This window comes from Serratia sp. ID 25-353, from assembly GCF_054792795.1.
The window spans coordinates 230,687-288,357 of the sequence record NZ_CM139236.1; the positions used below are offsets into that span (position 1 = coordinate 230,687).

Below are 57,671 nucleotides of genomic sequence, written 5' to 3' on the forward strand. Positions count from 1 at the left end.
GGGGAATACTTCTTCTCCGACAACCCGGATCGTTCGACCTTCCGCCTGTCGTTCGCCACCGCCACCGAACAGCAGATGCAGGAAGCGGTGGCGCGCCTGCGCCGTTCGCTGTAATCCTCGCGGCGGCGGAGCCCATGCCCGCCGCCGACATCAAACCGCCATCTTCACTTCACCTTGCCGTCATGTGGCTGTCATATAACGGTTATTTTTCTGTCATCCGCGCATGGCATGTTATCCCCCGTCATCTTTCGAGCCGCAGCGTTGTTGGCTGCCCGGCTGCTCCCCTGTCACTTAGTTAGCTAAGCTCCAGGGTGCCAGCAGGTTGCCGCCTGGCTGCAACTCGAAAGCTATAGGGGGCACTCCCTCATCAAGAATTGATTCTTTTCGCTCACGCGCTTTTACACCCGCTTTTTCAGGAGTTAGGCATGCTCACCTACGCTATTCGCAAAACCACGCTGTGCGTCGCGTTGACCCTGGCGGTCAGCGCTCAGGCGCTGGCGGCGACCGAGATCCCGTTCTGGCATTCGATGGAAGGCGAACTGGGTAAGGAAGTGGATTCCCTGGCGGATCGCTTCAACCAGTCGCACAGCGACGTCAAGATTGTGCCGGTTTATAAAGGCAACTACGAACAGAGCCTGGCGGCGGGCATCGCCGCTTACCGCTCCGGCAAGGCGCCGGCGATCCTGCAGGTGTACGAGGTGGGCACCGCCACCATGATGGCCAGCAAGGCCATCAAACCGGTCTACGAAGTGTTTAAAGAGGCTGGCATCAACTTCGACGAGTCGGTGTTCGTGCCGACGGTAGCCGGCTATTACACCGACAACAAGAGCGGCCATCTGCTGTCTCAGCCGTTCAACAGCTCCACGCCGGTGCTGTACTACAACAAAGACGCCTTCAAGAAGGCCGGCCTGAACCCGGATCAGCCGCCGAAAACCTGGCAGGAGCTGGCGGCGGATACCGCCAAGCTGCGTGAGGCCGGCATGAAGTGCGGCTACGCCAGCGGCTGGCAGGGCTGGATCCAACTGGAGAACTTCAGCGCCTGGCATGGCGTGCCGTTCGCCAGCGAAAACAACGGGTTCGGCGGCACCAACGCCAAGCTGGAGTTCAACCAGCCGCTGCAGGTCAAGCACATCGAACTGCTGGAGGCGATGAACAAGAAGGGCGATTTCACCTACTTCGGCCGCAAAGACGAATCCACCGAGAAGTTTTATAACGGCGACTGCGCCATCACCACCGCGTCATCCGGTTCGCTAGCGGACATCAAGCACTACGCTAAATTCAACTACGGCGTCGGCATGATGCCGTACGACGCCGACGCGAAAAACGCGCCGCAGAACGCCATCATCGGCGGGGCCAGCCTGTGGGTGATGAATGGCAAAGATGCCGCCACCTACAAGGGCGTGGCCGAGTTCCTGCAGTACCTGGCGCAGCCGGAAATCGCCGCCGAATGGCACCAGAAGACCGGCTATCTGCCGATCACCACCGCGGCTTACGATCTGACCAAGCAGCAGGGTTTCTACGACAAAAACCCGGGGGCCGACGTCGCTACTCGCCAGATGCTGAACAAGCCGCCGTTGCCGTTCACCAAGGGCCTGCGCCTGGGCAACATGCCGCAGATCCGCAGCGTGGTGGATGAAGAGCTGGAAGGCGTGTGGACCGGCAAGAAAACGCCTCAGCAGGCGTTGGACGCCGCCGTGCAGCGCGGTGACGTGCTGCTGCGCCGCTTCGAAGCATCGACCAAGTAACCCTGCGTCGCGAGCCCGGCAGACCGGGCTCGCGTCTTCACGCCGATCCTTCCTTACCCGATCAATGGTTTAACTGCTATGTCATCTTCCCGTCCCGGTTTCGGCTGCAGCTGGTTGCCCTATGCGTTGGTGCTGCCACAGCTGCTGATTACCGCCGTCTTCTTTTTATGGCCCGCTGGCGAGGCGCTGTGGTATTCGGTGCAGAGCCTCGATCCGTTCGGCCTGTCCAGCCAGTTTGTCGGGCTGGATAATTTTAAACAGCTGTTCCAGGATCCTTACTACCTCGACTCGTTCTACACCACGCTGATCTTCAGCTTCCTGGTGGCGGGCATCGGGCTGGCGGTGTCGCTGTTCTTCGCCGCGCTGGTGGACTACGTACTGCGCGGCAGTCGCCTCTATCGCACGCTGATGATCCTGCCCTATGCAGTGGCGCCGGCGGTGGCGGCGGTGCTGTGGATCTTTCTGTTCAACCCCGGACTGGGGTTGATCACCCATTTCCTCAACGGGCTGGGCTATAACTGGAACCATGCGCAAAACAGCGGCCAGGCGATGTTCCTGGTGGTGCTGGCCTCGGTATGGCAGCAGATAAGCTATAACTTCCTGTTTTTCCTCGCGGCGCTGCAGTCGATCCCGCGCTCGCTGGTGGAGGCGGCGGCCATCGACGGCGCCGGCCCGGTGCGGCGTTTCTTCCATCTGGTGCTGCCGCTGATCGCGCCGGTGAGCTTCTTCCTGCTGGTGGTCAATCTGGTGTACGCCTTCTTCGATACCTTCCCGGTGATCGACGCCGCCACCGGCGGCGGGCCGGTGCAGTCCACCACCACGTTGATCTACAAGATCTACCGCGAAGGCTTCGCCGGATTGGATCTCTCCAGCTCTGCCGCGCAGTCGGTGATCCTGATGCTGCTGGTGATCGGCCTGACGGTGATCCAGTTCCGCTTTGTTGAACGTAAGGTGCGCTATCAATGATTGAGAATCGACGCGGGCTGGATATCTTCAGCCATGTGATGCTGATTATCGGCGTGCTGGTGGTGCTGTTCCCGCTGTACGTGGCCTTTGTCGCCGCCACGCTGGACGACAAGCAGGTGTTCCAGGTGCCGATGACGCTGGTGCCCGGCGGCCACCTGTGGGAGAACATCCGCAATATCTGGCAGGGCGGCGTGGGCAACCTCAAGGTGCCGTTCTCGCTGCTGCTGCTGAACAGCGTGATCATGGCGCTGGCGATCACCTTCGGCAAAATCGCGGTGTCGGTCCTGTCGGCTTACGCCATCGTGTACTTCCGCTTTCCGCTGCGCAGCCTGTTCTTCTGGCTGATTTTCCTCACCCTGATGCTGCCGGTGGAGGTGCGTATTTTCCCGACGGTGGAGGTGATTTCCAACCTCAACCTGCTGGACAGCTACACCGGCCTGACGCTGCCGCTGATGGCCTCGGCCACCGCCACTTTCCTGCTGCGTCAGTTCTTCATGACGCTGCCGGATGAGCTGCTGGAGGCGGCGCGCATCGACGGCGCCGGGCCGATGCGTTTCTTCTGGGACATCGTGCTGCCGCTGTCGAAAACCAATCTGGCGGCGCTGTTCGTCATCACCTTTATCTACGGCTGGAACCAATACCTGTGGCCGATCCTGATCACCAGCGACGCCTCGATGGGCACCGCGGTGGCGGGCATCAAGAGCATGATCTCCACTTCCGGCGCGCCGACCCAGTGGAACCAGGTGATGGCGGCGATGATTCTGACTTTATTGCCACCGCTGGCGGTGGTGCTTCTGATGCAGCGCTGGTTTGTGCGCGGTCTGGTTGATAGCGAGAAATAACGACGATGGCAGGATTAAAACTACAGGCGGTCACCAAGTCTTACGACGGTAAAACGCCGGTGATCAAACAGATCGACCTCGATGTGGCGGACGGCGAATTCATCGTGATGGTCGGCCCGTCCGGCTGCGGCAAATCCACGCTGCTGCGTATGGTGGCCGGGCTGGAACGCACCACCAGCGGCGATATCTATATCGATACCCGGCGCGTGACCGATCTGGAGCCCAAGGATCGCGGCATCGCGATGGTGTTCCAGAACTACGCGCTCTATCCGCACATGAGCGTGTACGACAACATGGCCTATGGCCTCAAGATCCGCGGTTTCGGCAAGGATCATATCCGCCAGCGGGTGGAGGAGGCGGCGCGCATCCTGGAGCTGGAGCCGCTGCTCAAACGCAAACCGCGCGAGCTTTCCGGCGGCCAGCGCCAGCGCGTGGCGATGGGGCGCGCCATCGTGCGCGAACCGGCGGTATTCCTGTTCGATGAGCCGCTGTCCAACCTGGACGCCAAGCTGCGGGTGCAGATGCGCCTGGAGCTGCAACAGCTGCACCGCCGTCTGAAAACCACCAGCCTGTACGTGACCCACGATCAGGTGGAGGCGATGACGCTGGCGCAGCGGGTGATCGTAATGAACAAGGGCGTGGCGGAGCAGATCGGCACCCCGAGCGAAGTGTACCAACGGCCGGCTTCGCTGTTTGTCGCCGGCTTTATCGGATCACCGGCGATGAACCTGCTGCCCGGCACCCTCAGCGCCGACGGCGGCCAGCTGCTGCTGGCGGACGGCATGGCGCTGCCGTTGCCGGCGGCCAAACCGCAGTGGGCGGGGCGGCCGTTGACGCTGGGCATTCGGCCGGAGCATATTCAACTGGTGGCGCAAGGCCAGGGCGTGCCGCTGCAGCTGCAGACGCTGGAACTGCTGGGGGCCGACAATCTGGCGCACGGCCAGTGGGGCGGCCACGGGGTGATCGCGCGGCTGTCGCATGAAACCTTGCCGGCGGCGGGCAGTACGCTATATTTGCAGCTGCCTGCTCAGGCGCTGCACTTCTTTGACACCCATAGCGGATTACGGATGGATTGATGACTAGACCCTGGCCTTACCCTCATATCGTTGCCCACCGCGGCGGCGGTTCTCTGGCGCCGGAAAACACCCTGGCGGCGATCGACGTCGGCGCGCGCCACGGCCACAAGATGATCGAGTTCGATGCCAAGCTGGCGCAGGACGGGCAAATTTTCCTGCTGCACGACGACACCCTGGATCGCACCAGCAACGGTTGGGGCGTGGCGGGCGAGCTGCCGTGGGACAAACTGGTGCAGCTGGACGCCGGCAACTGGTACAGCTCGGCCTTCAAGGGCGAGCGGTTGCCGCTGCTGTCGGAAGTGGCGGAACGCTGCCAGGACCGCGGCCTGATGGCCAATATCGAGATCAAGCCGACCACCGGCAGCGACGATGAAACCGGCCGGGTGGTGGCGCTGGCGGCGCGGTTGCTGTGGCAAGGGCAGACCGATCCGCTGCTTTCCTCCTTCTCGGTAGAAGCGCTGGCGGCGGCGCAACGCACCGTGCCGGACTTGCCGCGCGGCCTGCTGCTGGAGGCCTGGGACGACAACTGGCGCGAGCTGACCGAACGCCTGGACTGCGTCTCGCTGCATATTGACCACAAAGCGCTGACTGCCGAGCGGGTGAAAGCGTTGAAAGACGCCGGGCTGCGCATTCTGGTGTATACCGTCAACCAACCGGATCGCGCGCGCCTGCTGCTCGACTGGGGCGTTGACTGCATTTGCACCGACCGGATAGATTTGATCGGCCCGGATTTTTAATCCGGCGCCGATGAACCCCGCGACGACAAGCCTTGCCGCCGCACCACCGGAAGGAATGCGATGCCTGGCTTTATCCTGTCACTGTGGCACCAGATCGTGCTGTCTTTACCGCTGTTTGTTCTGATTGCGTTGGGTTATGGGCTGATTCGCTGGGGGAAATGGCCTGCCGGCATCACCGATGGCCTGACGCGCTTCGTGTTTTCTCTCGCCTTGCCCGCCATGCTGTTTCGCATGATGTGCGACTTCTCGCAGCGCCCGGCGGTCGATGCCCGGCTGCTGATCGCGTTCTTCGGCAGTTGCCTGATCGTGTTTGTGCTTGGCCGTCTCGTCGCCCGGCATCTCTTCCGGCTGGATGGCGTCGCCGGATCGGTGTTTGCGCTGGGCGGTATTTTCTCCAATAACGTGATGCTCGGCTTGCCTATCGCCAGCGTGATGCTGGGGGAGGCGGCGATCCCGTCGGTGGCGCTGGTGCTGGTGTTCAACGGCCTGATCCTGTGGACGCTGGTGACGGTGTCGATCGAATGGGCGCGCAACGGTTCGCCGACGCTGAGCGGTTTCGCTAAAACCGCGCGTAGCGTGCTGACCAATCCGCTGATCGTCGGTATCCTGTCCGGCACCTTGTTCAGCCTGACCGGCCTGCCGCTGCCGGCCTTCGTCGATCGGCCGGTCAGCATGCTCGGCCAGGTGGCGGCGCCGCTGTCGCTGGTGGTGCTGGGCATGGGGCTTGCCGAGTACCGCATCAGCGAAGGCTGGCAGCTGAGCAGCGTCATCTGTGTGCTGAAACTGCTGGTGCAACCGCTAGTGATTTGGCTGCTGGCCTGGATGATGGATTTGCCACCGATGGAAACCCGGGTTGTGGTGCTGCTGGGGTCGATGGCGGTGGGGGTGAACGTCTACCTGATGTCGCGCCAGTTCAATACGCTCACCGGCCCGGCCGCCACCAGCCTGGTGATGTCCACCGTGCTGGCGGCGATCACCACGCCGCTGATCCTCACCGTGATGGGCGTGCGGGCATAGCCGGCATCTGCGCCTGCGGCACCGCCGGCGCGGTGCGATTGAACGGATCGCGCGGCTGATTGCCGTTAGGCAGCAGTTGTCCGCCGTTCGGCGTGGTTTGCATCAGCTGTTGCCGCTGATTGTCGAGCTGCCGCTGTTGCTGCAGGCGGCGTTGGTCCATTTGCCGATTGTTCAACAGGCGCTGTTGCTGGGCCTGCTGGCTGTTTTGGTTGAGTAACTGCTGCTGTGAACGCAGATCGGTCACGCCGTTGGCCGCCGCAGCCAGGCCGGGCAGCCACAGCAGGACGAACAGGATATGAGAAGTTTTCATGATGGTTACCTCGCCTTTTTATTAAGCCTAACCCAGCGGTGAAATTTTGCCGGTAGTTTATCTTTTGTTCGGATGTAAACCGCCTTTCATCCCCTTATGCGCCCATCTTCCGTTACAATCGCCCTTTCGGTCTTTTTAGGGTGAACCCATCGTGCTGCTTTTGGTTATAACCACCATCCTGTGGGCATTTTCTTTCAGCCTGATTGGCGAGTACCTGGCGGGCCATGTCGACAGCGGGTTCTCGGCGCTGGTGCGCATCGGGCTGGCGGCGCTGGTGTTTCTGCCGTTTCTGCGTTGGCGCAACATCAAACTCAAGGTGATCCTGCTGTATATGCTGGTGGGCGCCTTCCAGCTGGGCATCATGTACCTGTTCAGCTTCCGCGCCTATCTGTACCTGACGGTGCCGGAATTCCTGCTGTTCACCGTGCTGACGCCGCTGTATATCACGCTGATCTACGACTTGCTGAGCGGCCGGCGCCTGCGTTGGGGCTACGTCTTCAGCGCGTTGCTGGCGGTGCTGGGCGCGGCGATTATCCGCTATCACCAGTTGAGCGAACACTTCTGGTGGGGGCTGCTGTTGGTGCAGGCGGCGAACATCAGCTTCGCCATCGGCATGGTCGGCTATAAGCGCCTGATGGAAGTGCACCCCTTGCCGCAGCACACCGCCTTTTCCTGGTTCTACCTGGGGGCGGCGGTGGTGGCAGTGGTGGCCTGGTTCCTGTGGGGCAATCCGCAGCAGCTGCCGACCACCAATCTGCAGTGGGGCGTGTTGATCTGGCTGGGCGTGGTGGCGTCGGGGCTGGGCTACTTCATGTGGAACTATGGCGCGACGCAGGTCGATGCCGGCACGCTCGGCATCATGAACAATATGCATGTGCCGGCCGGTTTGTTGGTCAACCTGGCCATCTGGCAGCAGCAGCCGCATTGGCCGAGCTTTATCATCGGCGGGGCGGTGATAGTCGCTTCGCTGTGGGTGCACCGCCGCTGGGTGGCGCCGAAGCAGATTGGCTAATCGGGTGGGCCACCTTAGTACGGGTGGCCCGCAAGTTTATACGCCGGCCGCCAACGCTTTGGCGCCGGTCGTGCCGGGGCGTGCCGCGTCGCGCACAAACGGCAGATGATCGCAGGCGTGCTGGCGGGCCGAGCGGATAAAGGCTTCGGTCACCGCCTGGCGCTGTTCGCCATCGCGCACGGCGGCGTACAGGCGGCTCCACAGGCCGTCACCCAGAGTTTTGGTCACCACCAGCCCCTGCCGTTCGAAACTCTCCACCACCCAGTGCGGTAGCGCCGCAATCCCCATCCGCGCCGATACCATCTGGATCAGCAGCAGCGTGTTATCGACGTTCTTCAACGCTGGGCTGACGCCCGCCGGCTGCAGAAAATGCCGCCAGATATCCAGCCGTTGGCGCTGCACCGGGTAAATCAACAGCGTTTCGTCACTCAAGTCTTCCGGCTCGATGTGCGGCTTGCCGGCCAGCGGATGGTCCGGCGCCAGCACCAGGCGCACTTCGAAATCGAACATCGGCGAGTAGTGTAGGCCGCTGCGCGGCAGAATATCCGACGTCATCACCAGATCCAGTTCGCCCTGTTGCAAGGCCGGCTGCGGATCGAAAGTGACGCCGGAAGTGAAATCCATCACCACCTGCGGGAAACGCTGACGGAAGTTGTCCAGCGCCGGCGTCAGCCACTGAATGCAGCTGTGGCATTCGATGGCGATGCGCAGCGTGGTCTGGTGCGGCTCGTGGCAGGCCTGCAGCGCCTGTTGGATCTGCGGCAGTACCTGCTCCGCCAACTGCAGCAGGATCTCGCCCTGGGCGGTGAAGCGCAGGGGCTGGCTCTTGCGCACGAACAGCTTGAAGCCCAGACGTTGCTCAAGATCGCTGAACTGGTGCGACAGGGCAGACTGCGTCTGATGAAGTTGGGCCGCCGCCCCCGCCAGCGAACCGCTGTTGCGCAGTGCCTGCAGCGTCCGTAAATGTTTCAGTTCGATCATGAGAGTCCTTCACATTGACAGTGAATAAATTGCGCTTGTGGTTAATACAGTACCTGCTGATTATGGATGTGTAAACATCTGGACGGCTAAATGGGGAATATGACGATGGCAATTTTGAATCACACACTGGGTTTTCCTCGCGTTGGGCTACGACGTGAGTTGAAAAAAGCTCAGGAAAGCTACTGGGCCGGCAACTCAACGCAGGAAGAGCTGTTGGCGGTTGGCCGCGAGCTGCGCGCTCGTCATTGGCAACAGCAACAGCAGGCCGGGGTGGATTTGGTGCCGGTCGGCGATTTCGCCTGGTACGATCATGTGTTGACCACCAGCCTGCTGCTGGGCAACGTGCCGGCGCGCCATCAGAATGCGGATGGCTCGATCGATCTGGACACGCTGTTTCGCATCGGCCGTGGCCGAGCACCGACCGGCGAGCCGGCGGCCGCGGCGGAAATGACCAAATGGTTTAACACCAACTACCACTACATGGTGCCCGAATTCCAGCAAGGCCAGCAGTTCAAGCTGGGCTGGACTCAGCTGCTGGACGAAGTGGATGAAGCGCTGGCGCTCGGCCATCGCATCAAGCCGGTGCTGCTGGGCCCGCTGACCTATCTGTGGCTGGGTAAGGTGAAGGGCGAGCCGTTCGACCGCCTGTCGCTGCTGAAAGATATCCTGCCGGTTTACCAACAGGTGCTGGCCGAGCTGGCGAAACGCGGCGTCGAGTGGGTGCAAATTGATGAACCTGCGCTGGTGCTGGAGCTGCCGCAAGCCTGGCTGGATGCGTTCAAACCGGCTTACGACGCGCTGCAGGGGCAGGTGAAGCTGCTGCTGACCACGTATTTCGACAGCGTCGGCCACAACCTCGACACCATTCGCACGCTGCCGGTGCAGGGGCTGCACGTCGATCTGGTCGCCGGCCATGACGATATTGCCGCGCTGAGTGCCGCATTGCCGAACGACTGGCTGCTGTCGCTGGGGGTGATCAACGGCCGCAACGTCTGGCGCGCCGATCTGAGCCGCTGGTTCGAACGTCTGCAGCCGCTGGTGGGCACCCGCCCGCTGTGGATCGGCACCTCCTGTTCACTGCTGCACAGCCCGATCGACCTGAGCGTGGAAAGCCGTCTGGACGAAGAAGTGAAAAGCTGGTTCGCCTTCGCGCTGCAAAAATGCGCCGAGCTGGCACTGCTGACTGCGGCGCTGAACGCGCCTGACGGGGCCAAGCAGGCCGAACTGGACGCCTACAGTGCGCCGATTCGCGCCCGCCGTCAGTCGAGCCGCGTGCATAACCCACAGGTTGAGCGCCGCCTGGCCGCGATCACCGCGCAGGACAGCGAACGCCACAGCGCTTACGCCGAACGCGCCAGGGCGCAGCGCGAGCGTTTCAACCTGCCGGCCTGGCCGACCACCACCATCGGTTCGTTCCCGCAGACCACCGAGATCCGCGGCCTGCGTCTGGACTTCAAACAGGGCCGTTTGGACGGCAACAACTACCGCACCAGCATCGGTGAGCACATCAAACAGGCGATCGTCGAGCAGGAGCGCCTCGGGCTGGACGTGCTGGTGCACGGTGAAGCCGAGCGCAACGACATGGTGGAGTATTTCGGCGAGAACCTCGACGGCTTCGTGTTTACCCAAAACGGCTGGGTGCAGAGCTACGGCTCCCGCTGCGTGAAGCCGCCGGTCATCATCGGTGACGTCAGCCGCCCGGAAGCCATCACCGTCGAGTGGGCCAAATTCGCCCAGTCGCTGACCGACAAGCCGGTGAAAGGCATGTTGACCGGGCCGGTGACCATCCTGTGCTGGTCGTTCCCGCGTGAAGACGTGACCCGCGAAGTGATTGCCAAGCAGATTGCGCTGGCGCTGCGCGACGAAGTGGAGGATTTGGAAAAAGCCGGCATCGGCATCATCCAGATCGACGAACCCGCCCTGCGCGAAGGGCTGCCGCTGCGTCAATCCGACTGGGCCGCTTACCTGAAGTGGGCGGTGGACGCCTTCAAACTGAACGCCGCCGTGGCGCGGGACGACACCCAGATCCACACCCACATGTGTTACTGCGAGTTCAACGACATCATGGACTCCATCGCCGCGCTGGACGCCGACGTGATCACCATCGAGACCTCGCGTTCCGATATGGATCTGCTGGAAGCCTTCAAGGAGTTCGAATACCCGAACGAAATCGGGCCGGGCGTCTACGATATCCACTCGCCGAACGTGCCGAGCGTGGAATGGATTGAAGCGCTGCTGCGTAAAGCGGCGCAGAACATCCCGGCGGAACGCCTGTGGGTTAACCCGGATTGCGGCCTGAAAACCCGCGGCTGGCCAGAAACCCGGCAGTCGCTGGCCAACATGGTATTGGCGGCACAGCGCCTGCGCGAGCACGCGTGATGCCGTGCGGCGGATGAACCGCCGCTTATAGATTTACTGGTGTGATGATTGGGCGCTTCGGCGCCCTTTTTTATGTGAAGGAAATTATTTGACGCCGTGCTGGGCGAACCACGCCAGCATGCGCTGCCAGCCGTCTTGCGCCGCTTCGGCGTTGTAGCTGGGGCGATAGTCGGCGTTGAACGCATGCCCGACCTCGGGGTACACCACGATTTCGGCCTCGGCGTTGGCGGCGCGGATCGCCTGACGCATGGTTTCCACCGTCTCCAGCGGGATGCCGCTATCCTGCCCGCCATACAGCCCCAGCACCGGCGCCGACAGGTGGGTGGCGACGTCGACCGGCTGCTTCGGTGAATTCAGCGTTTTCTCGCCAACCAGTTTGCCGTACCAGGCGACCGCCGCCTTCAACTGCGGGTTGTGCGCCGCGTACAGCCAGGTGATGCGGCCACCCCAGCAGAAACCGGTGATCGCCAGCTTGCCGGCGTCGCCGCCGTGGCGGATAGCCCAGTGCGCGGCGTGATCCAGATCCGACAGCACCTGACGATCCGGCACCTTGGTGACCAGCTGCTGGAACAGCTCGCCGATATCGGTGTAGTCGTTGGCGTCGCCCTGGCGGAAATAGAGCTCGGGCGCGATCGCCAGATAGCCCTGCTTGGCCAGGCGGCGGCACAGATCCTGAATATGTTCATGGACGCCGAAGATTTCCTGCACCACGAGGACGATGGGGAAGGGGCCGCTCTGGTCGGCGGGTTTGGCGACGTAGGCCGGCAGGGCGTCGCCCTGAGAAGGGATGGTCGTTTGCCCGGCGTGAATGCCCTGTTCGTCGGTGATAATCGCGGAGGCGGCCAACGGCGCGGCGGCCGGGGCGAATCCCCCCTGAGCCTGTTCTAATGTCATCACATGTTCGGTTTTCATTGCGGTCTCCGTGCAATAGAAAAAAGCGCTGAGATTAACTATAGGAAAGATTACCCATTATTGGCGCTGCGTGGCGCACTTTCGGACAAGTCGATAAAAAACGGCTAATTATCTGGCTTTGCGGCATTTTTAAACGCTTTTTATCATGTTATTACGCGTTTTGGCCTGCGTAAGTGCCATAAGGTGCGTTAAAGGGCTTTTTTGTCCCTAAGCAACCGATAAGATGAGGGTATTTTGAATTGATCAGCTAAATAGTTTCAGCCGGCAATCAACGGGCAGAGGGCGGCAAGATTTGTCGGCTAGACTGAGGTAGAGCGGTGCCTTCAGGGAGCGTCACAGTGCTTTTTGTGATAAAAATCACAAAAAATATGTAGCATGTAATTTGTTTCTCTTTTCATAGTGACTGTCGTCACGAAATTAAGCGGCGATTTTCAGTAGAGTGCTTTTTTGTTCCTCCCAATAAACATGATCCATGAGGAGTCTCGTATGTCTCAGTCTGACGTTTTTCATCTCGGCCTCACCAAGAACGATTTACAAGGGGCCCAGCTTGCCATCGTGCCGGGCGATCCGCAGCGCGTAGAGAAGATTGCCAAGCTGATGGAAAATCCGGTGCATCTGGCCTCCCATCGTGAATTCACTACCTGGCGCGCGGAGCTGGACGGCAAGGCGGTGATCGTCTGCTCTACCGGTATCGGCGGCCCCTCTACTTCTATCGCGGTGGAAGAGTTGGCGCAGCTGGGCATTCGCACCTTCCTGCGCATCGGCACCACCGGCGCCATTCAGGCGAACATCAACGTCGGCGACGTGCTGGTCACCACGGCGGCGGTACGCCTCGACGGCGCCAGCCTGCACTTTGCGCCGATGGAGTTCCCGGCGGTCGCGGACTTCGCCTGCACCACCGCGCTGGTGGAAGCGGCCAAGGCCAGCGGCGCCACCACGCACATTGGCGTGACCGCCTCTTCCGATACCTTCTATCCGGGCCAGGAACGTTACGATACCTACTCCGGCCGCGTAGTCAGCCGTTTCAAAGGCTCGATGGAAGAATGGCAAGCGATGGGCGTGATGAACTATGAAATGGAATCCGCCACGCTGCTGACCATGTGCGCCAGCCAGGGCCTGCGTGCTGGCATGGTGGCCGGGGTGATCGTCAACCGCACCCAGCAAGAGATCCCGAACGCCGAGACCATGAAAAACACCGAAAGCAAAGCGGTGCAGATCGTGGTGGACGCTGCCCGCCGTCTGCTGTAATCGCCATTCCCTCAATGGGCCGCCGACGCGGCCCGTTTTTCCATTCGCGGCGAATCTGTTACGGTGATACTCCTCAGCGCTGCGCCGATGGCTGCCGCGCGTTGTCATAACAAAAACAACGAGGACGTTTATGACCGCCCAGATCCTGCTTCATCCTTCGCTCGCGCCGCTCGACGGCGGCATCAATTTCCGCGACTTCGGCGGCAACGGCGTGGCCGACGGGCGCCGCATCAAGCGCGGCCTGCTGTTCCGCTCCGGTTCCCTCGAGCGGCTGACGGAAAACGACTGCACCTTTCTCGCCGGCGTGCCGGTGCGCTCGGTGCTGGACTACCGCGATGCCGACGAGGTGCAGACCAAGCCGGATATTCTGTGGAGTGGCGCCGATTATCACCACGTGCCGGCCAACCCGCTGAGCAGCGAAGTCAACGCCAACCTGGAGAAGCTCACCAACGAAACGTTGGCCGCTTTCGACGCCCGGGCGTTCATGCTGGAGCTGTATCGCCGCCTGCCGTTCGGCAATGCGGCCTATCAGCGGCTGGCGCAGCTGTTGAGTAATCCTGGCGGTGGCGCCATCGTGCAGCACTGCGCGGTCGGCAAGGATCGCACCGGGGTCGGTTCGGCACTGGTGCTGTTCGCGCTGGGGGCCGATGAAGCGACGGTGCTGGAAGACTATCTGCTGACCGAAACCACGCTGGCCACTTTCCGCGAGCAGATGCTGGATCAGCTGTCTATCAAGCTGAATGCAGCGGCGCTGGAGCAATTCGCCTACGTGCTCAGCGCGCGCGAGGAGTTCCTGATGACGGCGTTGGGCTGCATCCGTCAGCAATACGGTTCCACCGACCGTTGGCTGGAAGCGGAATACGGCCTGGGCGCGGCCCAGCGCGAAGCGCTGCAGGCGTTCTACCTCGAGTAAATCGCCGCGCGTTTAGCCGGGGTTTAACTCGCCCCGGCCTATCCTAGGCGGCGAATTATCGCGTATCAGGAGCCCCGCATTGAGCCTCAATGACGTTATCAACTGGGTCAGCGACGTCGTGCGTCAGCACGAAGGCTGGGCCATTCCCATCATCTTCTTCCTGGCGTTCGGCGAGTCGCTGGCGTTTTTGTCTCTGCTGCTGCCGGCCACGGTGATCCTGCTGGCGCTGGGCGCGCTGATCGGCGAAAGCGGCATCGCCTTTTGGCCGATTTGGGCCGCTGCCGCCGTCGGGGCGTTTTTCGGCGACTGGCTCTCTTACTGGATCGGCTATCACTATCAGGACCGCGTGGCGCATATGTGGCCGCTGTCGCGCAATCCACAACTGCTGGCGCGCGGCCACGCGTTCTTTGAACGCTGGGGCGTGCTAGGCATCTTCATCGGCCGCTTCTTCGGCCCGCTGCGCGCCGTGGTGCCGCTGGTGGGCGGCATTTGCGGGATGCCGCAGCGTTATTTCCAGTTGGCCAACGTCACGTCGGCGATGATCTGGGCGTTCGGCATTCTGGCGCCGGGGGCATTCGGCATCAAGTGGCTCAGCCAGTGGCTGGGCTGATTTCTCGCTAAATTGCGCAGTGCCGCGCAATATTGTGCGCGGCGGGCAAAATCAGGCTGGACATCCATACAGCCTCCCCTTAACGTGACGGGCAATGGGCGTGCGAAACGCCGGAACGGCAAGGTGCAACAGGAGGCAGGGTGGATACCAGTCTGATTTATGGGATTGGCGGCGTAACGATCGGCATGCTGTTGGGGTGGCTGATCGCCAGTCTGCGGGTGCAGCAGACGAATGCGCAACATGAAACCGAGCTGCGGTTGCTGGAGCAAGCGTTGCAGCAGGCGCAGCAGGAAACGGCGGCGCGGCAGGAGGCTCTGCAGCGCCACGAGCAGCAGCTGCGGCAGAGTGAGCTGGAGCTGCGTAACCTACACAGCCAGCTGGCGGCCGGACATGAGAAGTTGCAACAGCTCAACCATTGGCGCAACGAATGCGAACTGCTCAATCAGGAACTGCGTGCCCAGCGCGAGGTTAACAGCGCGCAAGAGGCCGAGCTGCGCGAAGTCACCATCCGTCTGGAAGAGACGCGCATGGCGGCGGAGGAGAAGCAGCGCCTGCTGATCAACAGCGAACAACGCCTCACCACCCAGTTTGAAAACCTCGCCAACCGCATTTTTGAACACAGCGGCCGCAAGGTGGACGAGCAAAATAAGCAAAGCTTGGATCGGTTGCTGCTGCCGCTGCGTGAACAGCTGGACGGGTTCCGCCGTCAGGTGCAGGACAGCTTTGGCCAGGAAGCGCGGGAACGCCACACGCTGACGCACGAGATACGTAATCTGCAGCAGTTGAACGCGCAGATGGCGCGCGAGGCCATCAACCTCACCAAGGCGCTGAAAGGCGACAACAAAACGCAGGGCAATTGGGGTGAAGTGGTGCTGAGCCGGGTGCTGGAGGCTTCCGGTCTGCGCGAAGGGCACGAGTATGAAACGCAGGTCAACGTGCGGGTGGATCACCAGAGCCGCATGCAGCCCGATGTGATCGTGCGTCTGCCGCAGGGCAAGGACGTGGTGATCGACGCCAAGATGTCGCTGATCGCCTACGAGCGCTATTTCAACGGCGAAGACGAGGTGGAGCGCGAAGCGGCGCTGAGCGAACATATCGCCTCGCTGCGCGGCCACATTCGCATGCTGGGCCGCAAGGACTATCAGCAGCTGCCGGGGCTGCGTTCGCTGGACTATGTGCTGATGTTCATTCCGGTCGAGCCCGCCTTCCTGCTGGCTATCGATCGCGAGCCGGAGCTGATCAGCGAAGCGCTCAAGCACAACATCATGCTGGTTAGCCCGACTACGTTGCTGGTGGCGCTGCGCACCATCACCAACCTGTGGCGCTATGAACATCAAAGCCAGAACGCCCAGCGCATAGCCGATCGCGCGGCGAAACTGTATGACAAGATGCGGCTGTTCGTGGACGATATGTCCGCACTGGGGCAGAGCCTGGACAAGGCGCAGGGCAGTTATCGTCAGGCGATGAACAAACTGAGCGAAGGCCGTGGTAATCTTATCGGCCAAATTGAAGGTTTCCGTGCGTTGGGGGTTGAGGTCAAACGGCCGATCAACCCGCTGCTGGCGCAGCAAGCCGGCGCGCAACACGATGAAGCGGAAGAGGCGAACGACGATGATGTCGCCGCGCTGCCGCAGACGAAAAACGATGACGATACCGCCGGGGAACCGGGCTTCGTTTCGCACGGCTGAGGCCGTGGCGAGGTGGGGTATTCTCCAGGCTTCTGGTACACTCATCCACACAAAATTGACTGAATAGCAGGCAGGACAATGGCAGATCAACCGCAGGAAACCACCGATTTCGGTTTTCGCACCGTCGCTCGAGACGAAAAACAGGCCATGGTGGCGGACGTTTTTCATTCGGTAGCGGCAAAGTATGACGTGATGAACGACCTGATGTCGTTCGGCATCCACCGTATCTGGAAGCGTTTCACCATTGACTGCAGCGGTGTGCGCCGTGGGCAGCGCGTGCTGGATCTGGCCGGCGGTACCGGCGACCTGGCGGCCAAGTTCTCCCGTATGGTTGGCGAGCAGGGGCAGGTGGTGCTGGCGGACATTAACGATTCGATGCTGAAGATGGGGCGCGAGAAGCTGCGCGATCGCGGCATCGTCGGCAACATCAATTACGTGCAGGCCAACGCCGAAGCGCTGCCGTTCCCGGATAATTACTTCGATTGCATCACCATCTCCTTTGGCCTGCGCAACGTCACCGACAAAGACAAAGCGCTGCGCTCGATGTTCCGCGTGCTGAAGCCGGGCGGCCGCCTGCTGGTGCTGGAGTTTTCCAAGCCGCTGCTGGCGCCGCTGAGCAAAGCTTACGACGCTTATTCCTTCCACGTGCTGCCGAAGATCGGCGAGCTGGTAGTGAAAGATCCGGACAGCTACCGCTACCTGGCGGAATCGATCCGCATGCACCCCGATCAGGAAACCCTGAAAGGCATGATGGGCAACGCCGGTTTTGAAAACGTCACCTATTTCAACCTGACCGGTGGGATTGTCGCCCTGCATCGTGGCTTCAAGTTCTGAGAGGGAGATGCCGATGCTGTTTACCCCTCTGCTGACCGGTGCGCTGGAAACCTCGCTGAATAACCTGCTGTTTCGCGATCGCAGCATGAAAGCCGCTCGCCAACGCCTGGCGGGCAAGGTGCTGCGCATCGAACTGGAAGAGCTGGCTTCACCACTGGTGCTGGTGTTCAGCGAACTGCGCGTGGACGTGCTGGGGCAGTCTGAAGACAGTGCCGATTGCACCGTGCGCAGCCGCATTCCCGCCTTACTGAAACTGCGCGACCGCCAGCAGTTACCGGTGCTGATGCGCAGCGGCGAATTGGCGGTGGAAGGTGATATTCAGGTGGTGCAACAGCTGGTTGGCCTGCTCGATCTGGCGGAATGGGATCCGGCGGAGTGGCTGGCACCCTATATCGGCGATATCGCCGCCCAGGGCATTACACAGGCGCTGGGAAAAGGCGCCTCGCTGCTGAAAGACGGCTTTATGCGCCGGCAGCAGGACATGGCGGAGACGTTGACGGAAGAGTGGCGCCTGGCGCCGGGGCCGTTGGAAGTGGTGTGGTTCAACGAGGAAGTTGATGCACTCGCCCGCAGCGCGGAAGCGCTGTCTGCCCGCATGGACACGTTGGAGGGCAAGCGATGACCCCAGGCGAACTGCGACGTTTGTATTTTATCGTCCGCGTTTTTCTCAGCTATGGATTGGACGAGCTGATCCCGACAATGCGTTTGACGCTGCCGCTACGCTTCGGCCGCCGGCTGTTGTTCTGGATGCCGAATCGGCACAAGGACAAGCCGCTGGGTGAACGCCTGCGGTTGGCGCTGCAGGAGCTGGGACCGGTATGGATCAAGTTCGGCCAGATGATGTCGACCCGCCGCGATCTGTTTCCGCCGCAGATTGCCGATCAGCTGACGCTGTTGCAGGACCGGGTCGCGCCTTTCGACGGCGCGCTGGCGCGTAAACATATCGAACTGGCGATGGGCGGCCCGCTGGAAACCTGGTTCGACGATTTCGATCAGCAGCCGCTGGCCTCTGCCTCGATCGCGCAGGTGCATACCGCGCGGCTGAAAACCACCGGCCAGGAAGTGGTGCTGAAGGTGATCCGGCCGGATATCGGGCCGATTATCAAGGCCGACGTGCGCCTGATGTACCGATTGGCAGGTTGGGTGCCGAAGCTGTTGCCGGACGGCCGCCGTCTGCGCCCGCGCGAAGTGGTGCGCGAGTACGAGAAAACCCTGCTGGACGAATTGAACCTGTTGCGCGAAGCGGCCAACGCCATTCAGCTGCGTCGTAATTTCGACGGCAGCCCGATGCTGTACGTACCGGAAGTTTATTCCGACTACTGCCGTGAAAGCGTATTGGTGATGGAGCGCATCTACGGCATTCCTGTCTCGGATATCGCCACGCTGGAGCAGCAGGGCACCAACATGAAACTGTTGGCGGAACGTGGCGTCCAGGTGTTCTTTACCCAGGTATTCCGCGACAGCTTCTTCCATGCGGACATGCATCCCGGTAATATTTTCGTCAGCTACGAACATCCGGAAGATCCTTGCTATATCGGCATCGACTGCGGCATCGTCGGCTCGCTGAACAAGGATGATAAACGCTACTTGGCGGAAAACTTCATCGCCTTCTTCAACCGCGATTACCGCAAGGTGGCGGAACTGCACGTCGACTCCGGTTGGGTGCCGCGCGACACCAACGTGGAAGACTTCGAATTCGCCATCCGCACCGTGTGCGAGCCGATTTTCGAGAAACCGCTGGCGGAGATTTCCTTTGGCAACGTGCTGCTGAACCTGTTCAACACTGCGCGCCGCTTCAATATGGAAGTGCAGCCGCAGCTGGTGTTATTGCAGAAGACCTTGCTGTATGTTGAAGGGCTGGGGCGTCAGCTCTACCCGCAGCTGGATCTGTGGACCACCGCCAAGCCGTTCCTCGAGAGCTGGCTGCGCGATCAGGTCGGCATTCCTGCCGTGGTGCGCGCGCTGAAAGAGAAAGCGCCGTTCTGGGCGGAGAAGCTGCCCGAACTGCCCGAGCTGTTTTACGACAGCCTGCAGCAGCATAAACTGTTGCAACAAAGCGTTGATAAGCTGACCAACCAAATGCAGGCTCAGCGGGTTCGTCAGGGGCAGTCACGTTATTTGTTCGGCGTTGGCGCTACACTCTTGGTAAGCGGCACGCTGTTGCTGCTGGGGCAAATCGAGGTGTTTCCCGCCTGGATGATGGCCGCCGGCATCGTATGCTGGGTGATTGGCTGGAAGCGAACCACCTGATTTAATTCGTTACTCTGGTAAAGTCGGCCCTATAATGCGGGCTGGCTTTAAAAGACCCTTTGAAATTAGAGGTAATTAAAATGGGCGGTATTAGTATTACGCAATTGTTGATCATCGCAGTGATCGTGGTGCTGCTGTTCGGTACCAAAAAACTGCGCACGCTGGGCTCCGATCTCGGCGCCTCGATCAAGGGCTTCAAGAAGGCGATCGGCGACGATACGCCGTCGACCCCTAACACGGCTGAGAAAAGCAGCCTGGATGACGCTGATTTCTCGGCCAAGCCTATTACCGATAAGCAGCCGGAAGTGAAACCGGAAGAGTCGAAGAACAAAGAGCAGGTATAAACCGTGTTTGACATTGGGTTTAGTGAGCTGCTGCTGGTGCTGGTGATCGGCCTGGTTGTTCTGGGGCCGGAACGGTTGCCGGTCGCGGTCAGAACGGTGTCGGGCTGGATCCGTGCGCTGCGCTCGCTGGCGGCCTCGGTGCAGCACGAACTGTCTCAGGAACTGAAGCTGCAGGAGCTGCAGGACAGCCTGAAAAAAGCCGAACAGGCCGGCCTGCAGAACCTGACGCCGGAGTTGAAGGCGTCGATGGATGAGCTGAAAGACGCGGCGGACTCATTGAAACGCACCTATCGGGGCGAGAAAGAAGAGCTGGCGAACACCATTCATAACCCGCAGATCACCGATCCGGAAGCCTTGCACGACGGCGTGACGCCGGCGGAAGCGGCAACCAGCGCCAGCGCGCCCGCCGCCGTGCCAAAACCGGCAGCGGAGCCTGAGGCCGTTGCGGCTGCGTCCCCGACTGCGCCTGTGGCGGCGCAACCGGCTAAAGCACCGGTGGAAACCGCGTCGGCACCTGTCGAACCTGTTGCGGATAAAACCCCTGCGTCTCACCAATCTAGTGGCGATCGTTAATACATGGCTGTTGAAGATACCCAACCCCTTATCAGTCATCTGATAGAGCTGCGCAAGCGGCTGTTGAACTCGATTATTTGCGTGCTGGCGGTGTTCGTGGTGCTGGTGTTTTTCGCCAACGACATCTACCAGCTGGTCTCTGCGCCGCTGCTCAAGCAGCTGCCGGCAGGGGCGAGCATGATCGCCACCGACGTGGCGTCACCGTTCTTTACGCCGATCAAGTTGACCATGATCGTCTCGGTGTTTGTCTCCGCGCCGATGATTCTGTATCAGGTGTGGGCATTCATCGCACCGGCGCTGTACAAGCATGAACGCCGCCTGATGATGCCGCTGCTGGTGTCCAGCAGCCTGCTGTTCTACCTCGGCATGGCTTTCGCCTACTTCATCGTGTTCCCGCTGGCCTTCGGCTTCTTTGCCAAGACCGCGCCGATGGGGGTGACCATTGCGACCGACATTAAAAACTACCTCGATTTCGTCATGGCGCTGTTTATGGCGTTCGGCGTCGCCTTCGAAGTGCCGGTCGCCATCATTCTGCTGTGCTGGAGTGGCGTCACCTCGCCGGAAGATCTGAAGAAGAAACGGCCGTATGTGTTGGTCGGCGCGTTTGTGGTCGGCATGCTGTTGACGCCGCCGGACGTGTTCTCGCAAACCCTGTTGGCAATACCGATGTATCTGCTGTTTGAAGTGGGGGTGTTCTTCGCTCGCTTCTATACCGGAAAACGTCGTCCACAAGCGGAAGAAGAAGACGAGGGTGACGAACCTCCAACACCTTGATCCACATTGATTGCGAAGCCGCCCATTGGGCGGCTTTTGCTTTGGAAAAAACCATGTTTGATATCGGCGTTAATCTCACCAGCAGCCAATTCGCCAAAGACCGCCAGGCGGTGGTGGAACGCGCCCGCGCCGCGGGCGTGACAGGGATGTTGATTACCGGCACCGATCTGGCGGAGAGCCGCGAGGCCGCCGAACTGGCGCAGCAACATGCGGGCTACTGTTGGTCAACCGCCGGCGTGCATCCGCACTACGCCAGCGGTTGGGATGAACACACCGCCGAGCTGATTTATGCGTTGGCCGCGCGCCCTGAAGTGGCGGCGATCGGCGAATGCGGCCTGGATTTCAACCGCAATTTATCGACACCCGCGCAGCAGGAAGCGGCGTTCACCGCGCAGCTGGCGCTGGCGGCGGAATTGGCGCTGCCGGTATTTCTTCATTGCCGCGACGCACACGCACGTTTTGCCGAGCTACTGACGCCGTGGTTGGATAAACTGCCCGCGGCCGTGGTGCACTGCTTCACCGGCACCGCCGAAGAATTAACAAGCTGCCTGGCGCTGGGCCTATCGATCGGGATTACCGGTTGGGTCTGCGACGAGCGGCGCGGCCTGGAATTGCGCGCCCTGTTGCCGCAGATCCCGGCCGAGCGTCTGCTGCTGGAAACGGACGCCCCTTATCTGTTGCCCCGGGATTTACAACCTAAACCCGCATCTCGCCGCAACGAACCCTGTTTCCTGCCCCATATCGTGCATCAGGTCGCCGTCTGGCGACAGGAAGAGCCGCAATGGCTGGGGCAAAAAACCGATGAGAACGCCCGCCGGCTATTCCGGCTGGTTTGAGCTAGGAGAAAACTATGAGCTATGCATTTCCGGGCACCTTCCCAGGTCGCCGTATGCGCCGCGTGCGCCGTCATGACTTCAGCCGCCGCCTGGTGGCCGAGAACCAACTGACGGTCAACGACCTGATTTATCCGGTGTTTGTCATGGAAGGCAGCAACCGCCAGGAAGAAGTGGCCTCGATGCCGGGCGTATCGCGCATGACGATCGATCTGCTGGTCAAGGAAGCGGAAACCATCGCCAAACTCGGCGTGCCGGTGATCTCCCTGTTCCCGGTGATCGAACCGGGTCTGAAATCGCTGCATGCGGAAGAAGCCTATAACCCGGAAGGGCTGGTGCAGCGCACGGTGCGTGCGCTGAAAGACGCGGTGCCTGAGCTGGGCATTCTGACTGACGTTGCGCTCGATCCTTACACCACCCACGGGCAGGACGGGGTCATCGATGAGCAGGGTTACGTGATTAACGACGTGACCAAAGACATTCTGGTGCGTCAGGCGCTGTCCCATGCCGAAGCGGGCGCGGAAATCGTGGCACCGAGCGACATGATGGACGGCCGCATCGGGGCGATCCGCGATCGTCTGGAATTGCAGGGCCTGGTGAATACCCAGATTATGGCCTACTCCGCCAAGTATGCTTCCTGCTACTACGGCCCGTTCCGCGATGCGCTGGGCTCCAGCGGCAACCTGAAGGGCGGCAACAAGAAGACTTATCAGATGGATCCGGCCAACAGCGACGAAGCGCTGCAGGAGATTGCACAGGATCTGCAGGAAGGTGCGGACATGGTGATGGTGAAACCGGGCATGCCGTACCTCGACGTTGTGCGCCGCGTGAAGGATACCTTCGGCGTGCCAACCTTCGCTTATCAGGTGTCCGGCGAGTACGCCATGCATATGGCGGCGATTCAGAACGGCTGGCTGCAGGAGCAACCTGCGGTGATGGAGTCGTTGATGTGCTTCAAACGCGCCGGTGCCGACGGTGTGCTGACCTACTTCGCCAAGCGTGTTGCCCAGTGGTTGCACGACGACGCGATGCGTCGTTAAGCGCAAAATGAGCCAACAAAAAGGCGCCTGAGGGCGCCTTTTGCATTACATCTTCTGGAACTGTCGGTTGTCGATGCTTTGACTGACCTGTTTGTTGATCAGGTTGAGCAACAGCATCGAGCGGGCCTCGCCGTCCGGCTCGGTGTAGATCGCCTGCAGCCCTTCGAACACGCCGTCGACGATCAGGACGGTATCCCCCGGCTGCGGGGTTTCCGGATCGACGTAGGTTTCGCTGGCGTGCGTGCGCAGCTCATCGATCACCTTGCTCGGGATGACGCTCGGCAGCGCGCCGAAACGCACGAAGTGGCTGACGCCGCGGGTGGCGCTGATGGTGGTGGTGTGAATGCGCTCCGGGTCGAACTCCACAAACAGATAGTTGGGAAACAGGGGTTCGCTGACCGCGATGCGCTTGCCACGCACGATCTTTTCCAGCGTGATGATCGGGCTGAGGCAGTTTACCTGCTGCCGTTCCAGATGTTCCTGCGCTCGCAACAGCTGACCGCGTTTGCAATAAAGTAGATACCAGGATTCCATAATTTCACATGCCTTTCTGCCAGCCGGTAAGCATATCAAAAGCTATTCCGGATACATAGTGATGCAAGTTTCAGCGTGTAACATCACCTATCTCTATGAATATGAGGCTATTAGCGAGGGGTCACACACTTATCGATGCGGCGCTGGTATAACAGAGGGCTAAAAATTTGTTACCGTCACAGTATGACAAGGCGTTATGCCACCGGCTGTGACGCTATTCATCGTTTTTGACCGAGGGGGAAAAGAAATGGAGCTGTTTCTGTTGAGCAACGGCAAGCTGTCTGGCGAAGCCGAGCTGCTGGGGTACGCCAAAAGCCAACTGCTGGCGATGATTGCGCGTCGCGGCATCAAATCCGCCGTATTTATCCCTTATGCGCTGATCCGTTACGACTACGACCAGCGTGCGCAGGAGCTGGCGCAAACGCTGGGCATCGAAGTCACCAGCATCCACCACGCCGCTTCGCCGGCAGCGGCGATCGCGCAGGCGGAATGCATTTTGGTCAGCGGCGGCAATACCTGGTTGCTGAACCAAATGCTGCACGAGCAAGGCCTGATTGTGCCCATCCAGCGCGCGGTGCGCGAGCGTGAGGTGCCTTACGTCGGCTGGAGCGCCGGTTGCAACGTGGCCACGCCGAGCATTCGCACCACCAATGATATGCCGGTGCGCTGCAGCGTGGTGCTGCCGGCGCTGGGGCTGTTCCCGGTGCAGATCAACCCGCATTATATCGACGCGCATATCAGCGGCCACATGGGCGAAACCCGTGACGAGCGCCTGGCGGAGTTTTGCGCGATCAACCCGAGCGAATCGGTGGTGGCGCTGCGTGAAGGCAGCCTGCTGCACGTTGAAGGCAATGCGCTGCGTTACTTCAGTGCTAACGGGCAAGGCTTCAAGGTGTTTCGCCACGGCGAGGAGACGCGCGAATATCAGGATGCGCGTGCGCTGGCCACGCTGGTGCCGTTCAACTGTGGCTGAGGGCCACCCGGCAGCGGGCGGCGTTAACAAAATTGCAGCAACAACCGTGAAGAGGGCTTATAATGCCCTCCCCACTGGCCGTTATAATGATCAGCATGAAATACCGTGACTTACGCGATTTCCTCTCGTTGCTGGAGAAGAGAGGGGAACTAAAACGCATCAGCCAGCCGATCGATCCTTACCTGGAAATGACGGAGATTGCCGATCGCACCCTGCGGGCAGGCGGCCCGGCATTGCTGTTTGAAAACCCGAAAGGGTACGACATGCCGGTGCTGTGCAACCTGTTCGGCACCGCCAATCGCGTGGCTATGGGCATGGGGCAGGAAGACATCAGCGCGCTGCGCGAAGTCGGCAAACTGCTGGCGTTCCTCAAAGAACCGGAGCCGCCGAAAGGTTTCCGCGATCTGTTCGACAAAATGCCGAAGTTCAAGCAGGTGCTGAACATGCCGACCAAGGTGCTGGGTTCCGCGCCTTGTCAGGAGCAGGTATGGCAGGGTGATGATGTCGATCTGGGCCGTATTCCGGTGATGCACTGCTGGCCGGAAGACGCCGCGCCGCTGATCACCTGGGGGCTGACGGTGACTCGCGGCCCGCATAAGGAACGGCAAAATCTCGGCATCTATCGCCAGCAGGTGCTGGGCAAGAATAAAGTGATCATGCGCTGGCTGTCGCATCGCGGCGGCGCGCTGGATTATCAGGAATGGTGCCAGGCGCACCCCGGCGAGCGTTTCCCGGTCGCGGTTGCACTGGGCGCCGATCCCGCCACCATCCTCGGTGCGGTCACGCCGGTGCCGGATACCCTGTCTGAATACGCTTTTGCCGGGCTGTTGCGCGGCAATAAAACCGAAGTGGTCAAGTGCCTTTCCAACGATCTGGAAGTGCCCGCCAGCGCCGAAATCGTGCTGGAAGGCTATATCGAGCCGGGTGAAATGGCGCCGGAAGGCCCCTACGGCGACCACACCGGTTACTACAATGAAATCGACCAGTTCCCGGTGTTCACCGTCACCCACATCACCCAGCGCCGCAACGCGATCTACCACTCGACCTACACCGGCCGCCCGCCGGATGAGCCGGCGATCCTGGGCGTGGCGCTGAATGAAGTGTTCGTGCCGATCCTGCAAAAACAGTTCCCGGAAATCGTCGATTTCTATCTGCCGCCGGAAGGGTGCTCGTACCGCCTGGCGGTAGTGACCATGAAGAAACAGTACGCTGGCCACGCTAAACGCGTGATGATGGGCGTCTGGTCGTTCCTGCGGCAGTTTATGTACACCAAATTTGTTATCGTCTGCGATGACGACGTCAATGCGCGCGACTGGAACGACGTGATTTGGGCGATCACCACACGAATGGATCCGGCAAGGGATACCGTTCTGGTGGAGAATACGCCGATCGACTATCTGGACTTCGCCTCGCCGGTTTCCGGCCTGGGTTCGAAGATGGGGCTGGACGCCACCAATAAATGGCCGGGTGAAACCGATCGCGAATGGGGCCGTCCGATTCAGATGGATGAAAAGGTACGTGCGCGCGTCGACGAAATCTGGGATGAGCTCGCAATCTTCAGTGACAGGGAACCGACGCTGTAGCGTCAGGCCCTGTTCTCAGCTTTGCATTGATGACCCGACAGAGGGAACGCATGACAATATTGAGCTGTAAAGTGACCTCGGTAGAGGCCATTACCGATACGGTTTATCGGGTACGTCTGGTGCCTGAGCAGCCGTTTTCTTTCAAGGCAGGGCAATATCTGATGGTGGTGATGGACGAGCGCGACAAGCGCCCGTTCTCGCTGGCATCTACCCCGACGCAGCAAGATTACATCGAGCTGCACATCGGCGCTTCGGAGCTGAATCTGTACGCCATGGCGGTGATGGATCGCATCCTGAAAGAGCAGGCGATCACCGTCGATATGCCGCACGGCGACGCCTGGCTGCGGGAAGAGGGCAGCCGTCCGCTGGTGCTGATAGCCGGCGGCACCGGTTTCTCCTACGCGCGTTCAATCTTGTTGACCGCGCTGGAGCAGCAGCCCGATCGCGACATTTCTATCTACTGGGGCGGGCGCGAGCTGAAGCACCTGTACGATCTGAGCGAGCTGGAAGCGCTGTCGTTGCAGCACCCGAATCTGAAGGTGATCCCGGTGGTCGAGCAGCCGGAAGCCGAATGGCGCGGCCGCAGCGGCACCGTGCTCAGCGCGGTGCTGCAGGATTTCGGCACGCTGGCGGAGCACGACATCTATATCGCCGGGCGTTTCGAGATGGCGAAAATCGCCCGTGAGCGTTTCTGCGCCGAGCGCGGCGCGCTGGAAGCGCATATGTTCGGCGACGCGTTTTCGTTTATCTGACCGATGCGATGCGCAGTGAACGGGGTGGCCGAGTGTCGCCCCGTTTTTATTTGGGCGCCGGCAAACTTCAGGCATAAAAAACCCGCCCCTGACAGGCGGGAAGAACGGCAACTAAACTTGGCGGGATGCCGCGATTTGAAGTGGTGACGCGGTCATCCCAAGATAGACACAGCTAAACGCGTTCAAAGACGGTGGCGATACCCTGGCCCAGGCCGATGCACATGGTCGCCAGGCCGAACTGTGCGTCGCGACGTTCCATGTTGTTCAACAGGGTGGTCGAGATGCGGGAGCCTGAACACCCCAGCGGGTGGCCGAGCGCGATGGCACCGCCGTTCAGGTTGATCTTGTCGTCGATGCTGTCCATCAGCCCCAAATCCTTGATGCACGGCAGCGACTGGGCGGCGAACGCTTCGTTCAGCTCGAACAGATCGATGTCCTGCACGCTCAGACCGGCGCGTTTCAGCGCCAGCTTGCTGGCCGGCACCGGGCCGTAACCCATGATGGAAGGATCGCAGCCGACGACCGCCATCGAGCGGATGCGGGCGCGGGCCTTCAAACCGAGCGCTTTGGCGCGCGATTCGCTCATCAGCAGCATGGCGGAAGCGCCGTCCGACAGGGCGGAAGAACTGCCGGCGGTGACGGTACCGTTGACCGGATCGAACGCCGGACGCAGGGCCGACAGGCTTTCGACGGTGGTTTCCGGGCGAATGACTTCATCGAAATCGTAACGGGTCAGCACGCCGTCGGCGTCGTGGCCGTTGGTCGGTATGATCTCGTTTTTAAAGTAACCGGCCAGCGTCGCCGCATGCGCGCGCTGGTGGGAGCGGGCGGCAAACTCATCCTGCATCTGGCGGCTGATGTTGTGCATCTTGGCCAGCATTTCGGCGGTCAAACCCATCATCCCGGCGGCTTTGGCCACGCTGCGGCTCAGCCCCGGATGGAAATCCACGCCGTGGTTCATCGGCACATGGCCCATGTGTTCCACGCCGCCGATCAGGCTGACGTGCGCGTCGCCAACCATGATGGCGCGCGCCGCGTCGTGCAGCGCCTGCATCGAAGAGCCGCACAGGCGGTTGACGGTCACCGCCGGCACGCGGTGCGGGATCTCGGCCAGCAGCGCGGCGTTGCGGGCGATGTTGAAGCCTTGTTCCAGCGTCTGCTGCACGCAGCCCCAATAAATGTCATCGATCTCGGCGGCGTCCAGCGCCGGGTTGCGGCTCAGCACTTCACGCATCAGGTGAGCGGAGAGATCTTCGGCGCGCACCTGGCGGAAGGCGCCGCCCTTGGAGCGGCCCATCGGCGTGCGTACGGCATCAACAATTACTACGTTTTCCATCTTTATGACCTCATGCCGGTTGGCGGGTAGCGACGTCGGACAGCGGTGTCGCCACCGGGTAGTAGCTTTCATTGCGTTCGGCTTTGGCGCGCAGACCGGCCGGCACCTGATACAGGGCGCCGAGGTGTGCGTAACGCTGGGCCAGCTCAACGTAGTTGGCGGTGCCGAGCGTATCCAGGTAGCGGAACGCGCCGCCGTGGAACGGAGGGAAGCCGATGCCGTAGACCAGCGCCATATCGGCCTCCGCCGGGCTGGCGACGATCTTCTCTTCCAGGCAGCGAACCACTTCGTTGATCATCGGGATCATCATGCGCGCGATGATTTCTTCGTCGCTGATGGTCTGGCGCGGTTGGCTCACTGCGGCCAGCAGCGCATCGGTCTGCTCGTCGTTGTCCTTACGTGGCCTGCCTTTGCTGTCCTGGCTGTAGCGGTAGAAGCCCAGCTGATTTTTCTGACCGAAGCGCTGGTTGTCGAACATCACGTCAATGGCGTCGCGATAGTCTTTGCTCATGCGATCCGGGAAGCCGGCGGCCATTACCGCCTGCGCGTGGTGTGCGGTGTCGATGCCCACGACGTCGAGCAGGTAGGCCGGGCCCATCGGCCAGCCGAACTGTTTTTCCATCACTTTATCGATCTGACGGAAGTCGGCACCGTCGCGCAGCAGCAGGCTGAAACCGGCGAAATACGGGAACAGCACGCGGTTGACGAAGAAGCCCGGGCAGTCGTTCACCACAATCGGCGTTTTGCCCATGCGGCTGGCGTAGGCCACCACTTTGGCGATAGTGTCGTCACTGGTCAGCTCGCCGCGGATGATTTCAACCAGCGGCATGCGGTGTACCGGGTTAAAGAAGTGCATGCCGCAGAAGTTTTGCGGGCGCTTCAGCGATTTTGCCAGGTGATTAATCGGAATGGTCGAGGTGTTCGACGCCAGCACGGTGTCCTCGCCGATCAGGTTTTCCACTTCCGACAGCACGGCGGCTTTGACCTTCGGATTCTCGACGACCGCTTCAACGATCACCTGCGCGCGCTCGATGCCGGCGTAGTCCAGCGTCGGCTGAATGGTCGAGAGCACCTGCGCCATTTTCAGGCCATCCAGCTTGCCGCGCTCCAGTTGCTTATTGAGCAGCTTGGCCGCTTCGTTCATGCCCAGCGTCAGCGACTTGTCGCTGATGTCTTTCATGATCACCGGCACACCTTTCAGCGCCGATTGGTAAGCGATGCCGCCGCCCATGATGCCGGCGCCCAGCACTGCCGCCTGTTTCGGCGCATCCACATTCTTGGCCAGCTTTTTCGCCTGGCCCTTCACGAACTGATCGTTAAGGAAGATACCGACCAGCGCGCGCGCTTCGTTGGAACGCGCCAACGGCACGAAGCTGGCGGTTTCCAGTTTCAGCGCTTCATCGCGGCCCAGTTTGGCGGCGGCTTCAATGGTCTTCACTGCGGTCATCGGCGCCGGGTAATGTTTACCGGCGGTCTGCAGCACCATGCCTTTGGCGGTGGTGAAGCTCATCGCTGCTTCAATCGGGCTGAGTTTCAGCGGCTCCAGCTTAGGTTGACGCGCGGCGCGCCAGTCCAGCTTGCCGTCGATCGCCTGTTGCAGCATTTTCAGCGCTGCTTCGGCCAGTTTTTCTGGTGCCACCACCGCATCCACCAGGCCGACTTTCAACGCGTCTTTGGCGCTGACGTCTTTGCCGGCGGCGATGATTTCCAGCGCGCTGTCGTTACCCAGCAGGCGCGGCAGGCGGACGGAACCGCCGAAGCCCGGCATGATGCCCAATTTGGTTTCCGGCAGGCCGATGCGCGCGTCCGGTGAGGCGACGCGGAAATCGGTCGCCAGAATGCATTCGCAACCGCCGCCGAGCGCATAGCCGTTAATGGCCGAAATGGTCGGCACCGGCAAATCTTCCAGTCGGTTAAAGACGTTGTTGGCGAACACCAGCCACTCGTGCAGCTTTTCAGCCGGTGCGGCGAACAGAGAAAGGAATTCGGTGATATCGGCGCCGACGATAAACGCGGCTTTGGAGGAGCGCAGCAACAGCCCCTTCAGCTCAGGCTGGTTTTCCAGCACGGTGAGCGCTTCGCCCAGGCTGGCGACGGTGCGGGTGTCCAGCTTGTTGACCGAGCCCGGTGAGTTAAACACCAGCTCGGCGATGCCGTTATCGAGCCAGTGCAGTTGTAATGTTTCGCCTTGGTAGAGCATGTCTATCTCCTGAATCAGCGTATGATCTGGTATGACCAGATGATGAGGAGTGTGGTTTTTATGTTAAAAATATGCAAATGAGAGATTGCATATTTGCAGGTCTGATCACATCTCACCAAGTTAGTGTTTTGATTTAAAAAGAAGTTATATTTTATGTGCTATCGGCATTTGCTGGAGTTTGTCAGCCCTCATACACTTGCCTGCAGCGATTTATCATTCAGACGAGGTGAGGCATGAATAAAGCGGCTTGTGTTAAACGCAGCGGCTTATGGAGCATTCCCGCCAGAACCATGACGCTGGCGTGTCTGTTGGTGTTTATGGCGCAAATGGCGACGACCGTGTATCTGCCTTCTCTGCCGACGGTGATGCACGAGCTGGCAATGAGCCGGCGCGCCACCGAGCTGTCCATTTCGATCTTCGTCATCGGCGCTGCCTTGCCGGTGCTGTTCTGGGGCGCGGCCGCCGATCGCTTTGGCCGCCGAGCGCCGCTGATGCTTTCCCTGCTTCTTTTTATTGGCTGCAGCGGGCTGTTGGCGCTGTGCAGCAACGGCACTCAGCTGTTGACGCTGCGTGCGCTGCAGGGCGTGGGCGCCGGTGGTGCGGCGATCATTGCGCGTATCATCGTGCGGGATAACTGGAGCGGCGACGAGCTGGCGCGGCGTTTGTCGGTGCTCTCCATCGCTTTTATCACCGCGCTGGGCGGCGGTCAGTTTGTCGGCGGCCTGCTCAGCCAATATTCGCACTGGCAGATGGGCTTCGTCTTGATGGGCGTCACCGGTTTGGCCATTCTGGCGCTGATGGCGACGCTGCCACTGGAGGCGGGGCGCGCATGCGGGCCACGCCCGGCGATGGCGGCCACCTACTTCGCCATCCTGCGGCGGCCGGGATTTTTTTGGCCGACCTGCGCCGGTGGGCTGGGCTTCGCCACCACGGTGATGCTGCAGGAGGTGAGCCCGTTCGTCATGCAGCAGGGTTTTGGCCTCAACGTCACGGCGTTTGGCGCGCTGGGATTGGTGCTCGGCATTGCCTACTTTAGCGGCGCGTTGACGGTGAACCGCACGGTGGCGCGTGTCGGCGGGAAAAAACTGATGCAAACCGGCAGCGGTATCGTCGCTCTGGCGACGGCGGCGATCCTGCTGTTGTGGTGGAGCGATATCCTGGCTGGCCTTTCCGGTATGGCATTATTCATCGCGTTGTATTGTCTGACTATTTTTGGCCAGGCAGTGTTATTTCCCAACAGCATGGCGATGGCGGTCAGCGACGCCAAAGAGTACGGCGCCTATGCGATGGCGCTGTGCGGCTTTTTGCAGCAGAGTCTGGCGGGCGTCGCCGCGGCCGGCGCGGTATTGTTGGAGCATCATGGCCTATGGGCGCTGGCGATAGCGTTGCTCGGCCTGGCCGGCTGGCTAATGGTTAAACTGCGGATGTAACGGCATTTGCAGGGAATTGCGAGCTGCTCCGCATGCCCAACGCGATGAGGTTGGTGCGTCGGAGCGCTGTGTTAAGATGACTTCTTTCGTGCTAAGGCATAAGGGTACTGTGATGGAAACGCTGGCTTCTTTGTATAACGACCACCTGGCAGAGCTGCAAAAACGCGCGCGCGAAGTGCTGGAGCGCAACAAATTGGATGCGCTGCTGATTCACTCCGGGGAACTGCAAAAGGTATTTTTGGACGACCATAGCTATCCGTTCAAAGTGAACGCGCATTTCAAAGCCTGGGTGCCGGTGACGTCGGTGCCGAACTGCTGGTTGTGGATCGACGGTGTCAATAAGCCGAAGCTGTGGTTCTACTCCCCGGTCGACTACTGGCACAGCGTAGAGCCGCTGCCGGACAGTTTCTGGACCAAATCCCTTGAATTGATGCCGCTGGCCAACGCTGACACCATCGCCCAGCAGCTTCCGCCGCAGCGCGAACGCGTGGGCTATATCGGTTATGCGCAACAGCGCGCCCGCGATCTCGGCATCCCTTCTGAGAACATCAACCCGAAAACGGTGCTGAACTACCTGGATTTCCACCGTTCGATCAAAACCGGCTATGAGCTGGCCTGCATGCGCGAAGCGCAGAAGACGGCGGTAACCGGCCATCGTGCGGCGCATGAGGCCTTCCTCTCCGGCATGAGTGAGTTCGACATCAACCTGGCCTACCTGACGGCGACCGGCCACCGCGATACCGACGTGCCTTACGACAACATCGTGGCGCTGAACGAACATGCTTCGGTATTGCACTACACCAAGCTGGATCATCAGCCGCCGGCCGAATCCCTGAGTTTCCTGATCGACGCCGGCGCGGAATATAACGGCTACGCCGCCGATCTGACCCGCACCTACGCGGCGCAAAGCGGCAGCGAGTTCGCCCACCTGGTGAAAGATCTCAACGGTGAACAGCTGGCGCTGATCGACACCATCAAGACCGGCGTGCGCTATACCGACTACCATGTGCAAATGCATCAGCGCATCGCCAAGCTGCTCAAGAGTCACAAGTTGGTGAACGGCCTCAGTGAAGAGGCGATGGTTGAAACGGGTATTACCACGCCGTTCCTGCCGCACGGGCTGGGCCATCCGCTGGGCCTGCAGGTGCACGACGCCGCCGGCTTTATGCAGGACGAGCAAGGCACCCATCTGGCGGCGCCGTCCAGGTATCCGTTCCTGCGTTGCACCCGCGTGTTGCAGCCGGGCATGGTGTTGACCATCGAGCCGGGTCTGTACTTCATCGAATCTCTGTTGGCGCCGTGGCGCAGCGGTGAGTTCAAGCAGCACTTCGCCTGGGATCGCATCGATGCGCTGAAGCCGTATGGTGGCATCCGTATTGAAGACAACATTGTGATCCACGAAAAGCGTATCGAGAACATGACGCGCGATCTGAACCTGGCCTGATGCGGCCGTACCCGATACCGGCGGAAGCAACCCGCTTTACCGAAGAAATAAAGAAGAGCCGTTTTATCACCCTGCTGGCGCCGACCAGCGGGGTGGAGGCGGCAAAGGCGTTTATTCAGCAGGTGCGGGATGAGCACCCGGCGGCGAGGCACCATTGTTGGGCTTTCGTCGCCGGCAGCCCTGATGACTCGCAGCTGCTGGGGTTCTCCGACGATGGAGAACCGTCGGGCACCGCCGGCAAACCGATCCTCGCGCAGCTGATGGGCAGCGGTATCGGCGAATTGACCGCCGTGGTCGTCCGGTACTATGGCGGCGTCAAGCTGGGTACCGGCGGGCTGGTGAAAGCCTATGGTAACGGTGTTCAACAGGCGTTGAAGCAGTTGGCGTTGGTACAAAAGGTGCCGGAAGCCGAATATATCTTGCAGTGCGACTATGCTCAATTGGCGCTGGTGGAGAACTTGCTGCAGCAAACCGCAGGTCGGATCCTGCAGGGCGAATACGGTGCCGCCGTCGTGCTGCATCTGGCGTTGCCGGCCACCGAGGTCGAGTTGTTTGGAAATAAATTGCGTGATCTCAGTCGCGGTAATTTGCAATTAACCCCCATTTCGCAATAATTCCTCCCAATTGAATTGCTAAGGATCGTGCTGAAATGCATTTTCGCGCCATAACCCGTATCGTTGGTCTGCTGGTCATCCTGTTCTCCGGGACGATGTTTATTCCCGGCCTGGTGGCATTGATTTACCGCGATGGGGCGGGGCGCGCGTTCAGCCAAACCTTCTTCGTGGCGCTGATCATCGGTCTGATGCTGTGGTGGCCGAACCGCAAACAAAAACACGAACTGAAGCCCCGTGAAGGCTTCCTGATCGTCGTGTTGTTCTGGACCGTGTTGGGCAGCGTAGGGGCATTGCCGTTCCTGTTTTCGGAGCGGCCCAACTTGTCGCTGACCGACGCCTTCTTTGAATCTTTCTCGGGATTGACGACCACGGGTGCGACGACGTTGGTGGGGTTGGACTCGTTGCCGAAGGCCATTCTGTTCTATCGCCAAATGCTGCAATGGATGGGGGGCATGGGGATCATCGTATTGGCGGTGGCGATACTGCCGATACTCGGCGTCGGCGGCATGCAGCTGTATCGGGCAGAAATGCCCGGGCCGCTGAAAGATAACAAGATGCGTCCACGCATCGCCGAAACCGCCAAGACCCTGTGGTTAATCTATGTGTTGCTGACCGTCGCCTGTGCGCTGGCGCTCTGGGGGGCTGGGATGTCGGTGTTCGACGCCATCGGCCACAGTTTCTCGACCATCGCCATCGGCGGGTTTTCTACTCACGACGCCAGTATCGGTTATTACGCCAGTCCGACCATTAATACCATCATCGCCGTGTTCCTGCTGATTTCCGGCTGTAACTACGGCCTGCACTTCGCTTTGCTAAGCGGCCGCAGTCTGAAGGTGTACGGGCGCGATCCTGAATTCCGCATGTTCATCTTCGTTCAACTAACGCTGGTGGTGGTGTGCACGCTGGTGCTCTGGGGACATGGCGTCTATAAGAGCGGTATGGAAACGCTCAATCAGGCATTTTTCCAGGTGGTATCGATGGCGACCACGGCCGGTTTTACGACCGACAGTATCGCCAAGTGGCCGCTGTTCTTACCGATGTTGCTGCTGTGTTCGGCGTTCATCGGCGGTTGCGCCGGCTCGACCGGCGGCGGCCTGAAAGTGATCCGTATCCTGCTGCTGTACCTGCAGGGCTCGCGCGAGTTGAAAAGGCTGGTGCACCCCAACGCGGTCTATACCATCAAATTGGGCAATCGTGCGCTGCCGGAACGTATTCTGGAGGCGGTGTGGGGATTCTTCTCCGCCTATGCGTTGGTGTTTATTGTCAGCATGCTGGCGATCATTGCCACTGGCGTCGACGACTTTTCCGCGTTCGCCGCAGTGACGGCAACGCTCAATAACCTCGGCCCCGGCCTGGGCGTGGTGGCGGATAACTTCACCACGATGCCGGCGGCGGCCAAGTGGATCCTGGTGGTGACGATGCTGTTCGGGCGCCTGGAAGTGTTTACATTGCTGGTGCTGTTCACGCCAACCTTCTGGCGTGAGTGAGCCTGATATAAGGAGTACGCCATGAAGGCATTGATACTTTATTCGAGCCGTGACGGGCAAACACGCGCTATCGCTTCTTATATAGCAAGCAAGCTGCAGGACACGCTGCGTTGTGAGGTGATCGATCTGCTGCAGGCGGAACAGGTCGATCTTAGCCAGTATCAGCAGGTGATGATCGGCGCTTCTATCCGTTACGGGCACTTTAACCCGGCGCTGGATAAATTCGTCAAACGGCATGCCGAGCAACTGAATCGAATGGCGAGCGCGTTCTTTGCCGTGAACCTGACCGCGCGTAAACCGGAAAAGCGCTCGCCGCAAACCAACGCTTATACCCGCAAGTTCCTGCTGGCCTCGCCGTGGCAGCCAAAACAGTGCGCGGTGTTTGCTGGCGCATTGCGTTATCCGCGTTATCGCTGGTTCGACCGCATCATGATTCAATTTATTATGCGTATGACGGGCGGTGAAACGGATACCAGTAAGGAAGTAGAGTACACCGATTGGCAGCAGGTCGACCGTTTCGCCCAGGAATTTAGCCAGATCCAGTACGAAAAGTGACAAAAACGCGGGTTTGGCCAGCGTTTTGCCGAAAAAAACCGCGTTTGAAAAGTTTTTTGCATTTAGGGGTTGCGGCCCGCCGAGAACTCCCTATAATGCGCCTCCACTGACCGGGAACAACGACTGACAAGCCGCCGGGTCAGCGAGAGGAAAGCGAAATAAACGCTTGACTCTCAGGGCGAAAAGCGTAATATACGCAGCCCGTGCCGATGAGTTTCTCGGCACTGCTCTTTAACAATTTATCAGACAATCTGTGTGGGCACTCCACAAGACGATATCCAGCATCTTCGGATGCAAAAAAATATCAAGTCTTGAAGAGTGACTAACTGAAGTAAAATTCATGCAGTAAATCTTTGAGCATCGCTTCTCGAGTGGAAGCAAATCAAGCTTTTAATTGAAGAGTTTGATCATGGCTCAGATTGAACGCTGGCGGCAGGCTTAACACATGCAAGTCGAGCGGTAGCACAAGAGAGCTTGCTCTCTGGGTGACGAGCGGCGGACGGGTGAGTAATGTCTGGGAAACTGCCTGATGGAGGGGGATAACTACTGGAAACGGTAGCTAATACCGCATAACGTCGCAAGACCAAAGAGGGGGACCTTCGGGCCTCTTGCCATCAGATGTGCCCAGATGGGATTAGCTAGTAGGTGGGGTAATGGCTCACCTAGGCGACGATCCCTAGCTGGTCTGAGAGGATGACCAGCCACACTGGAACTGAGACACGGTCCAGACTCCTACGGGAGGCAGCAGTGGGGAATATTGCACAATGGGCGCAAGCCTGATGCAGCCATGCCGCGTGTGTGAAGAAGGCCTTCGGGTTGTAAAGCACTTTCAGCGAGGAGGAAGGTGGTGAACTTAATACGTTCATCAATTGACGTTACTCGCAGAAGAAGCACCGGCTAACTCCGTGCCAGCAGCCGCGGTAATACGGAGGGTGCAAGCGTTAATCGGAATTACTGGGCGTAAAGCGCACGCAGGCGGTTTGTTAAGTCAGATGTGAAATCCCCGGGCTCAACCTGGGAACTGCATTTGAAACTGGCAAGCTAGAGTCTCGTAGAGGGGGGTAGAATTCCAGGTGTAGCGGTGAAATGCGTAGAGATCTGGAGGAATACCGGTGGCGAAGGCGGCCCCCTGGACGAAGACTGACGCTCAGGTGCGAAAGCGTGGGGAGCAAACAGGATTAGATACCCTGGTAGTCCACGCTGTAAACGATGTCGATTTGGAGGTTGTGCCCTTGAGGCGTGGCTTCCGGAGCTAACGCGTTAAATCGACCGCCTGGGGAGTACGGCCGCAAGGTTAAAACTCAAATGAATTGACGGGGGCCCGCACAAGCGGTGGAGCATGTGGTTTAATTCGATGCAACGCGAAGAACCTTACCTACTCTTGACATCCAGAGAACTTTCCAGAGATGGATTGGTGCCTTCGGGAACTCTGAGACAGGTGCTGCATGGCTGTCGTCAGCTCGTGTTGTGAAATGTTGGGTTAAGTCCCGCAACGAGCGCAACCCTTATCCTTTGTTGCCAGCGGTTCGGCCGGGAACTCAAAGGAGACTGCCAGTGATAAACTGGAGGAAGGTGGGGATGACGTCAAGTCATCATGGCCCTTACGAGTAGGGCTACACACGTGCTACAATGGCATATACAAAGAGAAGCGACCTCGCGAGAGCAAGCGGACCTCATAAAGTATGTCGTAGTCCGGATTGGAGTCTGCAACTCGACTCCATGAAGTCGGAATCGCTAGTAATCGTAGATCAGAATGCTACGGTGAATACGTTCCCGGGCCTTGTACACACCGCCCGTCACACCATGGGAGTGGGTTGCAAAAGAAGTAGGTAGCTTAACCTTCGGGAGGGCGCTTACCACTTTGTGATTCATGACTGGGGTGAAGTCGTAACAAGGTAACCGTAGGGGAACCTGCGGTTGGATCACCTCCTTACCTAAAGATATTGATTCGAGTGGCGTGCTCACACAGATTGTCTGATGAAAAAGTAATGAGCAAACAAAACCTTGTGGTATAGGTAAGTGCCAGGAGATTTGTGACTGTCCAGTGCAGTGACAAACGACAATGGCGCTCGATTTTTCACGAAAAATCTCACCTTTACCCGAAATTATCGAATCGGTGATTCGATAAGCCAATTTCGGGTCCCCATCGTCTAGAGGCCTAGGACACTGCCCTTTCACGGCTGTAACAGGGGTTCGAATCCCCTTGGGGACGCCATTCCGATAATGAGTGAAAGACATTATCACCGGTTAGCGATAACCGAAAAAATCTTAAAGATGACTTGCGAGTCATGTTTAAGATATTGCTCTTTAACAATCTGGAACAAGCTGAAAATTGAAACATGACGGCTGAAATTTATCCCTCCGTAGATGTATTGGGATAAAGAGTAACCTGTCATAGAGTCTCTCAAATGTTTGCAGCGCGAACGATGGAAACATCTTCGGGTTGTGAGGTTAAGTGACTAAGCGTACACGGTGGATGCCTAGGCAGTCAGAGGCGATGAAGGGCGTGCTAATCTGCGAAAAGCGTCGGTAAGGTGATATGAACCGTTACAACCGGCGATACCCGAATGGGGAAACCCAGTGTGTTTCGACACACTATCATGTCATGAATACATAGTGGCATGAGGCGAACCGGGGGAACTGAAACATCTAAGTACCCCGAGGAAAAGAAATCAACCGAGATTCCCCCAGTAGCGGCGAGCGAACGGGGAGGAGCCCAGAACCTGAATCGGCTTGTGTGTTAGTGGAAGCGTCTGGAAAGTCGCGCAGCAAAGGGTGATAGCCCCGTACACTAAAATGCACAGGTCGTGAGTTCGATGAGTAGGGCGGGACACGTGACATCCTGTCTGAATATGGGGGGACCATCCTCCAAGGCTAAATACTCCTGACTGACCGATAGTGAACCAGTACCGTGAGGGAAAGGCGAAAAGAACCCCGGCGAGGGGAGTGAAATAGAACCTGAAACCGTGTACGTACAAGCAGTGGGAGCACCTTCGTGGTGTGACTGCGTACCTTTTGTATAATGGGTCAGCGACTTATATTTTGTAGCAAGGTTAACCGTATAGGGGAGCCGTAGGGAAACCGAGTCTTAACTGGGCGAATAGTTGCAAGGTATAGACCCGAAACCCGGTGATCTAGCCATGGGCAGGTTGAAGGTTGGGTAACACTAACTGGAGGACCGAACCGACTAATGTTGAAAAATTAGCGGATGACTTGTGGCTGGGGGTGAAAGGCCAATCAAACCGGGAGATAGCTGGTTCTCCCCGAAAGCTATTTAGGTAGCGCCTCGTGAACTCATCTTCGGGGGTAGAGCACTGTTTCGGCTAGGGGGCCATCCCGGCTTACCAAACCGATGCAAACTCCGAATACCGAAGAATGTTATCACGGGAGACACACGGCGGGTGCTAACGTCCGTCGTGAAGAGGGAAACAACCCAGACCGCCAGCTAAGGTCCCAAAGTCATGGTTAAGTGGGAAACGATGTGGGAAGGCATAGACAGCCAGGATGTTGGCTTAGAAGCAGCCATCATTTAAAGAAAGCGTAATAGCTCACTGGTCGAGTCGGCCTGCGCGGAAGATGTAACGGGGCTAAACCATGCACCGAAGCTGCGGCAGCGACGCTTAGGCGTTGTTGGGTAGGGGAGCGTTCTGTAAGCCGTTGAAGGTGGCCTGTGAGGGTTGCTGGAGGTATCAGAAGTGCGAATGCTGACATAAGTAACGATAAAGCGGGTGAAAAGCCCGCTCGCCGGAAGACCAAGGGTTCCTGTCCAACGTTAATCGGGGCAGGGTGAGTCGACCCCTAAGGCGAGGCTGAAAAGCGTAGTCGATGGGAAACAGGTTAATATTCCTGTACTTGGTGTTACTGCGAAGGGGGGACGGAGAAGGCTAGGCTAGCCGGGCGACGGTTGTCCCGGTTTAAGCGTGTAGGGGGTGTGACCTGGTAAATCCGGTTGCATACTAACCCTGAGGCGTGATGACGATGCACTACGGTGCAGAAGTAGTTGATGCCCTGCTTCCAGGAAAAGCCTCTAAGCATCAGGTAACATTAAATCGTACCCCAAACCGACACAGGTGGTCAGGTAGAGAATACCAAGGCGCTTGAGAGAACTCGGGTGAAGGAACTAGGCAAAATGGTGCCGTAACTTCGGGAGAAGGCACGCTGGCATGTAGGTGAAGTCCCTTGCGGATGGAGCTGAAGCCAGTCGAAGATACCAGCTGGCTGCAACTGTTTAATAAAAACACAGCACTGTGCAAACACGAAAGTGGACGTATACGGTGTGACGCCTGCCCGGTGCTGGAAGGTTAATTGATGGGGTCAGCCGCAAGGCGAAGCTCTTGATCGAAGCCCCAGTAAACGGCGGCCGTAACTATAACGGTCCTAAGGTAGCGAAATTCCTTGTCGGGTAAGTTCCGACCTGCACGAATGGCGTAATGATGGCCAGGCTGTCTCCACCCGAGACTCAGTGAAATTGAACTCGCTGTGAAGATGCAGTGTACCCGCGGCAAGACGGAAAGACCCCGTGAACCTTTACTATAGCTTGACACTGAACATTGAGCCTTGATGTGTAGGATAGGTGGGAGGCTTTGAAGCGTGGACGCCAGTCTGCGTGGAGCCATCCTTGAAATACCACCCTTTAATGTTTGATGTTCTAACTCGGCCCCGTGATCCGGGGTGAGGACAGTGTCTGGTGGGTAGTTTGACTGGGGCGGTCTCCTCCCAAAGAGTAACGGAGGAGCACGAAGGTTAGCTAATCACGGTCGGACATCGTGAGGTTAGTGCAAAGGCATAAGCTAGCTTGACTGCGAGAGTGACGGCTCGAGCAGGTACGAAAGTAGGTCTTAGTGATCCGGTGGTTCTGAATGGAAGGGCCATCGCTCAACGGATAAAAGGTACTCCGGGGATAACAGGCTGATACCGCCCAAGAGTTCATATCGACGGCGGTGTTTGGCACCTCGATGTCGGCTCATCACATCCTGGGGCTGAAGTAGGTCCCAAGGGTATGGCTGTTCGCCATTTAAAGTGGTACGCGAGCTGGGTTTAGAACGTCGTGAGACAGTTCGGTCCCTATCTGCCGTGGGCGTTGGAAGATTGAGAGGGGTTGCTCCTAGTACGAGAGGACCGGAGTGAACGCACCACTGGTGTTCGGGTTGTCATGCCAATGGCATTGCCCGGTAGCTAAGTGCGGAAAAGATAAGCGCTGAAAGCATCTAAGCGCGAAACTTGCCTCAAGATGAGTCTTCCCTGGGCCTTTAAGGCCTCTGAAGGAACGTTTAAGACTAAGACGTTGATAGGCTGGGTGTGTAAGTGCAGCGATGCATTGAGCTAACCAGTACTAATGATCCGTGAGGCTTAACCTTACAACACCGAAGGTGTTTTGGTGAGACCGAGACAATATTCAGCTTGTTTACAGATTGGTTCTGATGGCGACACGAGAGTGAAGCGGTTGGAATGAAACAGAATTTGCCTGGCGGCAATAGCGCGGTGGTCCCACCTGACCCCATGCCGAACTCAGAAGTGAAACGCCGTAGCGCCGATGGTAGTGTGGGGTCTCCCCATGCGAGAGTAGGACACTGCCAGGCATCAAACCAAGCCGAAAGCCCTGAACTGACGTTCAGGGCTTTTTGCTATGCGTAAAATGAAAAATCCCCGTTGTAATCCGCTTCAGCTTTCATCGTACGGTTTAATATTCATCACAAAATCCGCGCATTGTTCCTCCAAACGCCAGATATTCTTCGTCCGCTATTAAGTTTGGCTGTTAACTTATAAATAACAATAAAGTAACACCTGGCGGCAGGACGCCGAATTTCATCATTGCTATGGCTCGGAGAAAACATCATGACAGAAACAACCTCGGCTCTTGGGGATGAGCACGGCGTCGAACAGGGAGCGCTGGATAACAAGAAGCGCATTTTTGCCATCGTCGGGGCTTCATCAGGCAATCTGGTGGAGTGGTTTGATTTTTACGTTTACTCCTTCTGTTCCATTTACTTTGCCGCCTCGTTCTTTCCGGCGGGCAACAGCACCACGCAGCTGTTGCAAACCGCTGGGGTGTTCGCCGCCGGCTTCTTTATGCGACCTATCGGCGGTTGGTTATTCGGCTACATCGCTGACAAGCATGGCCGAAAAAACTCAATGCTGATTTCGGTCTGCATGATGTGCGCCGGGTCGCTGGTGATCGCCTGCCTACCGACGTATGAATCGATCGGCAGCTGGGCACCGGCGCTGCTGCTGATTGCCCGCCTGTTCCAAGGGCTGTCGGTGGGAGGTGAATATGGCACCAGCGCCACCTACATGAGCGAGGTGGCAATCAAGGGGCGGCGCGGCTTTTACGCGTCGTTCCAGTACGTAACGCTGATCGGCGGGCAACTGCTGGCGCTGCTGGTCTTGGTGATCTTGCAGCAGATATTGTCCGGTGAAGAGCTAAAGGCCTGGGGATGGCGTATCCCGTTTGCGCTCGGTGCGCTGTTGGCGGTGGTGGCGTTGTACCTGCGCCGTTCGCTGAATGAAACCTCTGATGCGAAGACGCGTAACCACAAAGATGCCGGTTCGCTGACGGGGCTGTGGAAAAACCGCAAGGCGTTTGTGATGGTGCTGGGCTTTACCGCCGCCGGTTCGCTGACCTTCTACACCTTCACCACCTATATGCAGAAATATCTGGTGAACACCGCCGGTATGGACGCCAAGCTGGCCAGCGCCATCATGACCGTCGCGCTGTTCGTCTTTATGCTGCTGCAGCCGGCGGTCGGCGCGTTCTCGGATAAAATCGGCCGTCGCAGCTCGATGCTGATCTTCTCGGCATTGGCCACCGTATTGACGGTGCCGATCCTGTTTGCCTTGAAAGGGGTAACCAATCCCTTTATGGCGTTCGGTCTGATCGTGCTGGCGTTGTTCGTCGTCAGCTTTTACACCGCGATCAGCGGGTTGCTTAAAGCCGAGATGTTCCCGCCAGAGGTGCGTGCGTTAGGGGTGGGCTTGTCTTATGCGGTAGCGAATGCCCTGTTCGGCGGCTCGGCGGAATATGTCGCGTTGTCGCTTAAATCGTTCGGCGTGGAAAATGCCTTCTTCTGGTATGTTTCCGGCATGTGCCTGCTGGCGCTATTGGTCTCGCTCCGGCTGCATCGTAAAGGCAAGGAGATACAGCTGTAATAAAAACCCCGGCTTTGGCCGGGGTCAGAGTAGTGTTTACAGGATACGGCTAATCAGCCGATCGATGCGGATACGCCGCAGACGGCGAATCAGCTTACGCACCTTGATCGGGTATTGCTGAATGCTTTGCAGCTCCTGATAGTGACCGACCACGGTGGTGTGAGTGCGGATGCATTCCAGCTCTTTTTGCCGCTGCTCGCGCATTTCCTGCTTGGGATCGTGGATCAGAATGGCATTTTCCAGATCCAGCCGCCAGGCGCGCGGGTTAAGGTTATTACCGGTAATCAGCTGCCACTCTTCGTCTACCCACATGCCTTTCAGGTGATAGCTGTTATCGCCATCCTTCCACAGACGCACGATCAGCTGCCCGGTGTCGATATAGCGCTGCAAGCGGCTCAGAAAGCGGCGCAGGTTGATCTCGTACAGGTAGGGCAGCGCGCCGATGATTTTGAACGGCTGGTCTTCCGGAATATAGAAGTCGTTGGCGGTCTTGTCGCCGACGATGATCTCCACCTGTTTGCCCTGGCGCAACAGATAAATGATGTTGCGCACCAGCAGCGCCGGCAGATTGAAATAGGGGGTACACAGCGTCAGTTTCTGGTCGGCGCACGACATCAGGTGGTGAATGGTTTTATTCAGCACGCTTTGCTTGCCAAGCCCAACCAGCGGCGTCACCGCCAACTCATCGTTGCCGGCCTTGCCACGGAAGTGGTAACCGGCGCGGCGCAGGGCGAAACGGAACAGACGGGTCTCGTTTTTGATCTCCGGGCTTTTCGGCCGATCGCTGCGATCGAGGCGCTGTACGGCGCCGGCGGTGAGCAGATGCTGCTTGATGTAATCGATCAGGGTATCGGCCAACACCTCGTTGGTGATCAGCTGGTAGCGATCGTAACGGTATTTCTCATGCTGATGCAGATAAACGTCATTGATGCTGGCGCCGCTGTAGATCACGGTATCGTCGACCACAAAGCCCTTCAGGTGCAGTACGCCCAGCGCTTCGCGGGTATTGACCGGCACGCCGTAGATCGGCACCGACTGCTCGGGATGTTGGCCGGCCATGGCGCAGTACCAGTCGGCATTGGTATTGGCGGCGGCGGCACCGATGCGCCCGCGCTGTGCGCGATGCCAGTCGACCAGCACGCAGATTTCCAGCTCGGGCCGCCGCTGCTTGGCCTGATACAGCGCGTTGAGGATCTCGCGCCCGGCGTCGTCATGCTCCAGATATAGAGCCACCAGATAGATGCGTTGGGTGGCGTTGGCGATGGCGTCCAGCAGCGTGGTGCGAAAATCGGACGGCGCGTACAACGTACGAACATCAGCAACCGTCTGGGGGAGTTTGGGCAGTTGTGCAAGGTGTTGTTGATGTTTGCTACGTTTAAATTTTGACAACATCACAGTGCGTTTCTTCTCTCATGATTGATGGCCGGAACGCCACAGGCTTAAAAAAAATAAACCGAATAATCGGGCGATAATACCATTAGTTGCCTCGATTGTGCGTATGTTTTGGCGTTAAGTGGTGGATTCGTAGCGCATTGCGACGCAGGTCACTGCGCGTCGGCGGCCTGCAGCGGCAACGTCAGATTGACGATGCCGTCCTCAAGCTGCACCTCGATGCCAAAGCCCAGCCGCTGCGCCAGTGCGATCATGCCGCGGTTATTCGGCATGGTGATGCCGCTCAGGCGGGTCAGGCCATGAGCGCGCGCATAGGCGATCATTTTCTCCAGCAGCTGCCGGCCCAAGCCCACGCCTTTCAGATCGGAACGCACCAGCACGGCGAATTCGGCGTCGGTGTTGTCCGGATCGGACAGCGCGCGGGTCACGCCGATGATCTCGTCTGCGCGCACCGCCACAAAGGCCATTTCTCGATCGTAGTCGATCTGCGTCATGTTGGCCAAATCGTCATGGGTAAACTCGTTGATCTCGCTGAAGTAGCGATAATAGAGGTCTTCCTTGGTCACCCGGTCAATGAAATGCTTCAGCGCCGGTTCGTCTTCCGGCAGGATCGGGCGGAACAGGCACTGGCTGCCGTCTTTCAACGCGATGGTCTCTTCCAGCTCATGCGGATAGGGGCGGATCGCCAATCGCGCCTGCGGATCGCCGCTGAACGGCGCGAGCTGCATCGAAACGTCCAGCAGGGTAAATTCGCTGCCGGAGGCCAGCACCGGGTGAATATCCAGCCGGGCGATCTCCGGGCAGTCGAGGATCAGGTTGGAGACCTGCACCAGCAGGCGACTCAGCCCAGGGATATCCAAAGGCCGCAGCGCGCTGCGCCCGCGGATCTTGCCGCCTTTCACCGCCTGCAGCACCAGATAACGCGCCAGCGCCATGTTCAGCGGCGGCAGCGCGACCGCCACCTGATTTTCCTGGCGCCACTCTACGCCGCCTTCGCCCAGCATGATCAGCGGGCCGAAAATCGCATCCTGCTCTACCGCGATGCGCAGCTCCTGGGCACCGGCGCGGTTGGCCATGCTCTGCACCAACAGGCCATGGATGCGTGCCTGGGGGTAGGTGCGCTTCACGCGGTCGAGGATCGCCTCCGCCGCGCGCTGCACTTCGGTCGCGGTGCGCAGGTAGAGCATGACGCCCTGAACTTCCGATTTGTGCGGGATATCCGGCGAACGCAACTTCAGCGCCACCGGATAGCCGATCTGTTCGGCAATGTGTACCGCTTCGGCGCTGTCCTCGGCAATCCAGGTCGGCAGGGTGCTCAGATCGTAGGCCTGCAGGATGGATTGCACCTCGTGGGTATCCAACTGAGTGGCGCCTTCGGCCAGCGCCTGATGGATCAACCGGTGGGCGTCGGCGGTGTTGGCGGTCAGGCCGACCGGCAGCGCTGGCGTCTCTTTCAGTTGCTTCTGATTGCGACGGTATTCCACCATATGCATAAAGGCGGTCACCGCGCCTTCCGGCGTGCGGTAGGTGGGAATGGCGGCTTCGGTAAACAGCCTGCGCGCCTCTTGTGAAGAGTATTCGCCGCACCAGTTGGTCAGCAATGTGATGCGCTTGCCGCGCGCATGGCGATGCAGCGCGTCGATCAGCCTTTCCGCTGTGGCGGTGCCCGGCGCCGCCGCGCTCGGCGCGTGGATTAACAGCAGCGCGTCATAGTCGTGGCTGTCGAGCAGCGCTTCGATAGCCGCCAGGAAGCGCTGCGGCGTGGCGTCGTCGCGCAGATCGAGCGGGTTGCCGGCGCGAATGAAATCCGGCAGCGCGTCGCTCAATGTCGCCAGGCTCTCATCGCTCAGCGTGGCCAGCTTGCCGTTGCGTCCGAGCAGTTCATCCAGCGCCATCGCCGCCGGCGCCGCCCCGTTGCTGACGATCATCAGCCGCTCGCCGCGCAGCGGATGCATATGGCTGAGGGTTTCCACCGCCGAGAACAGCTCATGGGTATCCTGGACGCGCAGCAGGCCGGCGCGCTGGATGGCGGCGTCATAGGCGGCGTCCAGCCCCAGCTGGCTGTTGAGCAGCAGCTGCGCCTGTTGGCTGCGGCCACTTTTTATCACCAGAATGGGCTTGTTGCGAGAGGCGCTGCGCGAGGCGGAGAGAAAGCGCCGTGCGTCGCTGATGTTTTCCAGATACAGCAGGATGGCGCTGGTTTTACTGTCGCGGGCCAAAAAGTCGAGCAGGTCGTCGACGTCGATGTCCAGGCTGTCACCCAGCGCGATGAAGTAGGAGAAACCGACTTCGCGCTGCTGCGCCCAGTCGAGAATGGTGTTGGCCACGGCGGCGGACTGCGAGATAAACGCCAGTTTTCCCTTTTGGATCGGTACCGGCGAGAAGCTGGCGTTGATGCCCTGCCACGGCGCCAGTAGCCCCAGACTGTTGGGGCCTAACAGCCGCATGGCATAGCGCTGCGCGCAGGCCTTCAGCTCGGCGAACTGTTCCGGCGGCGAAGAGAGCACAATGGCGGTTTTGCAGCCGCGTTGGCCCAGGGCTTCAATCAGCGCCAGATTGCGTTTGGCGTGGGTGCAGATGATCGCCAGATCCGGCGTCAACGGCAGACTGCCGACGTCGGGGTAGGCCATCACGCCGCATACCGCCTTGTAGCGCGGCGTGACCGGCAAGATGGGCCCGCCGAAACCGCCGGCCAGCAGGTTGCTCATCATCAGGTTACCGGCGCGGCCGGGCTGCTGCGAAGCGCCCAGAACGGCGATCGATTTGGGACGTAGTAGCGCTTCTAACCCTCGCTGGCTCATGCACGGCTCCTTTTGGCAACGTTACGCCTGATTTTAGGCGCTTTATGGCTACATTGCTGTGACCGGTGCCTCCGGCCGGGTCGGTTTTCCTGCCAGATACTGCTGACGGAAATAGCGGAAATGCTGATTCAATCCGTCGGCGGCCGGCAGATCGCCCGCCTGTTGCAGCAGGGCGGCGGCCACTTCCGCCGTGCAGTGTTGCTCGGCGCGGCTGGCTTCGCGCAGCTGGTAGTCCGATGCGGCGTCGACGTTGAGGGAAAACACCGGGAATTGATTGAGGTACGGGCTTTTACGGAACATTTTGCGCGCTTCCGCCCAGGTGCCGTCCAGCATGATGAACAGCGGCGGTTTACCGCCGGCGGGCAGCTCGCTGAACACCGGCCGTGCTGCGTCCGCGTAGGAGGCGGGGAACACCACGTAAGGCTGCCGCGTCGGATCGTTGATGGCCGCCAGCAGGGCGGGATCGATCTCGGTGCGCGACCAGAGGAACGCCTGGGTGTCCGGCAGGATATCGGCGATCAGGCGCCCGGTGTTGCTGGGTTTGAGCGGCTCGGCGCCGAACATGATCAGGCAGAAACGGCTGCCGGCCTGTTGCGGGCGAATGGTGTCGCACAGGCAGTTTTTATGCGGCAGCAGGCAACCCTGACAACGCGCCACCCGGCAACCGCGCGCCAGAAAAGGGCGGGTGGCGCGGTCTAAACGGAATTGGCGCAGGCGAAGTACGGCGTTGTCGGTCATAACGATCCTGGGGAAAAACCGCCATTGTAACGCAGAAAAAAGCCCGCCGGGAGGGGCGGGCTCGATCGGGGCGCGTTCGCGCGCGATGGCGGGATACGGCCTATACTTGCCGAATCACACTAACTCGTTGAGCCAGTTGTCAAACGGCGCTTTCGGCATCGCGCCGTTGAGCATGTCGACCATCTTGCCCTGACGGAACACCATGATGGTCGGGATGCTGCGGATGCGGAAACGGGCGCTCAGCTCCGGCTCGGCTTCGGTGTTTACTTTCACGAAGCGCACTTTGCCGGCGCGCTCTTCGGCCACGTCTTCAAAGATCGGCGCAAAGCTGCGGCACGGGCCGCACCACGGCGCCCAGAAATCGACCACGACCGGCAGATCGTCCTGCAGCAACTGGTCCAGCGTGGCGGCGGTGGCATTGATCACTTCACCGTCGAAGAGCTCATGGCCGCAGCGGCCGCATTTCGCGTTGTCCGCCAAACGTTCTTCCGGCACGCGGTTGGTGGCATTGCAAGCTGCACAAACTGTATTCATGTTGACCTCGGGTACAGAGAAAGCATGGTCCCCGCAACGCAGTTGCGGAGATGTTTCTTTAATGCTGACAATTATCGGCAAAACCCGGCGCATGAACAATGAGGTTTGTTCAATGGATGTGATAGTTGGGAGCTTTTAGCGCAAGTTGGTGGCTTCGTGCACCAACATCAGGTAATCTTCGCGCCCTGCGCGTTGGTGGAGAAGACAATGAACGATTCATTTAGTGGCAAGAACGGTAAAGTCAAAGTGATGTACGTCCGCAATGACGACGACAACGGCGACGACCGCAACAAGAATAAACGTCCGGCCGGCAAAGGCCGTCCGGCTGACGGTGCGCGCTCGGGCCGCACCGGTCAAGACAAGGCGCGTGGCGGCAACGATCGCCGCGGTGCCGACTCCCGCCGCAGTGAAAGCGATCGTCCTCGCCGTCCGGCGCGCTCTGAAGATCGCGGTGGCAACGAGTCGCCGTGGAGAACCGTTTCGCGCGCGCCGAATGAAGAGCCGGCGTTCGATCACGGTGGTATCAGCGGCAAAAGCTTTATCGATCCGGAACAGCTGCGCCGTCAGCGCGCGGAAGAAACCCGCGTTTACGGTGAAAACGCCTGTCAGGCGCTGTTCGCAAGCCGCCCGGAAGCGATCGTGCGCGCCTGGTTCGTGCAGTCGGTCACCCCGCGTTTCCGCGAAGCGCTGCGCTGGATGGCGGCTAACCGCAAGGCTTACCACGTGGTGGATGAAGAAGAGCTGGCCAAGGCTTCCGGCACCGAGCATCACGGCGGCGTGTGCTTCCTGATCAAAAAGCGTCAGGGCCTGGATGCGCAGACCTACCTGAAAAGTGCACCGGCGACCGACTGCGTGCTGGCGCTGGAAGAAGTGGGTAACCCGCATAACCTGGGCGCTATCGTCCGTTCGTGCGCCCACTTTGGCGTCAACGGCGTGCTGCTGCAGGATCCGGCGCTGCTGGAATCCGGCGCGGCGGTGCGTACCGCAGAAGGCGGTGCAGAGCACATCAAGGCGATCAACGCCGATGATTTCCTGTCGGTGCTGGATACCTTCCGCAAGGCGGGTTACACCATCGTTACCACCTCGAGCCATAAAGGCACCGCGCTGGCGCAGGCCAAGCTGCCAGCCAAGATGGTGCTGGTGCTGGGCCAGGAACGTGACGGTCTGAGCGACAGCGCCTGGCAGCAGGGCGACATGAGCGTCTCGATCGGCGGCACCGGTAAAGTGGAAAGCCTGAACGTTTCCGTGGCGACCGGCATTCTGCTGGCGGACTGGTGGCGTCAGAATCAGGCGTAATCTGTTCTACGTCGGATAAAAAAACGGGCGCCTCAGGGCGCCCGTTTCGTTTATTGAAGCTTAGTGGGCGCCGCCGCCCCCACCGCCGCCAGAGCTGAATGGCGGTTTCGCCACCCATACCAGCACCAGCAGCACCAGGAACACCCCGGCCGACAGCCAGAAGATCTCGTTGGCGGAGATGATCAGGCCCTGCGCGGTGATCTCGTTGGCGATATACGCCGACGCCTGCTGCTTGCTCATGCCGAGCTGCTCCAACTGCCGGTACATCTCCTGCGACTGCGGGTTGTACGGATTGACGAACTCCGTGAGTTGCGAATGGTGCTGTGATTCGCGCTGCGTCCACAGGGTGGTGGTGATCGAGGTACCGATCGAACCCGCCAGCGTTCGCGTAAAGTTCGACAGGCTCGACGCCGCCGCCATGCGTTCCGGCGGCAGGCCGGACAGCGTGATGGTGGTCAACGGCATGAAGAAGCAGGCGATGGCAAAGCCCTGGACGAACTGCGGCCAGGCCGAAGCGCCGAAGTCCATGCCTGGCTCAAACGTATAGGCGCGCCAGTAGAAGCACACGGCATACATGATGAAGCTGAAGGTCACCAGCTTGCGCATGTCGAGCCGGTTGCCGAACTTACCGATGATCGGCGACAGCAGCACCGGGATCAGCCCGACCGGCGCCGACGCCAGCCCCGCCCAGGTAGCGGTATAGCCGTATACCTCTTGCAGCAGCTGCGGCAACAGCACGATGGCGCCGAAGTACAGCATGTAGGCCAGGCTGATGCACAGGCAGCCGATGGTGAAGTTGCGTGACTTGAACAGTGACAGATCCACCACCGGGTGGTCGTCCGTCAGCTCCCAGACCACCAGGAACAGCAACGCCACGACCGCCACGACGGTCAGGGTGATGATCTCGGTCGAGTTAAACCAGTCCAGCTCCTTGCCCTGATCGAGCATCACCTGCAGCGAACCGATGCCGACGATCAGCAGCACCAGGCCAACCGTATCGATCGGTTTGATCTCGGTTTTGGTTTCTCGCCCCTTCAGCGTCGCCATCGCCGCCATAATAACAAAGGCGCCGATCGGGATGTTGATGAAGAAGATCCAACCCCAATGATAGTTGTCGCTGATGTAACCGCCGAGGATCGGCCCGAAGATCGGCGCGACGATAACGGTCATCGACCAGAGCGCCAGGGCCATCGCTCGCTTGGCGGGCGGGTAGTTGTTCAGCAACAGGCTCTGCGAGAGCGGGATCAACGGCCCGGCCACCACGCCCTGGATCACGCGGAAGAAGATCAGCATGCCGAGGCTGTTGGAAATGCCGCACAGCCAGGAGGCGATGACGAACAGCGCGGTGGACCAGAGGAACAGCCGCACTTCGCCGATGCGCTTCGCGAGCCAGCCGGTGATCGGGATCGAGATGGCGTTCGCCACGCCGAATGAGGTGATCACCCAGGTGCCCTGCGAGTTGGAAGACCCGAGGTTACCGGCAATGGTGGGGATCGCCACGTTGGCAATGGTGGAGTCCAGCACCTGCATGAAGGTCGCCATGGCGAGCGCGACCGTCATCCAGGCGAGCTGGGCGCCTTCAAGCGGTTTCTGTGGCAAGATGGCCTCCCGCGCGCTTAGCCGGCGTTCGCATGGATCACGTCGGCGATCAGCTGGTTAACCGGCGCCAGATTCAACGCCAGCGCGTCGCTCTGATACAGCGGTTTGTCTCGCACCACGTCGGCCAGCACGCGGCCATCCAGGTTGGCGGTGTCGACGGTCACCAGCGTAGAAAGACCGATGCGCAGCGGATGGTCGGCCACCTGCTTGGCGTCGAGCTCAATACGCACCGGCAGACGTTGCACTACCTTGATCCAGTTGCCGGTCGCGTTCTGGGCCGGCAGCAGCGAGAAGGCGCTGCCGGTGCCCATGTCGATACCAGCCACTTTGCCCTGATACACCACGTCGTCGCCGTAGACGTCGCTGACCACTGTCGCCGACTGGCCGATACGCATGTTGGCGATCTGGGTTTCCTTGAAGTTGGCGTCAACCCAGATATGATCGGCCGGCACCACCGCCATCAGCGGCGAACCGGCGGCGATCTGCGCGCCGACCTGCACGCTGCGGCGCGAGACATAGCCGGTAATGGGGCTGATCACTTTGGTTCGCTGCAGCGCCAGCCAGGCATCGCGCATCTGCGCGGCGGCCTGTTGGATCGCCGGCTGCTGTTCCAACGGGGTATTCAGCACCATCGCCTGGTTGGCGTTATATTGCTGCACCGCCACTTCCAGCGCGGCCTTGGCGCTGTCGACCGCATCGCGAGCGTGTTGCAGCTCTTCGCGGCCGATGGCGTCAACGCTGCCCAGCACCACGCGGCGTTTCAGATCGTTCTCGGCCTTGCTCAGATCGGTCTTGCGCAGGGCAATGTTGGCCTGATACTGCTTGCTGTTGATGATCAACTGGTGGGTCTGACGCACGCTGTTGGCCAGGCCGGTTTTGGCGCGTTCAAACGCCTGCTCGGCATCGGTCGGATCGAGCGTCAGCAGCACGTCGCCCTGCTTGACGTAGTCGGTGTTGTCAAAATTGACGCTGTTCACGCTGCCGGACACCTGGGCCATGATCTGCACCTGGTTGCCGGAGACGTAGGCGTCGTCGGTTTCCTGGTGATGACGCAGCACCAGGAACCAATACACTAAGTAAGCCACCCCTATAACAATGAAAATAACCGTCAGCAACAGCAGCCAAAATTTACGCTGCTTCTTTTTGCCGCTCGGCTGCTGCGGGTTTTGGATTTCCGCGCTTGCGCTCATGGTGTTCTCCAAGCCTTATATTATTATGCTTTCGAATCCGCTGCGGCCGGGGCCTGATAGCCACCGCCCAGCGCACGGATCAGTCCTATCTTCGCCTGCAGTAAGTTGCTGCTGGCATTCAACTCCGCCTGTTGCTGCTGCAATAGCTGCGTCTGGCTGGTCAACAGATCGTCGCGCCCGATAATCCCTGCCTGGTAACGGGCGTTGGCGACCTGATACACCTGTTGCATCGACTGGGCCGCGGACGCCGCCTGCAGCTGCTGTTGCGCAGAGCTCTGCTGGATGGTGATGGCGTCGGCGGTTTCCTGTACCGCATTCAGGATGGTTTGGTTGTAGGATTCCACCGCTTCGTCATACAGCGCGGATTCCTCGCCCAGCTTGCTGCGCAGCGCCCCGGCGTGGAAGATCGGCAGCGAAATCGCCGGCATCACGTTCCAGGCCTGGCTGGCCGCTTCAAACAGATTCGGGCTGGTGCCACTGGTATTGGTGGTCATCAGGCCGGCGAAGGCTGAAATGGTCAGGCTGGGGTAAAACTCTTTACGCGCGGCGCTGACGCGCTGGCTGTAAGACTCCACCAGCTGGCGTTGCGCGGCGATGTCCGGGCGTTTACCCAACAGATCCGCCGTCAGCTCGCCCTGCGGCGCCATCAGGTTGTCTGCGGGCAACGGCACCTGACGCAGGTGCTGCATGGCGTTCGGCCCCTGGCCCGCCAGCGCGGCGAGCTGGTGTCGGAGCTGTTCGATCTGCGACTGCAGCTGCAGGATCTGCTGCTTGGCAACGTCGGACTGCGCCTGGGTTTGTTGCGGCACGTCGACGCCGGTCAGGCCGGCCTGATAGCGCTGTTGACGCAGTGCGGTCAGGCGTTCATTGTTGTTCACTTCCTGTTGCAGCAGTTTCTCGAGCGCCAGATTGCTCTGCAGCTGATAGTAGGCGGACGCCACCGAACTGGTCAGCGTCAGCGCCGCCTGTTCCTGCTCGGCGCGTGCGGCGTTGACCTGCGCCTTGGCGGCGTTCACTTGGTTACGGTATTTGCCCCACCAGTCGAACTCGTACGCCAGGTTCAACCCCAGCGAATTGGAGCTTTCGTAGATCGGCTTATGCGGATACCCCAACCCCATATTGACGTTTTGCGGCACGCGTTGGCGCTGGGTGCTGGCGTTCAGATCCAGATTCGGCCCGTTGGCGGCGCTGGCTTCACCCACCACGCTCTGCGCTTCGCGCACGCGGGCGGCGGCCTGCCGCAGGGTCGGCGAGCTTTGCAGCGTCTGCGTCATCAAGGCGTCCAGCTGCGGATCCTTGAGGGCGCGCCACCACTGCGGGCTGACGGCCAGCGAACTGACTTTCGGCTGAGCCAACTGCAGGCTCTGCGGATCCATCAGCGTGGATTGCGGGGCAATATTATCGGTCGAAGCACACCCGGCCAGCAGCAACACGGCGAACAGCGGGGTGAATCTCCAGTTAAATGGGGATCGCATAAGTAGGTACCTGAACAGAAATTGTGAATTAGGATAACTGTTCTGTGATTTCCATTTGATCCAGACGTGCCAGCAATTTGCGCGTCAGCTGTTCCAGCTGTTTTTGCTCATCGTCGGTCAGCGTGGACCACAGGAAATGCAGACATTGGTGCTGCGGTGGCAGCAGTTGACTGAGAAATTCTTCCCCCTGCGGCGTCAGATGCAGATGCAGGCAGCGGCGATCGTTGTCGCTTTCCCGGCGTTCGATCCAGCCGCGTTTCTCCAGCTCGTCGGCGATGCGGGTCGCATTGGTGCGCGAGGAGCCTAAGGCAGAGCTTAGCTCAGAAGGTTGGATGCTGTGGCTCTCCTGCGCATCCAGGGTAATCAGCGCCATAAACAGTGTTTCGTTAATCCCCTGCGCCTTCAGCATCTTGTTGCGATTTTCCAGCAGCTTGCCTTGCATGTGCATGCACAGGCGGGTCAGCAGGATTTCCTGATACGGGAAGTCTTTCTGCCGGGTGGCGCGGAAATTCAGCATTTGTTCTATGGGGGCAAACGAGCTTTCCATAATTTAGGGCCTCATTAATTTCGTTCGAGATAGTAACGACGGTGACTAATAATGTAAATGTTCAGCCGTGCGGATAATTTAGCAATTCGTGTCATTTGTCAGAGTTTGTAAAGATGTGGCGCCTGAAAACGCCAAAGCGAAGCCAAACGATCGGGAGCGGCGTCAGCCCGGACCGAAAATCATTAACAGCTTTAATGTGACGCCAAAGGCCGTCGCGCCGAGCAGCGTCGACAGAATGATGCTTTTGCTGCGGTAGAAGCACAGCGCCAGCGCGGCGAACCCCGCCAATGTGGGCAGCAGCTTGTCCGGTTCGCGCATCACCACCGGCGTGCTGGAGACCACCAGCAGGGCGCAGATCGAGGCGATGCCGATGCTGTCGAGCAACAGAGCGGCTTTACCGCGTTTGAGGCCGGGCTGGGCGCGTGCCGGCGCCAGCCGCAGTGGCAGATAACGGAACAGGTAATTGGCGCAACCCACCACCAGGCCGATCACCAGCACATCAGTGTTCATGGTTGGCCTCCGCAGGGGCGGGCTGGAACAGGGCGGCGATGCAGCCGGCGCCGATGCCGGCCAAAATGGCGACAGGAATGGAGAACAGCACCACGCCGAGCAGCGCGCCGGCCAGCGCGGCGGCGATAGTCAGGCTCTGCGGGCGCCGGAAGGCGGCCAGCAGGAAACTGAGAAACAGCGCCGGCAGCATGAAGGCCAGCGAGGCTTCGATCACCGGGAACTGCTCCAGCGGGCCGTTGCCGAACAGCGCGCCGAGCGCGGTGCCAGCCACCCAGGAAAGCCAGGAACAGAGCGCGATGCCCAGCATCCAGTTTTCGCTCCAGCTGCGGTTATTGCGCATCAGCCTGGCGGTAGCGGCGGCGAAGACCTCATCGGTCAGGCCAAAGGCCCATAACGCCGTTTTACCGGGCGACATGCGCGAGACGATGCGGTGACGCAGAGCCGGGCCGTACAGCAGGTGGCGCACGTCCATCGCCATCACCGTCAACGCGGAGACCCACAGCGACATTCCGGCGCTCAGCAGGGCGGTGATCACGAACTGGCTGGCGCCGGCGTAGATGATGCAGGAGAAGAAAATGCTTTCCAGCGGGGAAAAGCCCAGTTTGACGGCGCTGAGGCCGAAGGCGAACGCCACCGGGACATACCCGATGACGATCGGCAAACTGTCGACGACGCCGTTGGCGAAGGTGGCGCTGACGGCGGGCGGATTGAGGCTGTCTGCAGCTTGGCTTTGCATGGTTGTGGGTCGCAGGGTAGATAGGACTTCAATAGTTTATGCCCAGAACATTACCAGAGAGTAAGTAATGTTTATACCCTGCACCGCTAATAAATTTCTTAAGTTACTATTTGCACGATAATCAGATTGTCGCCGGCCCCTGCGGATCGTGGTGCTTGCCGAGCCACCAGGTCAGCAGGTTGAGCAGGCATAACACCCCGCCGGCGGCGGCCACGCCGTACCAGCCGGCATGCTGATAGGCCGAGGCGGAGAGCAGTGAACCGAGGGCGCCGCCGATAAAGTAGCTGGTCATGTAGCCGGCGGTCAGGCGGTTGCGTGCGTCCGGCATGATGCGGTACATCACGCTCTGGTTGGTGACGTGTACCGCCTGCACCGCCAGATCGAGGATCAGGATGCCGGCGATCAGCGCCCACAGCGATTGTTTGGCGAACGCGATAGGTATCCAGGACAGCAGCAGCAGCACCAGGCCGACGGTGGTGGTCAATCCGGCTTTGCCCTTGTCCGCCAGATGCCCGGCGCGCGAAGCGGCCAGCGCCCCGGCGGCGCCCACCAGGCCGAACAGCCCGATCACCCCCTCGGAATAGTTGAACGGCGGCGCGGCGAGCAGAAAGGCCATGGAGGTCCAGAGCACGCTGAAGTTGGCGAACGACAGGGCGCCGAGGATGGCGCGGGTGCGCAGCAGCGGCGTGCGGCAGAACAGGCTGAAGATCGAGGCCAGCAGTTGCGGGTAGTTCAGCCCGGAGTGTTGCTTATAGCGCGGCAGCGCGCGCCACAGGATCAGCGCCATCAGGATCATCAGCACGCTGGCGACCCAGTAGATGGTGCGCCAGCCGCCGAACGATGCCAGCGCGCCCGCGACGGTGCGTGCCAGCAGGATGCCGAGCAGCAGGCCGCTCATGATGATGCCGACGGTCTTGCCGCGCTTTTCCGGGTGGGCCAGCGTGGCGGCCAGCGGCACCAGAATCTGCGCCACCACCGAGAACAGCCCGGTGAGCGCGGTGCCGAGGATCATCATCGGCAGGGTGGCGGAGGTGGCGGTGATCAGCATGCCCCCGGCGGCCAGCAGCGTCATGAACACGATCAGCCCGCGGCGCTCGAACATATCGCCGAGCGGCACCAGCAGCAGCAGCCCGGTGGCGTAACCCAGCTGCGCGGCGGTAACGATAAAGCCGGCCTGATTGACCGACAGGTTGAAGCCGGTGGCGATGGTTTCCAGCAGCGGCTGCGCGTAATAGTTGCTGGCGACCGCCAGGCCGGTAGCGATGGCGATCAGCACGGTCAGCGCCGGGCTGAGGCCCGGGTGGGCGTTTTGTTGACTCATGGTTTTTTCATCACGGGAATAAGATGGCGCGCAGTATCCGGCAACGCAGGCCGGGAAACCAATGTATAATTTTCATTTTATTTATCTCATTTCAAGATAGATACCATGAACCTGAAACAGATCCGCTATGCGCTGGCGGTGGCGGAAGAGCTGAACTTTACCCGGGCGGCGCAGCGCTGCCATACGGTGCAGTCGGCGCTCAGCCACCAGATCGCCAAACTGGAAGAAGAGCTGGGCTGTACGCTGTTTGAACGCACTTCGCGTCGGGTGCGGTTGACCCCCGCCGGCCAGGCTTTTGTCGCCCCTGCGCAGCGCCTGCTGGCGGCGCAGCAGGCGCTGGTGGAGGAGGTGACGGCGGCCGATGGCGCGGTGTCCGGCACCCTGACCATCGGCA

The 57,671-nt window shown here is 59.8% G+C and carries 49 protein-coding genes, 1 tRNA gene and 3 rRNA genes (2 of these 53 running past the window's edge); 36 read left to right on the plus strand and 17 right to left on the minus strand.

What is annotated here, in order from left to right:
- The 7 genes from ACYF6X_RS01005 to ACYF6X_RS01035 form a co-directional block, all read left to right on the plus strand.
- On the plus strand, positions 1-114 hold the end of the coding sequence (locus tag ACYF6X_RS01005; protein WP_130017526.1) for an aminotransferase-like domain-containing protein. The gene continues 1,074 nt to the left of window position 1, outside the view; the window shows 114 of its 1,188 coding nt (coding positions 1,075-1,188); its start codon lies off the left edge, out of view; its stop codon occupies positions 112-114.
- A gap of 311 nt (positions 115-425) precedes the next feature.
- Positions 426-1,745, plus strand: coding sequence for a sn-glycerol-3-phosphate ABC transporter substrate-binding protein UgpB (gene ugpB / locus ACYF6X_RS01010; RefSeq protein ID WP_130017525.1), 1,320 nt, complete (start codon positions 426-428; stop codon positions 1,743-1,745).
- Positions 1,746-1,823: 78 nt separating this feature from the next.
- On the plus strand, positions 1,824-2,711 hold the full coding sequence (gene ugpA / locus ACYF6X_RS01015) for a sn-glycerol-3-phosphate ABC transporter permease UgpA (protein WP_015376293.1): 888 nt from the start codon (positions 1,824-1,826) through the stop codon (positions 2,709-2,711).
- Positions 2,708-3,553, plus strand: a complete 846-nt coding sequence (ugpE, locus tag ACYF6X_RS01020) for a sn-glycerol-3-phosphate ABC transporter permease UgpE (protein WP_019455301.1) — start codon at positions 2,708-2,710, stop codon at positions 3,551-3,553. The genes ugpA and ugpE overlap by 4 nt, the downstream gene beginning before the upstream one ends.
- A gap of 5 nt (positions 3,554-3,558) precedes the next feature.
- Positions 3,559-4,629 carry a sn-glycerol-3-phosphate import ATP-binding protein UgpC gene (locus ACYF6X_RS01025; protein ID WP_079450405.1) on the plus strand — a complete coding sequence of 357 codons (1,071 nt, stop codon included), beginning with the start codon at positions 3,559-3,561 and terminating at the stop codon, positions 4,627-4,629.
- A complete protein-coding gene (gene ugpQ / locus ACYF6X_RS01030; protein WP_130017524.1) occupies positions 4,629-5,366 on the plus strand; it encodes a glycerophosphodiester phosphodiesterase in 738 nt (245 codons plus the stop codon). The genes ACYF6X_RS01025 and ugpQ overlap by 1 nt, the downstream gene beginning before the upstream one ends.
- Positions 5,367-5,426: 60 nt before the next feature.
- Positions 5,427-6,383, plus strand: coding sequence for an AEC family transporter (locus tag ACYF6X_RS01035; RefSeq protein ID WP_063989048.1), 957 nt, complete (start codon positions 5,427-5,429; stop codon positions 6,381-6,383).
- Here the strand turns inward: ACYF6X_RS01035 and ACYF6X_RS01040 are convergent.
- Positions 6,358-6,693 carry a hypothetical protein gene (locus tag ACYF6X_RS01040; protein ID WP_130017523.1) on the minus strand — a complete coding sequence of 112 codons (336 nt, stop codon included), beginning with the start codon at positions 6,691-6,693 and terminating at the stop codon, positions 6,358-6,360. The two genes, ACYF6X_RS01035 and ACYF6X_RS01040, sit on opposite strands and share 26 nt — an antisense overlap.
- Positions 6,694-6,844: 151 nt before the next feature.
- Between ACYF6X_RS01040 and ACYF6X_RS01045 the strand changes: the two genes are divergently transcribed.
- Positions 6,845-7,705, plus strand: coding sequence for a carboxylate/amino acid/amine transporter (locus ACYF6X_RS01045; protein WP_130017522.1), 861 nt, complete (start codon positions 6,845-6,847; stop codon positions 7,703-7,705).
- Between the two features lie 36 nt (positions 7,706-7,741).
- Here ACYF6X_RS01045 and metR read toward each other — a convergent pair whose 3' ends face one another.
- Positions 7,742-8,686 carry an HTH-type transcriptional regulator MetR gene (gene metR, locus ACYF6X_RS01050; protein WP_063989046.1) on the minus strand — a complete coding sequence of 315 codons (945 nt, stop codon included), beginning with the start codon at positions 8,684-8,686 and terminating at the stop codon, positions 7,742-7,744.
- A 90-nt stretch (positions 8,687-8,776) separates the two neighbouring features.
- Between metR and metE the strand changes: the two genes are divergently transcribed.
- Positions 8,777-11,065 carry a 5-methyltetrahydropteroyltriglutamate--homocysteine S-methyltransferase gene (metE, locus tag ACYF6X_RS01055; RefSeq protein WP_165384366.1) on the plus strand — a complete coding sequence of 763 codons (2,289 nt, stop codon included), beginning with the start codon at positions 8,777-8,779 and terminating at the stop codon, positions 11,063-11,065.
- An 84-nt stretch (positions 11,066-11,149) separates the two neighbouring features.
- On the opposite strand, the gene ACYF6X_RS01060 is transcribed toward metE, so the two are convergent.
- Positions 11,150-11,977, minus strand: coding sequence for a dienelactone hydrolase family protein (locus ACYF6X_RS01060; protein ID WP_038874174.1), 828 nt, complete (start codon positions 11,975-11,977; stop codon positions 11,150-11,152).
- 486 nt (positions 11,978-12,463) lie between these two features.
- Here ACYF6X_RS01060 and udp point away from each other — a divergent pair, with 486 nt between their 5' ends.
- The 12 genes from udp to hemB all read left to right on the plus strand — a co-directional run bounded on the left by udp (position 12,464) and on the right by hemB (position 23,084).
- Positions 12,464-13,225 carry a uridine phosphorylase gene (gene udp / locus ACYF6X_RS01065; RefSeq protein WP_004934432.1) on the plus strand — a complete coding sequence of 254 codons (762 nt, stop codon included), beginning with the start codon at positions 12,464-12,466 and terminating at the stop codon, positions 13,223-13,225.
- Between the two features lie 130 nt (positions 13,226-13,355).
- Positions 13,356-14,138: a tyrosine-protein phosphatase gene (locus ACYF6X_RS01070; protein WP_130017520.1), complete on the plus strand. Its 783-nt coding sequence runs from the start codon at positions 13,356-13,358 to the stop codon at positions 14,136-14,138.
- A gap of 79 nt (positions 14,139-14,217) precedes the next feature.
- Positions 14,218-14,748 (plus strand): DedA family protein, encoded by a 531-nt coding sequence (locus ACYF6X_RS01075; protein WP_019455291.1) that lies wholly within the window; start codon positions 14,218-14,220, stop codon positions 14,746-14,748.
- Positions 14,749-14,888: 140 nt separating this feature from the next.
- Positions 14,889-16,436, plus strand: a complete 1,548-nt coding sequence (gene rmuC, locus ACYF6X_RS01080; RefSeq protein WP_107227482.1) for a DNA recombination protein RmuC — start codon at positions 14,889-14,891, stop codon at positions 16,434-16,436.
- Positions 16,437-16,514: 78 nt separating this feature from the next.
- Positions 16,515-17,270 (plus strand): bifunctional demethylmenaquinone methyltransferase/2-methoxy-6-polyprenyl-1,4-benzoquinol methylase UbiE, encoded by a 756-nt coding sequence (gene ubiE / locus ACYF6X_RS01085; protein ID WP_025304918.1) that lies wholly within the window; start codon positions 16,515-16,517, stop codon positions 17,268-17,270.
- Between the two features lie 13 nt (positions 17,271-17,283).
- Positions 17,284-17,892, plus strand: coding sequence for a ubiquinone biosynthesis protein UbiJ (ubiJ, locus tag ACYF6X_RS01090; protein ID WP_063989043.1), 609 nt, complete (start codon positions 17,284-17,286; stop codon positions 17,890-17,892).
- A complete protein-coding gene (ubiB, locus tag ACYF6X_RS01095; RefSeq protein ID WP_063989042.1) occupies positions 17,889-19,520 on the plus strand; it encodes a ubiquinone biosynthesis regulatory protein kinase UbiB in 1,632 nt (543 codons plus the stop codon). Before ubiJ ends, ubiB begins: the two co-directional genes overlap by 4 nt.
- A gap of 80 nt (positions 19,521-19,600) precedes the next feature.
- Complete coding sequence (gene tatA / locus ACYF6X_RS01100) at positions 19,601-19,864, plus strand: Sec-independent protein translocase subunit TatA (RefSeq protein WP_004934452.1); 264 nt, start codon at positions 19,601-19,603, stop codon at positions 19,862-19,864.
- Positions 19,865-19,867: 3 nt separating this feature from the next.
- Positions 19,868-20,437 (plus strand): Sec-independent protein translocase protein TatB, encoded by a 570-nt coding sequence (tatB, locus tag ACYF6X_RS01105; protein ID WP_063989041.1) that lies wholly within the window; start codon positions 19,868-19,870, stop codon positions 20,435-20,437.
- Positions 20,438-20,440: 3 nt separating this feature from the next.
- Positions 20,441-21,211: a Sec-independent protein translocase subunit TatC gene (tatC, locus tag ACYF6X_RS01110; RefSeq protein ID WP_047729370.1), complete on the plus strand. Its 771-nt coding sequence runs from the start codon at positions 20,441-20,443 to the stop codon at positions 21,209-21,211.
- Between the two features lie 53 nt (positions 21,212-21,264).
- Positions 21,265-22,047: a 3'-5' ssDNA/RNA exonuclease TatD gene (gene tatD, locus ACYF6X_RS01115; protein ID WP_130017519.1), complete on the plus strand. Its 783-nt coding sequence runs from the start codon at positions 21,265-21,267 to the stop codon at positions 22,045-22,047.
- Between the two features lie 14 nt (positions 22,048-22,061).
- Positions 22,062-23,084, plus strand: coding sequence for a porphobilinogen synthase (gene hemB, locus ACYF6X_RS01120; RefSeq protein ID WP_033636707.1), 1,023 nt, complete (start codon positions 22,062-22,064; stop codon positions 23,082-23,084).
- A gap of 45 nt (positions 23,085-23,129) precedes the next feature.
- On the opposite strand, the gene rfaH is transcribed toward hemB, so the two are convergent.
- Positions 23,130-23,618 (minus strand): transcription/translation regulatory transformer protein RfaH, encoded by a 489-nt coding sequence (gene rfaH / locus ACYF6X_RS01125; RefSeq protein WP_004934466.1) that lies wholly within the window; start codon positions 23,616-23,618, stop codon positions 23,130-23,132.
- A 247-nt stretch (positions 23,619-23,865) separates the two neighbouring features.
- Here rfaH and pepE point away from each other — a divergent pair, with 247 nt between their 5' ends.
- From pepE to fre, 3 genes are all read left to right on the plus strand, one after another.
- Positions 23,866-24,591, plus strand: coding sequence for a dipeptidase PepE (gene pepE / locus ACYF6X_RS01130; protein ID WP_107227481.1), 726 nt, complete (start codon positions 23,866-23,868; stop codon positions 24,589-24,591).
- 62 nt (positions 24,592-24,653) lie between these two features.
- Entirely contained in the window at positions 24,654-26,174 is a 1,521-nt protein-coding gene (gene ubiD / locus ACYF6X_RS01135) for a 4-hydroxy-3-polyprenylbenzoate decarboxylase (RefSeq protein WP_048326642.1), read from the plus strand.
- 50 nt (positions 26,175-26,224) lie between these two features.
- Entirely contained in the window at positions 26,225-26,926 is a 702-nt protein-coding gene (fre, locus tag ACYF6X_RS01140; protein WP_107227480.1) for an NAD(P)H-flavin reductase, read from the plus strand.
- Between the two features lie 172 nt (positions 26,927-27,098).
- Here the strand turns inward: fre and fadA are convergent, their stop codons facing one another.
- Together fadA and fadB are read right to left on the minus strand one after the other, a co-directional pair.
- On the minus strand, positions 27,099-28,262 hold the full coding sequence (fadA, locus tag ACYF6X_RS01145; protein WP_025304928.1) for an acetyl-CoA C-acyltransferase FadA: 1,164 nt from the start codon (positions 28,260-28,262) through the stop codon (positions 27,099-27,101).
- Between the two features lie 10 nt (positions 28,263-28,272).
- Positions 28,273-30,462, minus strand: coding sequence for a fatty acid oxidation complex subunit alpha FadB (gene fadB, locus ACYF6X_RS01150; protein WP_063989038.1), 2,190 nt, complete (start codon positions 30,460-30,462; stop codon positions 28,273-28,275).
- Positions 30,463-30,695: 233 nt separating this feature from the next.
- Here fadB and ACYF6X_RS01155 point away from each other — a divergent pair, with 233 nt between their 5' ends.
- From ACYF6X_RS01155 to ACYF6X_RS01200, 10 genes are all read left to right on the plus strand, one after another.
- Entirely contained in the window at positions 30,696-31,892 is a 1,197-nt protein-coding gene (locus ACYF6X_RS01155; protein WP_165384365.1) for an MFS transporter, read from the plus strand.
- Between the two features lie 112 nt (positions 31,893-32,004).
- Positions 32,005-33,336 carry a Xaa-Pro dipeptidase gene (pepQ, locus tag ACYF6X_RS01160; protein ID WP_130017518.1) on the plus strand — a complete coding sequence of 444 codons (1,332 nt, stop codon included), beginning with the start codon at positions 32,005-32,007 and terminating at the stop codon, positions 33,334-33,336.
- Entirely contained in the window at positions 33,336-33,950 is a 615-nt protein-coding gene (locus tag ACYF6X_RS01165; RefSeq protein WP_063989035.1) for an IMPACT family protein, read from the plus strand. The genes pepQ and ACYF6X_RS01165 overlap by 1 nt, the downstream gene beginning before the upstream one ends.
- Positions 33,951-33,985: 35 nt before the next feature.
- The gene (gene trkH / locus ACYF6X_RS01170; protein ID WP_063989034.1) at positions 33,986-35,437 is read left to right on the plus strand and encodes a Trk system potassium transporter TrkH; all 1,452 of its coding nucleotides are present in this window, start codon (positions 33,986-33,988) and stop codon (positions 35,435-35,437) included.
- Positions 35,438-35,458: 21 nt separating this feature from the next.
- Entirely contained in the window at positions 35,459-35,992 is a 534-nt protein-coding gene (hemG, locus tag ACYF6X_RS01175; protein ID WP_063989033.1) for a menaquinone-dependent protoporphyrinogen IX dehydrogenase, read from the plus strand.
- A gap of 391 nt (positions 35,993-36,383) precedes the next feature.
- A 16S ribosomal RNA gene (locus ACYF6X_RS01180) occupies positions 36,384-37,925 on the plus strand.
- Positions 37,926-38,131: 206 nt separating this feature from the next.
- A tRNA-Glu gene (locus ACYF6X_RS01185) sits at positions 38,132-38,207 on the plus strand.
- A 234-nt stretch (positions 38,208-38,441) separates the two neighbouring features.
- Positions 38,442-41,349: ribosomal RNA gene (locus ACYF6X_RS01190) — 23S ribosomal RNA — on the plus strand.
- A 106-nt stretch (positions 41,350-41,455) separates the two neighbouring features.
- Positions 41,456-41,571: ribosomal RNA gene (gene rrf, locus ACYF6X_RS01195) — 5S ribosomal RNA — on the plus strand.
- Together the 16S, 23S and 5S rRNA genes with 1 tRNA gene alongside form the textbook arrangement of a ribosomal RNA operon.
- Positions 41,572-41,827: 256 nt before the next feature.
- Positions 41,828-43,138 (plus strand): MFS family transporter, encoded by a 1,311-nt coding sequence (locus ACYF6X_RS01200; RefSeq protein ID WP_063990647.1) that lies wholly within the window; start codon positions 41,828-41,830, stop codon positions 43,136-43,138.
- A 36-nt stretch (positions 43,139-43,174) separates the two neighbouring features.
- Here the strand turns inward: ACYF6X_RS01200 and pssA are convergent, their stop codons facing one another.
- The 4 genes from pssA to trxC all read right to left on the minus strand — a co-directional run bounded on the left by pssA (position 43,175) and on the right by trxC (position 48,603).
- A complete protein-coding gene (pssA, locus tag ACYF6X_RS01205; RefSeq protein ID WP_063990646.1) occupies positions 43,175-44,530 on the minus strand; it encodes a CDP-diacylglycerol--serine O-phosphatidyltransferase in 1,356 nt (451 codons plus the stop codon).
- Positions 44,531-44,682: 152 nt separating this feature from the next.
- Complete coding sequence (locus ACYF6X_RS01210) at positions 44,683-47,331, minus strand: bifunctional acetate--CoA ligase family protein/GNAT family N-acetyltransferase (protein WP_063990645.1); 2,649 nt, start codon at positions 47,329-47,331, stop codon at positions 44,683-44,685.
- A gap of 48 nt (positions 47,332-47,379) precedes the next feature.
- A complete protein-coding gene (locus ACYF6X_RS01215) occupies positions 47,380-48,069 on the minus strand; it encodes a tRNA-uridine aminocarboxypropyltransferase (protein ID WP_130018103.1) in 690 nt (229 codons plus the stop codon).
- A gap of 114 nt (positions 48,070-48,183) precedes the next feature.
- Entirely contained in the window at positions 48,184-48,603 is a 420-nt protein-coding gene (trxC, locus tag ACYF6X_RS01220) for a thioredoxin TrxC (protein ID WP_004928868.1), read from the minus strand.
- 207 nt (positions 48,604-48,810) lie between these two features.
- Here trxC and ACYF6X_RS01225 point away from each other — a divergent pair, with 207 nt between their 5' ends.
- A complete protein-coding gene (locus ACYF6X_RS01225; RefSeq protein WP_063990643.1) occupies positions 48,811-49,899 on the plus strand; it encodes a tRNA/rRNA methyltransferase in 1,089 nt (362 codons plus the stop codon).
- A 60-nt stretch (positions 49,900-49,959) separates the two neighbouring features.
- Here ACYF6X_RS01225 and emrB read toward each other — a convergent pair whose 3' ends face one another.
- From emrB to ACYF6X_RS01260, 7 genes are all read right to left on the minus strand, one after another.
- The gene (gene emrB, locus ACYF6X_RS01230; protein ID WP_063990642.1) at positions 49,960-51,498 is read right to left on the minus strand and encodes a multidrug efflux MFS transporter permease subunit EmrB; all 1,539 of its coding nucleotides are present in this window, start codon (positions 51,496-51,498) and stop codon (positions 49,960-49,962) included.
- Positions 51,499-51,515: 17 nt separating this feature from the next.
- A complete protein-coding gene (gene emrA, locus ACYF6X_RS01235) occupies positions 51,516-52,688 on the minus strand; it encodes a multidrug efflux MFS transporter periplasmic adaptor subunit EmrA (RefSeq protein ID WP_063990641.1) in 1,173 nt (390 codons plus the stop codon).
- Between the two features lie 23 nt (positions 52,689-52,711).
- Positions 52,712-54,163 carry an efflux transporter outer membrane subunit gene (locus ACYF6X_RS01240; protein WP_060425102.1) on the minus strand — a complete coding sequence of 484 codons (1,452 nt, stop codon included), beginning with the start codon at positions 54,161-54,163 and terminating at the stop codon, positions 52,712-52,714.
- Positions 54,164-54,191: 28 nt separating this feature from the next.
- Positions 54,192-54,710, minus strand: a complete 519-nt coding sequence (gene mprA, locus ACYF6X_RS01245; RefSeq protein WP_025160249.1) for a transcriptional repressor MprA — start codon at positions 54,708-54,710, stop codon at positions 54,192-54,194.
- Between the two features lie 162 nt (positions 54,711-54,872).
- Positions 54,873-55,220 (minus strand): L-valine transporter subunit YgaH, encoded by a 348-nt coding sequence (gene ygaH, locus ACYF6X_RS01250; protein ID WP_130018104.1) that lies wholly within the window; start codon positions 55,218-55,220, stop codon positions 54,873-54,875.
- Positions 55,210-55,956, minus strand: a complete 747-nt coding sequence (locus tag ACYF6X_RS01255; protein WP_130018105.1) for an AzlC family ABC transporter permease — start codon at positions 55,954-55,956, stop codon at positions 55,210-55,212. Before ACYF6X_RS01255 ends, ygaH begins: the two co-directional genes overlap by 11 nt.
- Before the next feature lie 121 nt (positions 55,957-56,077).
- Positions 56,078-57,277, minus strand: a complete 1,200-nt coding sequence (locus tag ACYF6X_RS01260; protein ID WP_033632267.1) for an MFS transporter — start codon at positions 57,275-57,277, stop codon at positions 56,078-56,080.
- 105 nt (positions 57,278-57,382) lie between these two features.
- Between ACYF6X_RS01260 and ACYF6X_RS01265 the strand changes: the two genes are divergently transcribed.
- Positions 57,383-57,671: the beginning of a LysR family transcriptional regulator gene (locus ACYF6X_RS01265; RefSeq protein WP_038872847.1), read on the plus strand. Its footprint extends 590 nt past the window's final position; the window shows 289 of its 879 coding nt (coding positions 1-289); the start codon lies at positions 57,383-57,385; its stop codon lies off the right edge, out of view.

Excerpts from the sequence above, each read along its gene's own strand:
- ACYF6X_RS01240 (WP_060425102.1), bottom strand. The coding sequence starts at position 54,163 with ATGCGATCCCCATTTAACTGGAGATTCACCCCGCTGTTCGCCGTGTTG.
- ACYF6X_RS01155 (WP_165384365.1), top strand. The coding sequence starts at position 30,696 with ATGAATAAAGCGGCTTGTGTTAAACGCAGCGGCTTATGGAGCATTCCC.
- trkH (WP_063989034.1), top strand. The coding sequence starts at position 33,986 with ATGCATTTTCGCGCCATAACCCGTATCGTTGGTCTGCTGGTCATCCTG.
- ubiD (WP_048326642.1), top strand. The coding sequence starts at position 24,654 with ATGCCCTCCCCACTGGCCGTTATAATGATCAGCATGAAATACCGTGAC.
- ACYF6X_RS01035 (WP_063989048.1), top strand. The coding sequence starts at position 5,427 with ATGCCTGGCTTTATCCTGTCACTGTGGCACCAGATCGTGCTGTCTTTA.
- ACYF6X_RS01260 (WP_033632267.1), bottom strand. The coding sequence starts at position 57,277 with ATGAGTCAACAAAACGCCCACCCGGGCCTCAGCCCGGCGCTGACCGTG.
- ACYF6X_RS01060 (WP_038874174.1), bottom strand. The coding sequence starts at position 11,977 with ATGAAAACCGAACATGTGATGACATTAGAACAGGCTCAGGGGGGATTC.
- udp (WP_004934432.1), top strand. The coding sequence starts at position 12,464 with ATGTCTCAGTCTGACGTTTTTCATCTCGGCCTCACCAAGAACGATTTA.
- ugpB (WP_130017525.1), top strand. The coding sequence starts at position 426 with ATGCTCACCTACGCTATTCGCAAAACCACGCTGTGCGTCGCGTTGACC.
- tatC (WP_047729370.1), top strand. The coding sequence starts at position 20,441 with ATGGCTGTTGAAGATACCCAACCCCTTATCAGTCATCTGATAGAGCTG.
- pssA (WP_063990646.1), bottom strand. The coding sequence starts at position 44,530 with ATGTTGTCAAAATTTAAACGTAGCAAACATCAACAACACCTTGCACAA.
- ACYF6X_RS01210 (WP_063990645.1), bottom strand. The coding sequence starts at position 47,331 with ATGAGCCAGCGAGGGTTAGAAGCGCTACTACGTCCCAAATCGATCGCC.
- emrA (WP_063990641.1), bottom strand. The coding sequence starts at position 52,688 with ATGAGCGCAAGCGCGGAAATCCAAAACCCGCAGCAGCCGAGCGGCAAA.
- ACYF6X_RS01225 (WP_063990643.1), top strand. The coding sequence starts at position 48,811 with ATGAACGATTCATTTAGTGGCAAGAACGGTAAAGTCAAAGTGATGTAC.
- ACYF6X_RS01255 (WP_130018105.1), bottom strand. The coding sequence starts at position 55,956 with ATGCAAAGCCAAGCTGCAGACAGCCTCAATCCGCCCGCCGTCAGCGCC.
- metE (WP_165384366.1), top strand. The coding sequence starts at position 8,777 with ATGGGGAATATGACGATGGCAATTTTGAATCACACACTGGGTTTTCCT.
- pepE (WP_107227481.1), top strand. The coding sequence starts at position 23,866 with ATGGAGCTGTTTCTGTTGAGCAACGGCAAGCTGTCTGGCGAAGCCGAG.
- hemG (WP_063989033.1), top strand. The coding sequence starts at position 35,459 with ATGAAGGCATTGATACTTTATTCGAGCCGTGACGGGCAAACACGCGCT.
- ubiJ (WP_063989043.1), top strand. The coding sequence starts at position 17,284 with ATGCTGTTTACCCCTCTGCTGACCGGTGCGCTGGAAACCTCGCTGAAT.
- ugpQ (WP_130017524.1), top strand. The coding sequence starts at position 4,629 with ATGACTAGACCCTGGCCTTACCCTCATATCGTTGCCCACCGCGGCGGC.
- ACYF6X_RS01040 (WP_130017523.1), bottom strand. The coding sequence starts at position 6,693 with ATGAAAACTTCTCATATCCTGTTCGTCCTGCTGTGGCTGCCCGGCCTG.
- ACYF6X_RS01070 (WP_130017520.1), top strand. The coding sequence starts at position 13,356 with ATGACCGCCCAGATCCTGCTTCATCCTTCGCTCGCGCCGCTCGACGGC.
- tatA (WP_004934452.1), top strand. The coding sequence starts at position 19,601 with ATGGGCGGTATTAGTATTACGCAATTGTTGATCATCGCAGTGATCGTG.
- mprA (WP_025160249.1), bottom strand. The coding sequence starts at position 54,710 with ATGGAAAGCTCGTTTGCCCCCATAGAACAAATGCTGAATTTCCGCGCC.
- metR (WP_063989046.1), bottom strand. The coding sequence starts at position 8,686 with ATGATCGAACTGAAACATTTACGGACGCTGCAGGCACTGCGCAACAGC.
- fadA (WP_025304928.1), bottom strand. The coding sequence starts at position 28,262 with ATGGAAAACGTAGTAATTGTTGATGCCGTACGCACGCCGATGGGCCGC.
- tatD (WP_130017519.1), top strand. The coding sequence starts at position 21,265 with ATGTTTGATATCGGCGTTAATCTCACCAGCAGCCAATTCGCCAAAGAC.
- ugpE (WP_019455301.1), top strand. The coding sequence starts at position 2,708 with ATGATTGAGAATCGACGCGGGCTGGATATCTTCAGCCATGTGATGCTG.
- ACYF6X_RS01165 (WP_063989035.1), top strand. The coding sequence starts at position 33,336 with ATGCGGCCGTACCCGATACCGGCGGAAGCAACCCGCTTTACCGAAGAA.
- ubiB (WP_063989042.1), top strand. The coding sequence starts at position 17,889 with ATGACCCCAGGCGAACTGCGACGTTTGTATTTTATCGTCCGCGTTTTT.
- trxC (WP_004928868.1), bottom strand. The coding sequence starts at position 48,603 with ATGAATACAGTTTGTGCAGCTTGCAATGCCACCAACCGCGTGCCGGAA.
- fadB (WP_063989038.1), bottom strand. The coding sequence starts at position 30,462 with ATGCTCTACCAAGGCGAAACATTACAACTGCACTGGCTCGATAACGGC.
- hemB (WP_033636707.1), top strand. The coding sequence starts at position 22,062 with ATGAGCTATGCATTTCCGGGCACCTTCCCAGGTCGCCGTATGCGCCGC.
- pepQ (WP_130017518.1), top strand. The coding sequence starts at position 32,005 with ATGGAAACGCTGGCTTCTTTGTATAACGACCACCTGGCAGAGCTGCAA.
- ACYF6X_RS01200 (WP_063990647.1), top strand. The coding sequence starts at position 41,828 with ATGACAGAAACAACCTCGGCTCTTGGGGATGAGCACGGCGTCGAACAG.
- fre (WP_107227480.1), top strand. The coding sequence starts at position 26,225 with ATGACAATATTGAGCTGTAAAGTGACCTCGGTAGAGGCCATTACCGAT.
- ugpA (WP_015376293.1), top strand. The coding sequence starts at position 1,824 with ATGTCATCTTCCCGTCCCGGTTTCGGCTGCAGCTGGTTGCCCTATGCG.
- ACYF6X_RS01025 (WP_079450405.1), top strand. The coding sequence starts at position 3,559 with ATGGCAGGATTAAAACTACAGGCGGTCACCAAGTCTTACGACGGTAAA.
- rfaH (WP_004934466.1), bottom strand. The coding sequence starts at position 23,618 with ATGGAATCCTGGTATCTACTTTATTGCAAACGCGGTCAGCTGTTGCGA.
- ACYF6X_RS01215 (WP_130018103.1), bottom strand. The coding sequence starts at position 48,069 with ATGACCGACAACGCCGTACTTCGCCTGCGCCAATTCCGTTTAGACCGC.
- ygaH (WP_130018104.1), bottom strand. The coding sequence starts at position 55,220 with ATGAACACTGATGTGCTGGTGATCGGCCTGGTGGTGGGTTGCGCCAAT.
- ubiE (WP_025304918.1), top strand. The coding sequence starts at position 16,515 with ATGGCAGATCAACCGCAGGAAACCACCGATTTCGGTTTTCGCACCGTC.